Consider the following 56,431-nt stretch of genomic DNA (forward strand, 5'->3'; position numbering starts at 1 on the left):
GCGAGCGGCCCTGGCTGGGCACCGCACTGCCCGGCATGGGCCAGGCCAGCCGGGACGTGGCGGCCCTGGCCACCGCGGCCGGCCTGGACACCCTCCGCGTGGCGCCGTACTTCGTCGACCTGGGCCGCACCGACGCGCGCCAGCAGGCCGCGCTGGCCGCCGCGGTCGAGGCCGGCCTGCCGCCGCCGGTGGCCGCCGACGCCCCGTGGCCGCGCACCGGCCTGACGCTGCTGAAGCTGCCGAACAACCACCTGAGCTATGCCTTGACCTGGGCCACGCTGGCCGCCGGTGCGCTGCTGGCGGCCGGCCTGGTCTGGCGCAGCGGTCGGCCGGGCCAGGCCGACGCGGGCGACGACGAGCGCCCCGGCCGATGAGCCCGCCCGCCGAGGCCCGTGCGGCCCGCAGTCTGCTGCCGGCCCTCAGCCCGACCGGCGCCGAGGCCGACCCGGCCGCCGGCCTGCGCCCGCACGAGCAGGCCGGCCGCAGCGCGCTGCTGCAGCTGGTGCAGCTGCGCTGGCTGGCGGTGGCGGGGCAGTTGGCGGCCATCGCCGTGGTGCACGGCGGGCTGGGCGTGCAGCTGCCGCTGCGCGCGCTGCTGGCCTTCGTGCTGGGGCTGGCGCTGTTCAACATCGCCAGCTGGGTGCGCGCGCGCAGCGCCCGCGATGTCGGCGACGGCGAGCTGATGATCGGCCTGCTGGTCGATCTGCTGGTACTGACCATGCTGCTGGCGCTGACCGGCGGCATCAACAACCCCTTTCTCTTCATCTACCTGCCGCAGGTGGCCATCGGCGCGCTGCTGCTGGAGCGCGCGCTGGCCTGGGCCCTGGTGGCCGCGGCCACCGGCGCGATCTTCCTGCTGTCGCAGTGGCATCTGCCGCTGCGCTGGCCGGGCGCGCCGGTGCAGCCCCTGGCCGTCGAATACGTCGGTGGCCTGCTGCTGTGCTTCGCCCTCAGCGCCTCGCTGGTGGTGGTGGTGATCCTGCGCATCGGCCAGACGCTGCGCCAGCGCGACGCCCGCCTGGCCGCGCTGCGCCAGCGCGCGGCCGAGGAGGAGCACATCGTGCGCATGGGCCTGCTGGCCAGCGGCGCCGCGCACGAGCTGTCGACGCCGCTGGCCACGCTCAGCGTGATCCTGGGCGACTGGTCGCACATGGGGCCGATCAGCGCCGAGCCCGAACTGCGCGAGGACGTCGAGCAGATGCAGGCCCAGGTGCAGCGCTGCAAGGCCATCATCAGCGGCATCCTGATGTCGGCCGGCGACGCCCGGGCCGACGCCACCGAGACCACCACGCTGGCCGCCTTCCTGCAGGCCACCTGCGCCGACTGGAGCCGGCGCCGCGGCGTCGGCCCGTTGCAACCGGAGCTCGGACCGACCCCGGACGACCCCATCTTCGCCGACGCCGGCCTGCGCCAGATGGTGATCAACCTGCTGGACAATGCCCTCGAAGCGGCCCCGCATCAGCTGCCGCGCCTGCTGGCCGAGAGCGATGACGAGCGTCTGCAGCTGCGTGTCCTGGACCAGGGCCCGGGCTTCGCGCCCGAGATCCTCGAGCACTTCGGCCGCCCCTACCATTCGACCAAGGGCAAGCCGGGTGGCGGTCTCGGCGTGTTCCTGTCGGTCAACGTCGCACGCGGCCTGGGCGGCAACGTCATCGGCCGCAACCGGCCGACGGCCGGCGCCGAGGTGCTGGTCGAGCTGCCGCTGGCCGCGCTGCGCCTGCCCGACGAGGCACTGGACGATCCCGCCGACGAACCGGACCCTGAGGATGACGATGCGACCACGACCCCGAGCGCGGCCCCTGGCCGCCGCCGCTGAATGAGCGCCGAGCCCGCACGCCAGCTGTTGATCGTCGAGGACGACGATGCCCTGGCCTCGACCCTGCGCCGCTCCTTCGAGCGCCGCGGCTGGAGCGTGTGCCGCGCGATCGACGTCGACACCATGCACGAGCAGCTGCGCAGCCACAGCCCGACCCACGCGGTGGTCGATCTGAAGCTGGCCAACGGCTGCTCGGGCCTGGCCTGCGTGCAGGCGCTGCACGGCCATGATGCGGCGATGGCCATCGTGGTGCTGACCGGCTACGCGTCGATCGCCACGGCGGTCGAGGCGATCAAGCTCGGCGCCCGCCACTACCTGGCCAAGCCGGCCAACACCGACGACATCGAGGCCGCCTTCGCCCGCACCGAAGGCGAGACCGATGTCGACATGACCAACCGCACCACGTCGATCAAGACGCTGGAGTGGGAGCGCATCCACGAGACGCTGGCGGAGACCGACTTCAACATCAGCGAGACCGCGCGGCGGCTGGGCATGCACCGCCGCACGCTGGCGCGCAAGCTGGAGAAGCAACGGGTGAAGTGAGGTGCGGCCAGCGCCTCGCCAGCCCCCCCCCGTCATCGCCCCGTCATCGCCCGCGTGCACGCTGCACGGCTGGATCGTCCCGGCCCACACGCCGGGCCGGGACCGCCCGCCACCCTCCGCGCGCCGCATGCGCCATCTGCCGTCCATGTCCCTGAACCGTCGCCAGTGGCTGCGCCACGCCACCACGTCCTCCGCGGCCCTGCCGGGCCTGATGGGTCTGACGGGCCTGCTCGGCCTGCAACCCGCCACCGGCCGGGCCCAGGGCCCGGGGGCCTCCTCGTCGCCACTGTCGGCGTCATCGGCGTCGTCGGCGTCCGCCGCCCCGGCCGGTGGCCACGGACAGCCGCTGGAGCTGGTGGTGCCGGTGCCGCCGGGCGGCTCGGTCGACCTGACCGGACGCCTGCTGGCCGAACACCTGCCGCGCGCCCTCCACCAGGCGGTGGTGGTGCGCAACCAGCCCGGCGCCTCGGGCTCGATCGCCGCGGCCGCGGTCGCCCGCCAGGCCGGCAACGGCGACACCGCGATGCTGGTGTTCGACGCCCACGCCACCAACCCGCTGGTCTATCCGAACCTGAGCTACACGCTGCGCGACTTCACGCCGATCTCGCGCCTGCTGAGCTTTCCGCTGGTGGCCGCGGTGCCGGCCTCGTTGCCGGTGCGCACGATGGCCGAATTCATCGCGCTGGCCCGCCGTCAGCCGGGCCGGCTGAACTACTCGACGGCCGGTCTGGGCACGCTCAACCATCTGGCGGCCGAGCTGTTCAAGCAACGCACCGGCACCCATCTCGTCCACATCCCCTACCGTGGCGGCGTGCCGGCGCTGCAGGCGGTGCTCAATGACGAGGTGCAGCTGTTCCTCGGCTCCTGGGTGGCCATCGGCCCGCACGTGCGCAGCGGCCGCGTCAAGGCGCTGGCGGTGACCTCGGCACGACGCTACGCGGTGGCGCCCGAGCTGCCGACGATGCAGGAAGCCGGCGTGCGCGACGTCGATGTCGGCACCTGGATCGGACTGGTCGCGCCGGCGCGCATCGGTGCCGAACGCCAGCAGGCCCTGCATGCCGGCGCGTTGCAGGCCCTCGGCCAGCCGGCGGTGCGCCAGCAGCTGGCCCAGCAGGGGCTGGAATGGGTGGGCTCGACACCGGCGGAGTTCGACGCCCACCTGCACGCCGAGCACCGCCGCTGGGCCACCCTGGTGCAGACGCAAGGCCTGTCGCTGGGCTGAGACACCGGGCGCGCTCAGCCCCCTCCGGCGCGCCAGGTCTGCGGCGTGACGCCCATGTGGCGGCGGAAGGCGGTGATGAAGCTCGACGCGCTGGCATAGCCCAGTTCGAGCGCCACCGCCTGCACCTTGCCGCCGGAGCGCAGCGCCGGCAAGGCGCGCACGATGCGCAGGCGCTGGCGCCACTCGGCCAGCGGCATGCCGAGCTCCTGCTGCGCACGGCGCAACAGGGTGCGCTCGCTGGCGTGCACCAGGCGGGCCAGCTCGGCCACGCCGCGGCGGTCGGCCGGATCGGCTTCCAGCGCGCGCAGCACCGGCGCCAGCAGCGGGTCCTCCGATCCCGGCAGATAGGAGCCGACCACCGGCGCCGCCCGCACCTCGTCGAGCAGCACCTGCAGCGCCCGGCCGTGCGCGTCCTCGCGCGGCAGGTGGCCACCGAGGGCCCGCAGATGATCGAGCAGCGCCCGCGCCAGCGCACTGACGGCCACCGCACAGGCCTGCGACGGCAGCCCGCCGCACAGCTCGCGCGCCACGTAGAACGAGGAGTGCACGCAGGCCATGCGGTTGAGCCCGGTGTGGGCCACGCCCCCCGGCAGCCACAGGCCCGACAGCGGCGGCGCCATCAGATGGCGATCGGCCATCTGCACCTCGATCACGCCGCTGTAGGCGTAGATGAACTCGCCCCAGTCATGGCGGTGCAGCGGGTACAGCGTGTCGGGCTCCAGCGCCTCGGCGCGGAAGGCCAGCGGCGCGGGCAGGGCGTCGACGAAGGGGGCGGCCCGCAGGTGACGGGCGGTCTGGCGGACGGACATGGCGCGGATGGGGCTCAGAGGGAGCGCAGAGGGCGTGAGGGCGTGAGGGCCGGGGCAGGGCGCAGGACGGCCGGATGCGACCCGCCCGGCGGAGGCCGGAAGGGCTCGGCCCGATCCGGAGCGGCCCTCCACCCCGGTGGCCGCACAGCCGCTTGGCGCACCACAGGCCCGGGTTGGCGGATTCTCGCAACTTCGTGCTGACACGACAGCCCACAATCGGCGCCATCCAACCGGAACCCGCCCGGCAGCCACCCGGCAGCCACCGGTGTCTCGCCGCGGCGCCCATGCCCGCCGTCTTCCTGCATCCGCCCCCACCGGGGTGCGCGCCTGTCGCCCATGTCGATCTCCTCTCCCCGTCCCGTCGACGGCCGCGCGGCCGGCCTGATGGTGCTGCTGTGCCTGTGCTGGGCCTTGCAGCAGATCCTCGTCAAGGCCGTGGCGGCCGACATCTCGCCGATGCTGCAGATCGGCCTGCGCTCGGCCATGGCCGCGGCGCTGGTGCTGCTGCTGATGCGCGTGCAGGGTCTGCGCGTGCAGGCACGCAGCCACTGGCGCGGGGCACTGGCCGTCGGGCTGCTGTTCGGCGGCGAGTACGTGATGGTGGCCGAGGCGCTGCGCCGCACCAGCGCGGCCCACACCGTCGTCTTTCTCTACACGGCGCCGATCTTCGCCGCCCTCGGCCTGCACCTGCGTGTGCCCACCGAGCGTCTGCGACCGCTGCAGGGCCTGGGCATCGCACTGGCCTTCGGCGGCGTGGCGCTGGCCTTCCTCGGCGAGCCGGCATCCCCCGGTGCGGGCGCCGCCACCGACCGGGTGGGCGACCTGCTGGCCCTCGGCGGCGGCCTGGCCTGGGGCGCGACCACGGTGCTGCTGCGCGGCAGCAGCCTGGCCCGTGCACCGGCCAGCGAAGCGCTGCTCTATCAGCTGATGGGCGCGGCCGTGCTGCTGCTGGGCACGGCGCTGGCCACCGGCCAGACGGCCGTCCACTGGACCCCGGCGGTGCTCGGCGGACTGGCCTTCCAGACCGTGGTCGTCGCCTTCGCCAGCTTCCTGGTCTGGTTCTGGCTGCTGCGCCACTATGCCGCGGCGATGCTGGGGGTGTTCACCTTCCTGACGCCGATCTTCGGCGTCACCCTCGGCGCCTGGCTGCTGGACGAGGCCCTGGCGCCGTCCTTCGTGCGGGGGGCGCTGCTGGTGCTGGCCGGGGTGGTGATGGTCAGCGCCGAAGGGCCGCTGCGGGGCTGGCTGAGCCGGCGCGGCGGTCGCCGTCAGGCTGCCGACGGGGCAGGGCTGGGCTGAGATTGCCGGCCGGCCCGGCTGCCACGGCAGGCGGGGCAGGCGGGGCAGGCGGGGCGGGTGCTCTCCGGGCACCGCCATGGCCGCGGGCGCCATGACAGGGACGGGCCGGCCGGCGGGGGACGCGCGTGTCGGACCGCACCGCATCCGCACCCGAGGGCCCGCCGGCGCAGGCCACAATCGATCCGTCCGTCGACTCCGGCGCCGAGCACCGTGCCCATCCGCATCGATCTCCACGACACCCGGACGGCTGCACCTGCCGCATCCGCCACATGCGCCGCACCCGCCACATGCGCCGCGCCGCAGCCCGGCCGCCGGCGTCTGCTGGCCGCCGCCCTCGCGCCGATCCTGCCGCCCGCGGCCCTCGGCGGCCGGATCTCGACGGTGATGGCCGGCCTGGCCGCGGCCGGCGCAGGCTCCACGGCGCTGGGCGGCTGCGCGCTGCGACCGGGCCAGGACGCCGGCCGGCCGATCCTCCACCGGGGCGTCGACCGCATCGGCTGGGGCGCCAGCCCGCGCCAGATGCAGACGGCCACCGCCATGGGCTGGCAGGCCTGGTGGCGCGACCAGCTCGATCCGCGACGGCCCGAGCAACTGCCGCCCGCGGTGCAGGCCCGGCTGGACACGCTGGAGACCCTGGCCACCGCCCCCGACACCGCGCTGGCCGAGCTGCAGGCGCTGCGGCGGCGGGAGCAGGACGAGCAGAAGGCCGCCGCGGCCCCGGGCGCCCCAGCCGCCCCGACCGGTACAGCCGCACCAGCTGCAGGACCGCCTCCAACGCCGCCGGCAGCCGCACCAGCACCCTCTCCGGCACCCTCTCCGGCAGCCTCCCCGGCAGCCTCCCCGGCAGCCTCCCCGGCAGCCTCCCCGGCGGCGGGCCCCCCGGCGTCGACCGCAGCCCTGCAACCCACACCCGCACCCGCGCCCGCGCCCACCCCACGCCAGCACGTGCAGGAATCGCTGCAGCGCCGCAGCCGCCAGGCCGTCGAGGCCCACCTGCTGCGGGCGATCTGGAGCGACCGCCAGCTGCAGGCGCGCCTGGTCGCCTTCTGGCTCAACCACTTCAGCGTCTTCCAGCACAAGGGCAATCTGCGCGCGCTGGTGGCCGACTACGAGCAGCAGGCGATCCGCCCCCATGCCCTGACCGATTTCCGCGCCATGCTCGGGGCCGTGACCCGACATCCGGCCATGCTGCGCTACCTCGACAACGAGCACAACCGTGCCGGCCGCGGCAACGAGAACCACGCGCGCGAGCTGCTGGAGCTGCACACCCTCGGCGTGGACGGTGGCTACACCCAGCGTGACGTGCAGGAGCTGGCCCGCGTGCTGACCGGCCACGCGCTGCGCGGCGCCGACGAGCCGCCACCGCGGCTGAAGGCGGCCTGGCAGCCGCTGTGGCGCAGCGCGCGGGGCTGGGTGTTCGATCCGTCGCGCCATGATTTCGGCGACAAGCAGGTCCTCGGCCAGACCGTGCGCGGCAGCGGCGCCGACGAGCTCGACCAGGTGCTGGACCGCCTGGCCGCCCATCCGTCGACCGCCCGCCATGTCTGTGGCCGGCTGGCCGTCTGCCTGCTCGGCGATGCGCCGCCGGCCGCACTGCTGACCCGCATGGTGCGCGCCTTCGGTCCGCGCGGTGATCTGCAGGCCGTGCTGGGCACGGTGCTCGACGACGACGCCTTCACCGACGGCCCGCCCGCCCTGCGCTCGCCCACGCCGTGGCTGCTGTCGGCGCTGCGCTGTGGCGGCGCCGATGCGTGCGCGCCGGGCGACCTCGGGCCGCTGATCGGCTGGATGAACCGGCTGGGCGAGGGCGTCTTCGAACGCGGCACGCCCGACGGTTGGCCGCAGGACGCCGCGTCCTGGCACAGCCCGGCCCAGCTCGAACAGCGCTTCGAGATCGCGCAGGCCATCGTCGGTGGCGCGGCGCGGGTGTTCCTGCCGGTGGCCACGGTCGCCGGGCCGGCGCCGGACCCGATCGCCCGAGCCGGCGGCCCCAGCCCCGGCTCCAGCTCCGGCTCCAGCTCCGGTGCGCCGCGCAGCACATCCGCCAGCCCGCCCGGGCCCGGACGTGCCGCCGGCCCGTCACTGGCCTGGACCCTGCCACTGCCCGGACGCCGACCCTTGCGCGCGCAGACCGTCACCGTGCTGCAGGCCGCTACCGACAGCCGCCAGCGCGACACGCTGCTGCTGTGCTCGCCCGACCTCATGGAGCGTTGAGATGCCCGATGCCGATCCGGCCCTGCCGTCACGCCGCCGACTGCTGCAGGGACTGGCCGCGGCGGCCTGTGCCGGCGGCGCGGCCCGCTCCCAGGTGTGGGCCATGCCGGGTGGCGGGCGCTCCCGCTTCGTCTTCGTCCTGCTGCGGGGGGGCTACGACGCGATGACCCTGCTGGTGCCCTCGGCCAGCCTCTACCGCGAATGGCGGCCCCGCCTGGCCGTGCCTTGGGCCGGCGCCGACGGCAGCACCGGCGCCCAGCTCCTGGACAGCGACTGGGCGCTGCATCCGGCCGCGGCCGATGCACTGGCCCCGCTGCTGCGCGCCGGCCAGATCGGCTTCGTGCCCTTCGCCGGCACCCAGGACCTGACCCGCAGCCACTTCGAGACCCAGGACACGATCGAGGGCGGCCTGGCCGTCGGCGGCCGCGCGCCCGTGCGCAGCGGCTTTCTCAACCGTCTGGCGGCGGTGCTCGGCGGCTCGGGGCAGGGACAGGCGCTGCCGCCGGTGGCCGCCGCGACGGCCGCCACCGGCATGACCGCTGGCACGACCGCTGGCATGCCCCCCGGCGCCATCGCCAGCACCGCCGCTCTGGCCCGCCGGCTGGGCCCGATCGCCTTCAGCGAGCAGTTGCCGCTGGCCTTCCGCGGCCCGGTCGCCGTGGCCAACACCCCGCTGCGCCAGGCCCCGCGACGCGTCGGCGGTGAGGCGCTGCAGCCGGCGATCACCCGCATGTACGCCGGCCACGTCCTGCAGCGCCCGGTCGACGAGGCCTTCGCGCTGCGTGCCGAGATCGCCCGCCAACTGCAGGGCGAGATGATGGCGGCCGACCGCCAGGCCGTCTCGGCCCGCGGCTTCGAGGCCGAGGCCCGGCGCATCGGCCTGGTGCTGCGGGCCGACCACCGGCTGGCGTTCGTCGATGTCGGTGGCTGGGACACCCATGTCGGACAGGGCAGCCTGCAAGGCCCGCTGCCGACCCGCCTGGCCGAGCTCGGCCGCGGCCTGGTGGCGCTGGCCGATGCGCTCGGTCACGACGAATGGGCGCACACCGTCGTCGTCGTCGGCAGCGAGTTCGGCCGCACGCTGCGCGAGAACGGCGCCCAGGGCACCGACCACGGCCATGGCTCGGTCTGGTGGGTGGCCGGCGGTGGCCTGTCCGGCGGCTCGCCTGGACGACCGGTGCGCGGCGAGCAGGTCGCGATCACGGCCACCACCGTGCACCAGGACCGCGATCTGCCGGTGCTCAACGACTGGCGGGCCTGGGTCGGCGGCCTGCTGCAGCGGCAGTTCGCGCTCGACGGCCGGGCGCTGGCCACGGTCTTTCCCGAGGCCACGACCGTGGATCTGGGGTGGCTCTGAGGGCGCGGCCGGCGTGCAGCACGCTGCACGCCGGGGCCGTCGGGCCGGGTCCGAGCGCTGGACATGCCCTCATCTTTTCTTCATTCAACCGTGACGATGATAATTATGTAAAACAAATGAGACCCGCCGTGCCGTGTTGACCCCCGGCGCTTCGAATCGTCCAGATGAAAGCCGCCTTGCTCCATCGACGCCATGACACCCAGCCCCGCTGCTCGATGCTGAACGGATGGATGTGCTGGACGGCATGCCTGGCGTTAGTTTGTTTATTCAGACCATCCACCGCGTCCGACGCCGCACCGCCCGCACATCCCCTCGCTCAGATCCGCGCCAGCACCTCGTCGGCGATGGCCAGCGACGCGGTCAGCCCCGGCGATTCGATGCCGAACAGTTGCACCAGGCCCGGCACGCCGTGCTGCGCCGGCCCGTCGATGCGGAAATCGGCCGCCGGCTCGCCCGGGCCGCTGATCTTGGGGCGGATGCCGGCATAGGCCGGCTGCAGCGAGCCATCGGGCAAGGCCGGCCAGTAGCGCCGGATCGCGGCGTAGAAGCCCTCGGCGCGCCCGGGATCGACCGTGTAGTCGGCCTGGTCGATCCATTCGACGTCCGGCCCGAAGCGGGCCTGGCCGCCCAGATCCAGCGTCAGGTGCACGCCCAGGCCGCCGGGCTCGGGCACCGGATAGACCAGACGGCTGAACGGCGCGCGCCCGGACAGCGCGTAGTAGTTGCCCTTGGCCAGCCGGGCCCGCGGCAACGCATCGGCCGGCAGGCCCTCGATGCCGGCACACAGGGCGGCGGCCAGTGGCGGCGCATCCAGGCCGGCGCTGTTGACCAGCAGCCCGCAGGCGATGCGGGTGGGCTGTGCGCCGCCGACCTCCAGCAGCCAGCCGTCGGCGCTGCGCCCGCCGGCCAGCACCGGGCTGCGCAGACAGACCGCACCGCCCGCCCGCTCCAGATCGCCCTGCAGCGACAGCATCAGCGCATGGCTGTCGACGATGCCGGTCGACGGGCTCTCGAGCGCCGCCGTGCAGCGCAGCTGCGGCTCGCGCGCGCCGGCCTCGGCCGCCGTCAAGCGGCGCAGGTCATCGACCCCGTTGGCCAGCGCGGCGGCGCGGATGCGGTCCAGCTCGGCGTCCTGTGCCGCATCGGTGGCCACGATGAGCTTGCCGCAGCGCCGGTGCGGCAGACCGCGCTCGGCCGCGTACGCATAGAGCAGCGCGCGGCCGCGCACGCACAGCCGGGCCTTCAGCGAGCCGGCCGGGTAGTAGATGCCGGCGTGGATGACCTCGCTGTTGCGGGCGCTGGTGATGGTGCCGATGGCGTCCTCGCGCTCCAGCACCAGGGTGTCGCGTCCGCTGAGCTGCAGCGCACGCGCCACCGCCAGGCCGACGACGCCGGCGCCGATGACGACGCAGTCGATGTGATCGATCGCTTCCATGGGCGCGCAGTGTGCCTGCTGCGCGCACGCTGCGGCGGCGGACCGCTCAGTCCGTCGACAGGCCGCCCCGCCCCCGCCCGGCCTTGATCGCCCCGCGCTGCGACTTGTGATCCAGCCGCCGACGCTGCGAGGCGCGCGTGGGCTTGGTCGGCCGGCGCGGCGGGTCGACATGGGCGGCCGCATCGACCAGCGCCTGCAGGCGGGCCAGGGCCTCGGCCCGGTTGCGCTCCTGCGTGCGGGCGGTCTGGGCCTTGATCACGATGACGCCCTCGCGGCTGATCCGGCTGTCTGATCCCGCCAGCAGCCGCAAGCGCACCGCCTCGGGCAGCGAGGACGCCGCGATGTCGAAGCGCAGCTGGACCGCGGTGGCGACCTTGTTGACGTTCTGGCCGCCCGGGCCCTGGGCCCGGATGGCGGTGAAGGTCAACTCGGCGGGATCGATGGGGATCATGGCCGCCAGTATCGCGGGATGTGGCGGCTCGCGGCCCTGCGCGGGGGGCGGCACCACCGGCCCGCCCGTCCCCCATCCGCAGGATCGGGCGGACTGTCCCGACCCTCTGTTACAGACGGGGGTCGGCCATGATCGGACATGGCCGACGACAGCCCCACCCCCCTGCCCTCGGCCAGCGCCGAGCCCACGCCCGACGACACGCCGCAGGACGTGCGCGACCGCTTGCGCATGATCGACGCGGCCGCCCGCGCCGAGTACGCCACCGTGCACGGCGCCCTGCCGGCGGACCTGCCGCCCGATGGCAGCGGCCGCGTGCGGGCCGCTCTCGCCGCCCACCAGCACACGCTGCCCGACGCGCAGGCGCAGGTCGCGCTGTGCCTGTCGGGCGGCGGCATCCGCAGCGCCACCTACGGCCTGGGCGTGCTGCAGGGACTGGCGCGTGCCGGTGTGCTGGGCCGCTGCCACTTCCTGTCCAGCGTCTCGGGCGGCGGCTACATCGCCAGCTGGCTGACCGCCTGGCGGCGACGCTGCGCGGACCCCGCCGAGCCGCTGCGGGCACTGGCCGCGAGCGCCGGCGGCACCCCGGGCGTCGAGACGGCCGGCCCGCGCCGCGCCACGCACGCGCTGGACGCCCCGGAGGCCGCACCCATCCACCACCTGCGCGCCTACAGCAACTACCTGAGCCCGGCCACCGGCCTGAGCGCCGACCTGATGGCCCTGGTCGGCACCTTCTGCCGCAACCTGGTGCTGCACTGGAGCGTGCTGCTGCCGCTGCTGGCCGCCGTGCTGCTGTTGCCGCGGCTGCTGCTGGTGCTGCAGGCGGAGGTGCTGGCCGCGGCGACCGATCCGGCCCGGCGGTGCCTGCTGGTCGCCAGCCTGGTTGGGGCCGCGGCACTGCTGATCGGCATGGCCGTCGCCTACATGGCGGCCGATCTGCCCGGCCCGCCGCCGCCGCAGCCGGTGGCCGACCGCTTCCGCCGCGCGCACCTGGCGCCGCTGGGTCTGGCCGCCCTGCTGCTGACCCTGCTGGCACCGCTGCTGACGGCGCCGGCCGACTCCACGCCCATCACCACGTCCATCACCACGCTCATCATCTGGGCACTGTGCGGCGCGGGGCTGCACCTGAGCGCCGGCGGGCTGGGATGGCGCTGGCGCCGCTGGCGAGGCCTGCCACCGCGCAGCGAGCCGCGGCCACTGGCCAACGTGATCACAGCCGCGGCCACCGGCGCCATCGGCGCGGCCACCCTGGCCTGGCTGCTGCCGGTCCTCGGCACGCAGGCCGCCACCACCGACGGCCGCATCCCGCTGCTGATCGTCGGCCCGCCGCTGACGCTGGCGGTGTTCTGGCTGGCCGTCACGCTGCACGCCGGCTGGACGCGCCACTTCAAGGGCGAGGAGGACCGCGAATGGTGGGCCCGCGCCGCCGGCCAGTGGATGCTGCTGGCCCTGGCCTGGACGGCGCTGACGGTCAGCGTGCTGTGGCTGCCCGCGTGGGTGCTGCAGGTGCTGCCGGAGAAGTGGAAGGTCGGCGTGCCGGGGGTCGGCGTGCTGACGGTGCTCAGCGGCGTGATGACCAGCGCCATCGGCTACTGGAGCCAGCGGGGCGCGAAGCTGATCCCGCACGCCGAGCGCCTGGTCGAGCGGCTGCAGGCCCGCGCGCTCGACCTCGCCGCGGCCGCCTTCCTGCTGCTGCTGACGCTGTCGATGGCGGTGGTGCTGGCCGTGGTGCTGCATCCGCCGGGCAGCGCCGAGGCCGGGTCGGCGCTCGCGCTGGCACAGCGCTACCGCGACGACCTGCTGCATCAGGCCCCATGGCCGGCGCTGGGCACCTTCGCCGCCTGCATCGGACTGGCCGCGGTGATGGCCTGGTTCATCGGCGTCAACACCTTCTCGCTGCACGGCATGTACGCCAACCGGCTGATCCGGGCCTATCTGGGCGCCAGCCAGATGCAGCGCCGCCCGCACCCGTTCACCGGCTTCGATCCGCACGACAACCTGCCGCTGGCCGAGCCCGCCGGACCGCCCGCCCCGGCGCGCGACGGCGATGCCGCCACGCGCAGCGGCCAGCGCCTGTTCCCGGTGATCCAGGCCGCGCTGAACCTGGTGCAGGCCTCGGGCGACCGGCTGGAGTGGCAGCAGCGCAAGGCCGCCAGCTTCACGCTGACCCCGCTGCACTGCGGCAGCGACGTGCTGGGCCATGTCCCCACCGCCCACTACAGCAGCCGCAAGGCCGGCGGCCTGTCGCTCGGGCGGGCGATGGCGATCTCGGGGGCCGCCGCCTCGCCCAACATGGGCTATCACAGCTCGACGCTGGTGGCGATGGTGATGAGCCTGTTCAACGTGCGCCTGGGCTGGTGGCTGCCGAATCCGCGGGCCCGTCGCGCAGGCGAGACCGATGACATGGCCGGGGACACGGCCGGTGCCAGGGACCGTGCGGCGACGGCAGGCCGCGCAGCCGCGCCCCCGGTGCGCCCGCCCCCCGCGGACGACCTGGTCGCCTGGCCGGGACGCGCGGCCTGGATCCGCTGGGGGCGTGCCGAGCCCCGCTTCGGCCTGGGCACGCTGCTCGGCGAGACGCTGGCCCGCACCTCGGCCCAGCGCGATTTCGTCTACCTGTCCGACGGCGGCCACTTCGAGAACCTGGGCCTGTACGAGATGGTGCGTCGCCGCTGCCGGCTGATCATCGTCAGCGACGCCACGGCCGACGCCGGCTTCAGCCACGATGACCTGCAATCGGCCGTGCGCAAGATCCGCATCGACCTGGGCATCTCGATCAGCTTCGAGCGCGGCCTGCCGACGGCAGCCTCGGTGCGCCGCAACGGCCGGCCCTGGTGCACCGGGCGCATCGCCTATGGCGACGCCGACGGTCCGCTGGCACGCGATGGCCTGCTGGTCTACCTGAAGCCGGCCCTGTGGGACGGCCTGCCGCTGGATCTGCTGCGTTACGCGCAATCGCTGCCGACCTCGCGCGCCGCCTTTCCACACCAGAGCACGGCCGACCAGTTCTTTGACGAGGCCCAGTTCGAGAGCTACCGCATGCTGGGACTGCTCAGCGCGCTGCAGCCCTTCGCCGACGGACGCTGGCCGCCGCTGGACGAGGGGCCCGACCACCGGGACCCGCCGTCCACGCCGTCCACGCCGTCCACGCCGTCCACGCCGTCCACGCCGGCTTGAGCAGCGCTTGAGCGTCGCCTGAGCGGCCTGCGCGCTCAGCGCGTGAGCCGAGCCATCCTCCCCGCAGCGCATGTGGGATCGGGCGGACCGGGCTACGCTGCGGCCGCAGGCGAGCCGGTGTGCGGGGCCTTGCGCGGACCACCCTGCGGGCCACCATGTGGACCAGCACATGGGCACCTGCGCGCATCCGGCAGCGTCCCTGCGCCAGCGCCATGACGGCGCCCCACCTGCCCGGAGGACCCGATGATCAACCGCACGTTCTTCTTCTCGCATGCCCGCGAGGTGCTGTTCACCGGCCGGCTCAGCCAGGCCCAGGTCAACGGCCTGAACCACCTGCTCGACGCCTGGGAGCGCGAGCATGCGGCGCAGGATGACCGTTGGCTGGCCTATGCGCTGGCCACCAGCTTCCACGAGACGGCCTTCACGATGCAGCCGGTGCACGAACGGGGCGGCGCGGCCTGGTTCCACCGCATGTACGACCCGGACAGCCCGCTGCCCGCCCGTGCCCGCCTGGCCCGCGCGATGAAGGCGCGGCCCGGTGACGGCGTGCTCTTCCACGGCCGCGGCCATGTGCAGCTGACCTGGCGCTGCAACTACGAGACGATGGGCCGGGCCTTCGACATCGACCTCAGCTCCAGCGCCGAGGCCGCCGACCGCGCGCTGCAGCCGGCGCTCGCCGCCCGCATCCTGTTCAAGGGCATGGCCGACGGCCTGTTCACCGGCCGCCGGCTGTCGCAGTACTTCGACGGCCCGAAGGAGGACTGGAAGAATGCGCGCCGGATCATCAACGGCCTGGACTGCGCCGAGGCGATCGCCGTCTACGGCCGCAAGTTCTATTCATGCATTTCCTACACCACGTCCTGAGCGCACTGACGGCGGTGGCCGCGCTGGCCGCCGCCACGGGCAGCGCGGCTGCCGCGGCCTCATCGCCGACCGGCGCCACCGAGCCCGCTCCGGCGGCCGCATCCGCCACCTCCACCGCCACCGCCCCCGCCTCCACCACGGCCGGCCTGCCCACGCTGCGCTGCGGCTGGTTCGTCAACCCGACGCCGGGCAACGCCTGGCTGATCGACCGCGACGGGGAATGGGTGATCGGCCTGCAGGGCGGCCATCAGGCCGACGGCGACTGGCCGACCTTCAGCGCCGCCCGCTGGGTGCGCGACAACGGCCATTACGGCCACGGCTGCGCCTGTCTGCGGATGACGACGGACCCGCACACGCGGCAGGTGCTGCGCATCGACGAGGCGGCCAGCCGCCCGCTGGCGGTCTGCCGGCGCGACCGGCGCCTGCCGCGGCCCTGAGCCAGCGGCCCGGCCGCTACGGGGCCGGCCGTGGGTGTGCCGGCAGCTCCTGGGTCGGCAGCTCCTGGGTCGGCAGCTCCTGGGCCGGCAGCGCCAGCTGCGGCCGCTCGAAGAAGCGCAGCACCGCCTGCAGCACCGGCGTGCGCAGCGCGTCGCGTTCGATCAGCAGCTCGTGGCGGGCGTCGGGCAGCAGCCAGGGGCCGCCGTCGGCACCACCGCAGCGGCGGGCCTGCGGATCGGCCGCGCGCCAGGCCGCGCAGAAGGCCTGCGCACCCTGCGGATGAACGATGCGGTCGCCCTCGCCGATGGCCAGCAGCAGCGGCTGGCGGATGCGCGCGGCCTGCTCGCGCGCCGCGCGGGCCCCGGCGCAGGCCTGCACCGTCCAGCCGAAGGTGGCGCTGCCCAGCCGGGCCTCGGGCTGTGCCCGGTAGACCGCATGCAGGCGCTCCAGGCGCAGCGCACTGCCGGTCAGGCGGTTGCCGTCGAAGTCACGCTCGCGCCAGTCGCCGCCGCCGGGGATGTAGCGTGCGCCCAGGCCCAGCGCATCGGCGCTGCGGGCCACGCCGCACAGCAGACCGTCGGCGGTCGCATCGCCCAGACCGCGGATGGCCATCATCGGCGACAGCAAGGCCACGGCGCCGAAGGCCGCGGCCTCGGGCGTGTCCTGCTGCAGCAGGCGCGCGCTGATCGCGCCGCCCATCGAGTGGGCCAGCAGGCGCAGCTCGCGGTGGCCGGCCGGCAGCAGCCGGGTGCGCACCAGCTCGCGCAGGTCGTCGACATAGTCGTCGAAACGCTCGACATGGCCGTGCTGGCGCCGGCCTTCGCGATCGACGGCGGGCTCACGTCCCGACAGGCCCTGGCCGCGGTGGTCGTACAGATAGACCGACCAGCCGGCCTGGTACAGATCCCAGACCGTCTCCTGGTACTTGGCCATGGTCTCGGTGCGGCCGGAGACGATCAGCACCGCGCCGCGCTCGGCCGCCCGGTCGGGCTGCAGGAAGACGCGCCAGGCCAGCGGCACACCGCCGACGCCGATCATCCGCCCGACCGGCGGGCCCGCCGCCCAGAAGCGGTCGAGCAGCAGGCGTGCCTCGGGCAGGGCCAGCGCGGCCTCGCGGCCGTCCCAGGGCAGCCGTGGATGGAAGGCCGGCGCGGCCGCGCGGCCCGGCGGCGCGGCAAGGGCTGCGGGACCGGTGCGGCGGGCGGCGGGGGTGTGGGCATGGTCCTGTGCCGCGACGCGCGCGTCCGGCGCAGCGGACGCATCCGACGGCAGTGCACTCGCCGCCGCACCCGAGGCGGCATCGCGCACCGACACGGCCGCCGACGAGGCCGCCTGCGCCATCCCCTCGGTCGCGACGATGCCCAGGCCGAGACCCGCGGCAGGCAGCAGAAGGCGGGCACACAGGCGCATGGCCGCACGATACGGCCGGCGCGCGAGCGTCAAACGGCAAGCAGACATCCTGGGTGACCCCTTTCCACGGTTTGGGCCCTGAAGCCGGTGCCGACCCGCATCAGCCGGGCGCCACGCCCGTGGCCGCTGCAGGCGACTTCAAGCCGCACTCACCCGCCAGATCACATCCCCGACATCGTCGGCCACCAGCAGCGCGCCATCGGCCGCCAGCGCGACGCCCACCGGTCGGCCGTAGCTGACCGACTCGTCCTCGGCCAGGAAGCCGCCCAGGATCTGGCGCGGTGCGCCGCAGGGCCGGCCATCGGCGAAGGGCACGTGGATCACCTGGTAGCCCGACAGGGTGCTGCGGTTCCACGAGCCGTGCTGGCCGATGACCATGCCGTCCTGCGCAAAGCCCGGCAGCGTGCCGCCGGGCACCCAGCACAGGCCGAGCGAGGCGGTGTGGCCGCCCAGCGCGTAGTCGGGCGTCAGCGCGCGGGCCACGCGGGCCGCGTCCTGCGGCACGCGGTCGTCGACGGTGCGGCCCCAGTAGCAGTAGGGCCAGCCGTAGAAGCCACCCTCGCGCACCGAGGTCAGGTAGTCGGGCGGGGTCTCGTCGCCCAGGCCGTCGCGCTCGTTGACGACGGTCCACAGCGCACCGGTGTGCGGCTCCCAGGCCAGGCCCACCGGGTTGCGCAGGCCCTCGGCCCAGGGCCGGGCCTGGCCGCTGGCCAGGTCCAGCTGCCAGATGCAGGCGCGGCCTTCCTCGGCCGCCAGCCCCTCATCGCCGATGTTGCTCAGCGAACCGACGCCGATGTAGAGCCGCTGCCCGTCCGGGCTGGCCAGCAGGCTGCGCGTCCAGTGGCCGCCGGGCTTGAAGCTGCACAGCGGGCGGCCCGGGCCGTCGAGCCGGGTGGCGCCGGGCACCCACGGATAGGCCACCACGCCGTCGGTGTTGCCGACGTAGAAGGTGTCGCCGATGAGGGCCATGCCGAAGGGCTGGCGCAGGCCGGCGGCACGGTCGAGCAGCACGTCGCGGCGCTCGGCCACGCCATCGCCGTCGGCATCGGTGAGCAGCGTGATGCGGTCGGGGCTCTCGCCGACGGCACCGGCCCGCTTCATCGTGCTGACCATGGCCAGATCGAACAGCGAGCCCGGCGGGCCCGGCCTGGACAGCGCCTCGGCCACCGCCACCCGGCCATCGGGCAAGACCTGCAACCAGCGCGGATGGCGCAGGCCGGAGGCATAGGCCTGCACCTTCAGACCGGCGGCCGCGCGGGGCGTCTGGCCCGGTGCCCAGCCCTGGGCGGTGGGCATCTTCAGCGTCGGGATGCGGCCCTGCGGCCGCGCGGCGGGAATCTGCGGCTGTGGCCCCAGCGCCTGCGGGCCGACCGGGCCGCGCAGGCGCCGCCAGGCGATGGCCGCGTCACCGACGGTGGCGACGACACGGGCGAACAGATCCAGGGCGGAGGACATCGGTGACGGGCGCCGTGGCGCGAAAGTGCGTGAGGCTTCCAGCATGCCAGCACACCGGCGGCGCGGCCATCGGCGGCCACCCGCGCGACCGCCCGGCGAGCCCTGCCGTGACTGTGCGCTGCTGCAGAACAACTCTGCCGTTCGGGCTGTACCATATCGACACACTCACTCGAATTTTCATGTTCAAAATCAGGTGAGAGAGTTGCCGGCCCGACACGGGCACGGCGACCGTCGATGGCGCATGGACACCGGCCGCCGGCCGCGTGGATGCGCCCGAGGGAAGCGTCTTGAGCCCGGAAGTACTCATCCTCGGCGCCGGCATGATCGGCACCTGCGCAGCCCTGCAACTGGCACGGCGCGGCCTGCGCGTGGCGCTGCTGGACCGGCGCGAGCCCGGGCGCGAGACCTCGTACGGCAATGCCGGCCTGGTGCAGCGCGAGGCGGTGCAGCCCTATCCCTTCCCGCGCGATGCGCAGGCCCTGGGGGATGCGGCCTTCGGGCGCACGCCGGCCGTGCACTGGCAGGCCGGCGCGCTGCCGGCGCTGCTGGCACCGCTGGCCCGCTACTGGTGGCATTCGGCGCCGCAGCGCCATGCCCGCATCAGCGCCGCCTGGTCGGCGCTGATCGCCCACAGCCAGACCGCCCATGCCGACCTGATCGCCGAAGCCGGCGCCGGTGACCTGATCCGGCCCGGCGGCTATCTGCAGGTCTTCCGCAGCGCGCCGGCACTGGCCCAGGCCGCGGCCAAGGCCCAATCGCTGGCCAGCGCCCATGGCCTCGAACATCAGGTGCTGGATGCCCGTCGGCTGCAGGCGCTGGAGCCGGCGCTGCACCCGGGCCCGGCCGGCGCCGTGCACTGGCAGCAGCCCTGGGCGGTGCGCGATCCGGGCGCACTGGTCCAGCGTTATGCACGGCGTCTGGAGCGCCTGGGTGCGCCGCTGCTGCGCGGCGACGCGATGACGCTGGAGCCCTGGGGCGAAGGGTGGCGCGTGCATGCCGACGAGGCCGGCTGGGTGCATGCACCGCGGGTGGTGATCGCGCTCGGCCCCTGGTCGGCCGCGCTGACCCGGCGCCTGGGCTACCGCCTGCCGCTGTTCGTCAAGCGCGGCTACCACCTGCACCACCGGGGGCCGGCCACCGGCCCCGGCCTGCGCCTGCCGGTGCTCGATGCCGAATGCGGCTACGTGCTGGCGCCGATGGCCGCCGGCCTGCGCCTGACCACCGGCGCGGAGTTCGCCCCGCTGGACTCGCCGCCGACGCCCGTGCAGCTGGCGCGCGCCAGCGCCTGCGCCCGCGAGCTGATCGAGCTCGGCGAGCCGCTGGAGGCCGAACCCTGGCTCGGCAACCGCCCTTGCAGCGCCGACATGCTGCCCTTCATCGGCGAGGCCCCACGCCACCCCGGCCTGTGGTTCGATTTCGGTCACGGCCACCAGGGCTTCACCCTCGGGCCGGTCAGCGGCACGCTGCTGGCCGATCTGATGACCGGCGCGCCGCCGCTGGTGGATCCGCGGCCCTACGCACCGGCCCGGATCTGAGCGGCCGCATCGGGCCCCGATCCTCGCCACCCTGCAGCCGCGCAGCACGCCGTGGCAGGGCTGAACGACCCCGCGGTCGGCGAGGCCGCCGCGGGCCTGCCTAGAATCCGCACCCGTCGGCTGCAGAGCCGACAGCGTTCTCAGGGCGGGGCGGAATTCCCCACCGGCGGTATCCGTGGCCTCGTGCCGTGGCAGCCCGCGAGCGCCCGGCCACCGCCCTGGTGGCGGCCGGGGTCAGCAGATCCGGTGCGATGCCGGAGCCGACGGTCACAGTCCGGCTGAAAGAGATCGCGTGGTCACGGCGTCGGCGCGCGCGAGCGCATCGGCGCCGCGTTTGCGTGCGCCCTGATTCTGGAAACGACTGACCGAGTCCCCCATGAATCAGACCCTTGTGTCCCCCTCGTCCTCCACCGCGGCCGCCGGCCGCAGTCCGCGCCGCCGGCGCATCGCGATCGTCGCCGCCAGCTGGCACCGCGACATCGTCGACAACGCCACCGGCCACGCCCGCGCGGAGCTCGCCCGCCTGGCGGCGCTGGCCCCCGAGATCGACCAGTTCGATGTCCCCGGCGCCTTCGAGATCCCGCTGCACGCGCAGCGCCTGGCCGCCAGCGGCGCCTACGACGCCATCATCGCCTGCGGCCTGATCGTCAACGGCGGCATCTACCGCCACGAGTTCGTCACCTCGGCCGTCATCGACGGCCTGATGCGGGTGCAGCTCGACAGCGGCGTGCCGGTGTTCTCCGCCGTGCTGACGCCGCGCGACTTCCACGACCACGCCGACCACCAGCAGTTCTACGCCGAGCACTTCAAGAAGAAGGGCGTGGAAGTGGCGCAGGCCTGCATGGCCACGCTCGACAGCCTGGAGCGGCTGCCGGCGCTGCCGCGCTGAGGGTCACGGCGGGTGCCGGGCTGAACGGCTGATCGGCTGACGGGCCCGCCCGCGGTTCAGGGGTTCAGGCCTCGGTGCCGGGGTCGGGATCGGGATCCGGCGCGGCCCGCGATTCCAGCGCCACCATCCAGCGCGACAGCTGTGCATCCAGCGTCGCCAGGCCCTCGGCGCTCAGGCCGGCGAGCAAGGCCCGCTCGGCCTCGACATGGGTCTCGACGGCCCGCTCCACCCGCGCCAGGCCGTCGGCGCTCAGGCGCACCAGCAGGCTGCGCGCATCCTGCGGGTTGGGCAGGCGCTCGATCCAGCCGCGCTCCTCCAGCCGCTTCAGGCGGTGGGTCATGGTGCCCGAGGTCACCATCAGCGTCGAGAACAGCTCGGTCGGGCTCAGGCAGTACGGTGCGCCGGCGCGCCGCAGCGTGGCCAGCATGTCGAACTCCCAGACGCTCAGCTCAAGCCGCGCGAAGTTGGCGGCCAGCGCCTGCTCCAGCAAGGCCGCACAGCGCTTGAGGCGGCCGATCGGACCCATCGGGCTCACGTCCAGGTCCGGGCGTTCCCGCGCCCACTGGCGCAGGATGGCGTCGACAGCGTCATCGGCACGTTCCGTGGTCTTCCGGCTCATTGTCTTGACTTCAAGATGATTCAGGCTATGCTTGATTTTATCTTCAAGTCGAGACAAATCATGCCCCAGCCTCCGGTGGCCGCGCCCTGGCGCGATGTCCTGCTGACCGCGATCGCGCCGATGATCTGGGGCTCGACCTACATCGTCACCTCCGAGCTGCTGCCGCCGGATCGCCCGTTCACGGCGGCGGTGATCCGCGTCGTGCCGGCCGGCCTGCTGCTGCTGGCCTGGCAGCGCAGCGGCCTGCCGCGCGCGTGGTGGCCGCGCCTGCTGCTGCTGGCGGCGCTCAACATCGGCGCCTTCCAGGCCCTGCTGTTCGTGGCGGCCTACCGCCTGCCGGGCGGCCTGGCCGCCGTGCTGGGCGCGGTCCAGCCGCTGCTGGTGCTGGCGCTGGCCTGGTGGGCCGATGGCCTGCGGCCGGCACGCCAAGCGCTGATGGCAGCGATCGCCGGTGTGGCGGGCATGGCCGCGCTGCTGCTGTCGCCACGCACCGTGGTCGATGGCCCGGGCATCGCCGCGGCGCTGGCGGGTGCGGCCTGCATGGCCGGCGGGGTCTGGCTGACGCGGCGCTGGCGTCCGCCGCTGCCGGTGCTGGCATTGACCGGCTGGCAACTGCTGCTCGGCGGCCTGATGCTGGTGCCACTGGCCGCCGTGCTGGACGCCCCGCTGCCGCCGCTGGGCGCGACGCAGATCGCCGCCTATGCCTGGCTGAGCCTGGCGGGCGCCCTGCTGGCGTATGCGCTGTGGTTCCGCGGCATCGCGCGCCTGCCCCCGGTGGCCGTCGCCTCGCTCGGCCTGCTCAGCCCCTTGACGGCCGTGCTGCTGGGCTGGCTGCTGCTGGGCCAGGCCATGACGGGGCTGGCCGGTGTCGGCCTGGTCGTCGTGCTGGCCAGCGTGCTGGCGGTGCAGCACAGCGCCCGTGGCGATCAGAGCGCATCGCGCAGCAGCCCCCAGGCCAGCTGCCACATCACCAGCGCGACAACGCCATCGAGCCAACGCCAGGCCTGAGGATGGCGGAACCAGGGCGCCATCCAGCGTGCCCCGAAGCCCAGCAGGGTGAACCAGAGCAGGCTGGCCAGCGCGCCGCCGGTGACGAACCAGGGCTGGGCCGCGGCCGGCAGACGGGCGCCCGCGCCGCCGACCAGCAGCACGCAGTCCAGCCAGACATGGGGATTGAGCAGGGTGAAGGCCGCGCACTGGGCCAGCACCGCCCCCAGGGCCGGCCCGGCATCGGACAGCCGCCCGGCCGTCGCGACCGCGGCCGCATCCACCGCCCCGTCACCCGGGCGCGGCCACAGCGCGCGCCGCATCGCCCTCGCACCGTAGAGCAGCAGAAAGGCCGCACCGGCCCCGGCCAGCGCGCGGGCCAGCGTCGGCGTCTGCGCCACGGCCTGCGCCATGCCGGCGGTGCCGGCGATGAACAGCAAGGCGTCGCAGGCCGCGCACAAGGCCACCACCGGCCCCACATGCCGCCGCTGCAGACCCTGGCGCAGCACGAACAGGTTCTGCGCGCCGATGGCCACGATCAGGCTCGCGCACAGGGCCAGGCCCTGGACGAAGGCGGCCAGCGCGCCGGCCGGGCCGGACATCGAGGACATCGCGGGTGGGACCGCGGCGGCGGCGACCGCGCCGGAGAAAGGATCGAACCAGGACATGGCGCACAGCTTGCCCGTATCGCCCGATGAAGCCAAACTGCATGTTCTTCATCTGCTTCAGAAAAACTGCATCTTCACGCCGCCTCGACCGGCCTCGACCGGTCTCGATCAACCCTCAGCGACCATGCTCGACTACCCTGCCCTCGCGGCCCTGGCCGCCGTCGTGCGCGAAGGCAGCTTCGAACGCGCGGCCCGCGCGCTGCACGTCAGCCCGTCGGCGATCTCGCAGCGCATCCGCCTGCTGGAGGAGCGCACCGGCTGCGCCCTGGTCGTCCGCGGCCAGCCCTGCACCGCGACCGAGGTCGGGCGCCGCCTGTGCCGCCACGTCGACCAGGTGCAACTGCTGGAGCACGAACTGCGCGGCGGCCTGCCCGCCCTGCCCGAGGCCGCGGCGGCCGAGGCGCCCCGGGTCAGCCTGCCGCTGGCCGTCAACGCGGACAGCGTGGCCACCTGGTTCGCACCCGCACTGGCCGGCTGGGCGGCCCAGGCGCCGGTGCTGGTCGACATCGCCGTCGATGACCAGGACCACACCGCCGACTGGCTGCGCAGCGGCGCCGTGATGGCCGCCGTCACCGGCCTCGCCCGTCCGGTGACCGGCTGCAACAGCCTGCCGCTGGGCACGATGCGCTACCGGGCCACGGCCAGCCCCGGCTTCGTCCGCCGCCACTTCGCCGATGGCGTCGGTGCGGCCAGCCTGGCGCGGGCGCCCTGTCTGCAGTTCAACCCCAAGGACGACCTGCAGCACCGCTGGGCACGCACGCTGTGCCACCGCCCGGTCGAGCTGCCGCGCCATCTGATGCCCTCGGCCTCGGGCTTCGTCGCGGCCGCCGTCGGCGGCATGGGCTGGGGCATGAACCCCGACCTGCTGATCGCGCCGCATCTGCAGGCCGGCACGCTGGTCGAACTGGTGCCGGGCACCGCACTCGACGTGCCGCTGTACTGGCAGCACGCCCGGGCCGCCAGCACCTTGCTGGACGGCCTGACGCGCCACCTGATGGTCCAGGCACGGCAGGTGCTGAGCGGCGCCTGAGGCCGGGCCCACCGCGGCTAGATGCCGCCGAGGAACTGCAGCAGCGCAGCCTGGTCGGCCGCACTCAGCGCGGTGTAGCGGTCGCGCGCCCCTTGCGCCTCACCGCCATGCCAGGTGATGGCCTCGGCCAGCGAGCCCGCCCGCCCGTCGTGCAGGAAGCGGGCGCCCGCCTTGCGGGCGACCAGGCCCAGGCCCCACAGCGGCGGCGTGCGCCACTCGCGCCCGCTGGCGTCCTTCTCGCGCACACCGTCGGCCAGCGCCGCGCCCATGTCGTGCAGCAGCAGGTCGGTGTAGGCGTAGACGGTCTGGCCGCTCAGGCTGGGAAAGCGGGGATGGCTGCCGGTGGTCAGGGTGGGCCGGTGGCAGGCCGCGCAGCCGATGCGATCGAACAGCCGGGCGCCCTGGTCGAACACCGCGGCATCGCTGATGCGGCGCTCGGGCACGGCCAGCACGGTCATGAAATCGGTGATGGCCAGCAAGGAGGCCTCGCTGACCTCCGGGCTGCCGCCGCTGGGCGCCCCCAGGCAGTCGGTCTGGAGCGACGTGCAGCTTTCCTGCGGATGCACGGGGCTGGTCAGGCCCATGTCCTGGTGCAGGGCGCCCGCGTTCTGCGTGCGCAGCCGGCTGTGGATGGCCTTCCAGCCGAAACGGCCGATGCGCCGCTGGCCGTCGTCGTCGAGCACCCAGTGCGGGCGGCCGGAGATGCCGTCCGCGTTGGCGTCGTCCGCATCCGCATAGGCCAGTAGTTGGGCTTCGGGCACCAGGTCGAGCAGCCCCATGCCGACCAGCTGAGGCGAGATGCGCGGGCCCAGGCGCCAGCCGTCCAGCGCGGCGACGGGATCGATCAGCCGCACCGTGTAGTCGATCGCGCCGGTGTCCGCCTGGCGCGACCAGCTCACCACGCCCTCGGCCGGACCCGCGTTCGCCTGGTGCTGCAGCTGGCCGCCGAAGCGCGGATGCACCGCGCCGCTCTCGTCACCCAGCCGGAACAGGATGGCCGACGTGGTGCGGCCCTCCTCGCCCAGCGGCGCGACCCGGCCATCGACCGCATGGCAGGCCGAACAGGCGTTGGCATTGAACAAGGGCCCCAGGCCGTCGAGCTGGGCCCGCTGGCCCGGCGCCGCCTGCCAGGCCGCCAGGAACAGCTCGCGCCCCTGCGAGACGCCCACCAGCTCACCGGCATCGATGCCCGGCACGAACTGCATGAACGGCGCCGCCGCGTCGACCGCCACGGTGGCCGCGCCGCCGGGGGCGGTCCACACCCGGGGCGGCTCGGTCGACGAGGCCGAACCACCGCCACCGCCACACGCGGTCAGGCCCAGGCCGGCCCCCAGACACAGGCCCAGACACAAGCGAAGCCCGGCGACCGCTCCGGCACGCCGCCGCCGGGCGAGGCCCCGGGTGGTCCGCGCCGGCCCCTCACATCCGGCGCCACTCACGGGAACACCGGCGTCAGCGGGGTGTTGTACATCCAGGTGTTGATGGCGCTGGCGCCGCCGCCCAGCGAGCCCTCGAAGCTCCAGCCCCAGGTGAAGATCGAGCCGTCCTGGCGCAGGCCGACCTGGTGCAGGCCGCCGGTGCTGACGTCGATCATCGTGCCCAGCGTGGGCTGGCGGTCCTGCGGTTCGTCCAGATTGCTGTAGGCGGTGGTGCCGGTCTCGCCGGTGACGCCGTACAGGCCCCACTGGTAGATCTTGCCGTCGGCACGCCGCACATAACTGGTATTGCCATTGGCATAGACCTCGACGGCCGGCGTGGTCTCCAGGGCCGGCAGGCTGCGCGGCGAGAGCACCGGGCTGCCCCAGGCCTCGGCCGTGCTCTTGTAGGTGACGCCGTTGTAGCCGGCCTGGCTGCTGGCGTTCAGGCCCCAGGCGTAGACCCGGCCCTCGGTGGTCAGGGCCAGCACGTGGTCGCGGCCGGTGGCCACCGACACGATGCTGACGCCCGTCGGCAGCGGCACCTTGACCGGACGGGTGATGCCGGCCGTCGTGGTGCTGCCCAGGCCCATGTTGGCGTACTGGTTGCGGCCCCAGCCCCAGACCTGGCCGCGGTCATCCAGCGCATACGACGACATCGACCCCGCGGCCACCTGCACGATGCGGCCGACGTTGGCCGCGTCGGCCGCGTCCCAGACCACCTGCACCGGCACGGCGCTGGCCGTGGTGCTGCCATTGCCGAGCTGGCCCTGACCGTTGAGGCCGAAGGCCCAGACCGTGCCGTCGGTCTTGAGCGCCAGCGCGTGGCTGTAGCCGGCGGCCGCCGTGGCGACCTGGCTCATGCCCGGCACCTGGCCGATGTCCAGCCGGCACTTGAGCGTGGCGGTGGTGCCGCACGAGGTCTGGCCGGCCGTGCCGCGGCCGAGCTGGCCGTCGGTGTCCTCACCCCAGCTCCAGAGCTGACCGGCAGCGTCCACCGCCAGCGAATGGTTCTGGTTGAAGGCCAGGGCCACGAAGCCCCGGCTGCCATCGGCCAGCGCCGGGGCCACCGGGTGGGTGGTGGCGTTGTTGGCCATCGTCGACCAGAAGCCCAGACCGGTCTGGCCGTAGTTGTTGCGGCCCCAGGTGTAGAGCTTGCCGCCGACGATCGCGCCCGAGTGCGAGTTGCCGCCCGCCACCCGGTGCCCCAGATAGACCGCCCCGGAGACCTGGCCCGTGTTGCCGGCCGCATCGCGCGCCGTCAAGGTGTAGACGTTGCGGCCGGCCTTCAGATCCAGGGTCGTGGCGTAGGCGCCGGCCTGGACCGCGACCGCCTGGCTCTGACCGTTCAGTTCGAGGGTCAGGGACTGCAGCTCACGGTCGTCCGTCACCGTACCGCTGACCGTGATCCGGCTGCGGCGCACCACCGGCTCGGTGGCGGCCTGGGCGCTGGTGACGGTCGGGGCGGTGGTGTCCTCCGCGCCGCCCCCACCGCAGCCGGCGATCAGGGACGCGGCCGCGATCGGCAGCAGACGGGCCAGAGGACCCACGGAACAACGGACAGCGGATGTCATGGACGGCGTGCGCTCGCATCTTGATTACGAATGCGAATGATTCTATTTAAAATATCAAGCCGAGCCGACAGAAGGTGAAGTTTCGTGAAGATCGCGGTTCGGGCCCGCGGACCCCGGGCGGCCCCCGGGCGGACCCCGGGCGGGCTCAGGCGGAGGCCGGGCTGCGCGGCCGGCCGCGCTCAGCCGCCGGCCGGCACCCAGCCCTGCTCGGCCAGGAAGCGCCAGACCTCGTCCGTGGTCGCCTCGAAGCCGGCCTGGCGCGGGCCCCAGGGCCAGGCGCCCGGATTGAAGAAGCCGTGGACGGCGCCGGGATAGATCACGGCACGTGCCGGCACGCCGAGCGTGCGCAGACGCGCGACATAGCGCTCGACGGTGGCCACAGCGACCTCCGGATCGCGGTCGCCGCTCATCACCAGCGTGGGCGGGCCCCCGGCGCGCAACTGGTGCATCGGCGACAGCGCCTGCCAGTGCGCGGCCACCGGCGCGTGGTCGGGCATGCCGGGCGACAGATCCAGCATCGGGTTGTAGAGCACGACCGCGTCGGGCCGCGTCGGCGCCGCGGGGTCGGCCTGCGGATCAGGCCAGGGCAGCGGCGCGGCCAGCCCGGCCGCCAGATGGCCGCCAGCCGAGCCGCCGCCGACCACCAGCCGCGGCATCGCCAGACCGAGCGCCCGGTGGTGGCGACGCAGATGGCGCACGGCGTCGCGCAGGTCCTGCAGCGCATCGGCCGGCGTGCTGCCGTGGCGGCTGCGCACGCGGTAGCCGACGGTCACGCAGTCCAGGCCACGCGCCGACCAGATGCGGCACTGCGGATGGAACTGCCGGCGGTCGCCGGTCTCCCAGCCGCCGCCGTGCACCAGCAGCAGCAGCGGCGCCTGGGCGGACGGCCGGGGCCCGCGGGCGCGGAAGATGTCCAGCCGCAGGTCGTCGCCGCGCTGCGGCGCATAGGCCACGCTGAGATCCGGCCCGCGGCGCAGCGCGTCCAGCCGGGTGCCGTGGCCGATGCCGGCCTGCAGCAGCCCGGCGATCACGGCCGCGGCCGCCAGCCCCAGGCCGAGGGTCCAGACGAGACAGCGGAGCCGCCTTCCGCGGCGGGATGCAGGAGCCGACATGCGGCGAGTGTGCCGCACCCCCTCGCCGCCACGTCACCGCAGGCCGCGGCGGACCGCGGCCTGCGGCACGCGCCGATCAGGCCGCCAGCGTGCGCTTGACGGCCGCCACCACCGCCTCGGCGGTGATGTCGAACAGCTTGAACAGCGCGCCGGCCGGGGCCGATTCGCCGAAGCGGTCGAGGCCGACGACCTCGCCGTCCAGGCCGACCACGCCACGCCAGCCGGCGGTCGCACCGGCCTCGACGGCCACGCGCGGCAGGGCACGCGGCAGCACGCTGTCGCGCCAGGCCTTGTCCTGCTGCTCGAAGCGGAAGGTCGAGGGCATCGAGACCACGCGCACGGCCACGCCTTCGGCGGCCAGCGCCTGCTGCGCGGCGACGGCCAGCGCCACCTCGCTGCCGGTGGCGATGATCACCGCCTGCGCGGCCGCGGCACCGCCGGCGGCTTCGGCCAGCACGTAGCCACCGCGACGGATGTCGGCCAGCTGCTGTGCGCTGCGGGCCTGGTGCGGCAGGTTCTGGCGGCTGAGCACCAGATTGGTCGGCGTCTCGCGGCTCTCGATCGCGGTCTGCCAGGCCACCAGGGTCTCGACCGTGTCGCACGGCCGCCAGGTGTCCATGTTGGGCAGCAGGCGCAGCGTGGCGGTCTGCTCGACCGGCTGGTGGGTCGGGCCGTCCTCGCCCAGGCCGATCGAGTCGTGGGTGTAGACCTGGATCGTGTTGAGCTTCATCAGCGCGGACATGCGCAGCGCGTTGCGCGCGTACTCGCTGAACATCAGGAAGGTGCCACCGAACGGCCGGAAGCCGCCGTGCAGCGCCATGCCGTTGATGATGGCCGTCATGCCGAACTCGCGCACGCCGTAGTGCAGGTAGTTGCCGCCCTGGCCGGCCTTCAGGCGCTCGGGCGTGACGCTGGTGCAGCCCGGCCAGTTGGTCAGGTTGCTGCCGGTCAGGTCGGCCGAGCCGCCGAGCAGCTCGGGCAGATGGGCGGCGACGCGGGCGATCGCGTTCTGGCTGGCCTTGCGGCTGGCGATGGTCTCGCCCTTGTCGGCCACGGCCTGCAGATCGGCGGCGGCCGCGGCGGCCCAGCCTGCGGGCAGCTCACCGGCCAGGCGGCGCTGCAGCTCGGCGGCCAGCGCCGGGTGCTCGGCCGCATAACGCTCGAAACGGGCCTGCCAGTCGGCCTTGGCGGCGGCGCCGGTGGCGCGTGCGTCCCAGGCCTGCTGCACCTCGGCCGGGATCTCGAAGGCGCCGTGCGTCCAGCCGAGTGCGGCGCGGGTGGCGGCGATCTCGGCCGCGCCCAGCGGAGCACCGTGGCTGTCGTGGGTGCCGGCCTTGTTCGGCGAGCCGAAGCCGATCGTCGTGCGGCAGCACACCAGCACCGGCTGGGCGGTCTGGGCACGGGCCTGCGCGATGGCGGCGTCCAGCGCGGCCGGGTCATGGCCGTCGACACCGCGGATCACGTGCCAGCCGTAGCTCTCGAAGCGCGCCGGGGTGTCGTCGCTGAACCAGCCCTCGACATGGCCGTCGATCGAGATGCCGTTGTCGTCCCAGAAGGCGACCAGCTTGTTCAGGCCCCAGGTGCCGGCCAGCGCGCAGGCCTCGTGGCTGACGCCTTCCATCAGGCAGCCGTCGCCCAGGAAGACCCAGGTGCGGTGGTCGACCACGCTGTGGCCCGGGCGGTTGAACTCGGCGGCCAGCAGCTTCTCGGCCAGCGCGAAACCGACCGCGTTGGCGATGCCCTGGCCCAGCGGGCCGGTGGTGGTCTCCACGCCCGGGGTGTAGCGGTACTCGGGGTGGCCGGGGGTCTTGCTGTGCAGCTGGCGGAAGGCCTTGAGCTCGGCCAGCGGCAGGTCGTAGCCGCTCAGGTGCAGCAGGCCGTACAGCAGCATCGAGCCATGGCCGTTGGACAGCACGAAGCGGTCGCGGTCGGCCCAGCTGGGGTCCGCCGGATCGTGGCGCAGCGCGTGGCGCCACACGGCTTCCGCGATGTCGGCCATGCCCATGGGCATGCCCGGGTGGCCGGAGTTGGCCTGCTGGACGGCATCCATGGCCAGCACGCGCAGGGCGTTGGCGAGTTCTCGGCGGGTCGGTTGGGTCATGGCGAGCGGGGTCGGTGCCAAGGCGGCGCGTGGCGCCGGTGGCGGGTTCGGGAACAGCGCAGACGAAGACGCCGGCACGAGGCCGGCGTCGGACATCAGGTGGGGATTTTCGCCGACTGCGCCTGGGGCAGCGCCTGGGTCAGCGCCTGGGCCATCGCGCGCAGGATCAGCCAGCAGCTGGTGGCACCGGCGTCCAGCACGCCGATCGAGCGCGCGCCCAGCCGGGCAGAGCGGCCGATGCGGGCCTGCAGCGCCTGCGTGCTGTCCTTGCCGGCCTCGGCGGCGGCGCTCATCGCGGCCAGCGCCGCGACGAAGCCGGCGCCCCCGGCCACCGCCTCGCGGAAGGCATCGCGCGCCGGCACCAGGGTGTCGATCAGCGTCTTGTCGCCGACCTGGGCGTTGCCCATGCCCTGCACGTTGGCCACGGCCGCGGCCAGGGCGTCGCCGAACAGCGCGGCGTCCATGCGGGCGTGCGGCTCCAGCGTGTTGACGAAGCCGATGAAGAAGCGGCCGTACAGCGGCCCCATCGAGCCGCCGATGTCGTCCATCAGCGCCTGCGACAGCTGCTCGAGGGCCACCGGCAGGCTCTGCGCCCGCTCGCCGAGCGCGTCCAGCCGCGTCGCACAGCCATTGAAGCCCTTGGCCATGTTGATGCCGTGGTCGCCGTCGCCGATCAGGCCGTCGATCTCCGACAGGTACTGGCGGTGCTCGACGATGGTGGCGATCAGCGCGCGCACCACGTCGCCGGAGGCGTCGAGGGCGACGGTCGGGCCGCTGAAGCTGCGTGCGGCGGCCGCGGCACGGGCGGCGGCCTGTCCGGTCGCGGCCCCCCCGGCGGTGACGGCCTGTGCCGCCTGCACGTTGGCGCTGAAGTCGCGCGCGGCGCGCTCGCCGCTGACGGTCAGCCCGACCGAGCGGCAGGGCGACTTCAGCAGCGCCTCCAGCTCGTCGTCGAGCTTCATCAGCGTCAGCGTGACGCCCATCATCTCCAGGCTGGTGAACAGGTTGCCGACGAAGTTGACGGCCACCGTGATGCCCTGGGCCTGCAGCCGCTTCGCGACCTCACCGTAGAGGATGTACTGCTCCATCACCGGCGTCGCGCCCAGGCCGCTGACCAGCACGGCCACGCGGTCCCCGCCGACGATGGGCAGATCCGGCAGCACGACCTTGAGCATCAGCTCGGCCATCTCGGCGGCGGTGACGGTGGCGCGCACGTCGATGCCGGGCTCGCCGTGGTGGCCGATGCCCACTTCCATCGTGCCGTGCTCGATGTGGAAGTTGGCATGGCCGACGGCCGGGATCACGCAGGACGACAGGCCGACGCCGATCGAGCGGGTGTTGCCGATCGCCTTCTGCGCGGCGGCGATCACCTCGTCCAGGCTGCCGCCGGCGTCGGCCCTGGCGCCGCCGACCTTCCACATCAGGATCTCGCCGGCCACGCCGCGGCGGCGCGCCTCGTCGCCCTTGGGCGCCGAGGGCACGTCGTCGTTGGCGACCACGGTCCGGACCGTGATGCCCTCGCGGGCGGCCATCTCGGCGGCCATCTTGACGTTCATGTTGTCGCCGGCGTAGTTGCCGTACAGACAGGCCACGCCCGCGCCGCCGTCGGCCGCACGCATCGCGTCGAGGAAGCTCTTGGCGGTGGGCGACGAGAAGATCTCGCCGATGGCCACCGCGTCGCACAGGCCATCGCCCACGTAGCCGACGAAGGCCGGCTCGTGGCCCGAACCGCCGCCGGTGACGATGCCCACCTTGCCCCGCTCGGGCGCCTGCACGCGCTGCACGACGCGCGGGTTGTCGGCCTTGGCCCGCACGGTGTCGGCATGGGCGGCCAGCCAGCCGGTGAGCATGTCCTCGACGACGAGGTCGGGGTTGTTGATGACGCGGTTCATCGCCATGGGGCTGTCTCCAGTGTCGTTGCGCCCCGAGCGGGGTCGCCGGCAAGTGTCGGTGAGCGGTCAGTGAGCAGAAGACGGGCGCGAAGGCGCGGCGATCCACGGCTCAAGGCTGTGCGCCAATGTAGCGACGACTGAGCGAACGCGCAAGCCATGAACACCCGCGCACCCCCATACAGGCGACCGAGCGCCGTGGTGCGGCGCATCATGAACGGCATTCAGGACGTGCTGAATCGCTTTCATGCGCCAGAGCATCCGCTCATGCCGTTGACATCCGCTCCGCATCCATGCCTTAATCGTGCACCGAATGCGCATCCGCTCAACACCTGAGCCGGCGCCCACCCCAGATCCCACCGGAGACTCCCATGAAGATCGCCGTCGGCTGCGATGAAGCGGCTTGCGAGATGAAGGACGCCATCAAGGCCCAGCTGCAGCAGCAGGGCCATGAGGTGATCGATTTCGGCACCCATGCCAGCGCGCCCGTGCTCTACCCGGACATCGCCGTGGCACTGGCCGAGGGCGTGGCCGCCGGCCAGGCCGAGCGCGGCCTGCTGTTCTGCGGCACCGGCATCGGCATGGCCATCTCGGCCAACAAGGTGCCCGGCATCCGCGCCGCCCAGGCCCACGACACCTATTCGGCCGAGCGCGCCAGCAAGAGCAACGACGCCCACATCATCACGATCGGTGCGCGCGTGGTCGGTCTGGAGCTGGCCAAGTCCATCGTTCAGTCCTTCCTGTCCAGCTCGTTCGAGCCGCGCAGCCAGTCCAAGCTCGACGCGCTGGCCGCGCACGAGCAGCGCCTGACCGGCGCCTGCGGCACGCGCTGAGCGCGCGGCAGCCGGACACGGCCCGCGCCAGGGCCGCGGCGGACACGGGACAATCGCCCCCATGTCCGAGACGCCCCGTGCCCGCCCCCCTGCCCCTGCCGCCCCCGCCGCAACCGGTACCGGCTCGATGTCGCACGACGAGCTGACCCGCCTGGCCACGCTGTACTACATCGATGGCCAGACGCAGGACGAACTCTCGCGCCGCTTCGGCATCAGCCGGGCCACGGTCGGGCGCATGCTCAAGCGCGCGCAGGAGCTGGGCATCGTCGAGATCCGCGTCCAGCACCACCCGACGCTGACGGTGGACCTGGAGCGCGCGCTGGTCGAGCGCTTCGGCATCCAGCGCGCCCTGCTGTCGGTCGACCATGCCGAGCCCGAGAAGCAGCGCGCGGTGCTGGCCGGCCTGGTCGCCAACTGGCTGGACCGCAACCTCAGCGACGGCGCCATCGTGGCCGTGGGCATGGGCCGCAACGTGAGCGCCGTCAGCGAGCACGTGATGGGCGCCACCCGCCGCGCCGCCACCTTCGTCTGCGCGATCGGCGGCAGCTACCGCGGCGGCGAGACGATGAACCCCGACCACATCTGCCGCCGCCTGGCCACGCGCTTCGGCGGCGAGAGCGAGACGCTGTACGCGCCTGCCCTCGTCGACGACCCGGCCCTGCGCCGCGCGCTGCTGGACAACGACACCGTGCGCCAGACGCTGGACAAGGCACGCCGCGCCGACATCGCCATCGTCGGCATCGGCGACATGAGCGAGCACAGCAACATGGTGCGCATGGGCTGGTTCAGCGCGCAGGAGATCCAGGAGGCCAAGCGCAGCGGTGCCGTCGGCGACATGATGGGCTACGACTTCATCGACCTGCACGGCCGTGGTGCGCTGACCCCGATCCAGGGCCGCGTGATCGGCCTGAGCGCGACCGATCTGCAGCGCATTCCGAACGTCATCGCCATCGCCTCCGAGACCAGCAAGGCCACCGCCATCCTGGGCGCGCTGCGCACCGGCACCATCGACACGCTGGCCACCACCGCCAGCAACGCGATGGCCGTGCTCAACCTCGACGAAGCCACGCGGGCGGCCGGGCTGACCGGCGCGCAGATCAACGCGGCGACCTGACGCCGCCGGGCCCGCCTGGCGCATCCGGTGAGCCAGCTCACCCCGGATGCGTGCATGATTCCTGCTCCGGCGATCAGCCGGGAGACAATCCCCCCGCTCGGGAAGGAATCACGATGAGTCGGACGACGAGGATCGCCGACCAGCCCAACAGACGGCTGGCGGTGTGTCTGCTGCTGTACGTCGCCACCGGTATGGGCTCGGTCGCATTGACCGCCGGCCCGGACGCGGTCGCGCCGCTGTATCTGGCCGCCGGTGTGGCCGTGGCCTGCGTGCTGGCCTGGGGCCCCCGCATGGTCTGGGCCGTGGCGCTGGGCTGCGCGCTGGTCGAACTGCAGGCCCGGCTGTCCGCCGGCCATGCGCTGACGCCCGACCTGCTGATACCGATGGCCATCACGGCCTGCGGCGGCGCACTCCAGGCCGCCGCCGCAGGCCTGCTGTGTCGCCGCTGGATGACACCCGGACCGGCCCTCGACCGGCCGAGAGAGATCGCCGGTGTTCTGCTGTTGGCCGGGCCGCTGGCCTGCACCGTCAATGCCGCGCTGTCGGTCGGCGCCATGGTGCTGCGCGGGGAGCTGTCGGCCACCCAGGCCCCGGCGACCGCCCTGACCTGGTGGTACGGCGATGTCATCGGCGTGCTGATCGCCACCCCCCTGACGCTGATCCTGATCGGACGGCCGACGGACCTGTGGCGGACCCGCCGGCTGTGGGTCGGCCTGCCGATGCTGGTGGTGATGGTGCTGACCGTCATCCTGCTGCGACAGGACCAGGTCTGGAGCGCCCGGCGCGCGGCCGATGCACTGGCCCGTGACAGCGCGTCCGTGCAACACCATGCGCAGGCAACCCTGCGCCATCACCTGCAGGCGCTCGACAGCCTGTGGCTGCTGCAGCAGGCGGTGGGCCCGCAGGCCGATCCGCGCTTCGCCGCCCTGGCCACGCACTGGCAGAAGGCCTTGCCGGCCGTCGGCGCGTTCGCGCTCGACGAACGCACGACCGAACGCCTGCCCGGCCCGGCCGAGGGCACGCTCGAACGGTTGCGGGTACGTCAGGTCCAGGCGCGGCCGGTCGATGCCTCGCCGCGTGCGGCCCTGGCCGTCGCCCACAGGGCGATGACCGGCCGCGATGCGCTGGATCTGCCGGCGCTGCGGGCGACCTGGGCGCGCGCGGTCGGAGAGGGGCTCGCTGCGGCCTCTCCCGGGCTGCCCCTGCCGCTGCCGCACAGCCAGGCGGTCATCCTCTACCGCCCGCTGGCCGGCACGGCAGGTACGGGCGCCGCGGCACCGTCAGGCGCCGTGACCATGGTGCTGGAGATGGACACGCTGCTGCGGGAACTCAAGGCCACCGCGTCCCCCCAGCTGCAGGCCTGCCTGAGTGACCTGGGCCTGGAAAGCAGCCAGGCCCTGCGCCGCAGTCTGGCCGATGGCGACACGGTCCCCGCCGCGACGCTGGCCGGCCCGGCCGCCTGCGGCAGCACCCGCCCGTGGCAGGGCCTGCCGCACCGGTTGCTGGACCTGCCCTTCGGCGGCCGCAGCTGGCAGCTGGCACTGTGGCAGAACCCGGCCGCCGTCCGCACGGCCCAGGCCGATCCGCGGGGCCGGCTGCTGGCCATCGGCGGGCTGCTGCTGGCCGCCGGCCTCGGCGCCCTGCTGATGATGATGACCGGCCACACGCGCCGCCTGCAGGCCGCGACCGCCGAGGCGCGTGCGGGTCGGCAGCAGGCCGAGGCCACGATGCAGGCGCACAACGCCTTTCTGTCACGGGTCAGCCACGAACTGCGCACACCGCTGCACGCGATGCTGGGTCTGGGCGCGCTGATGCGCGTCGACCGCCAGCATCCGCCCGATCCATGGCAACAGCAGACGCTGCAGCAGATGGATCAGGCCGGCCAGGAGCTGCTGCGTGCGGTCGACACGCTGCTGCAGGTGGCCCGGTCCGATCGGACCGAGCGGTCGGAACCGGTGTCCGACCCCGGCCCCGGCCTGCACCCGCCGCCCGAAGCCGGGCGCTGAGCTCAGGCCGCCAGGGCCTGCGGCTGCAGATGCTGGTGCACGAAGGCCAGCGCGGCCGACACCCGGGCCTCGATGTCGGCGATCGGCACGCGGTAGGGGGCGCGGCTGGGCTGCGCATCGGGGCCGCGGTACAGGCGCATCGGGATCTCGATGCTCAGGTTCAGCGAGGGATCGGCCGCGGCCACCGCCTGCACGATGCGTGCGCAACCGATCTCGCCTTCACCGAGCGCGGTGAAGAAATAACCTTCGGGCCGACGTGCCACGTCCTTGATGTGGGTGTGGCCGCACAGCGGCATCGCCGCCAGCGCGTCGGCCACCGTGTCCACGCCCGGGCGGTGCGAGATGGTGTTGCCGGCGTCGTAGTTCAGGCGCACGCGCGGGTGGTTGATGCGCGCCAGCAGGCCGGGGCCGTCCGCCGCCACGTTCAGCAGGTTGTCCGAGCCGTCGCCCGGGTTCTCCAGGCCGATGACCAGATCCAGCTCCTCGGCCAGGCGGGCCAGGTGCGGGATGTTCTGGAAGAAGCGGGCCTCGTTGGCGCGGGCGGCGGCGTTGGTGTTGATCACCTTGGCGCCGATGCGCGCGGCGAAGTGCATGCGGCCGGTGAAGACCGTCAGCGCGTCCGGCCGGCCCAGGTCGATGTGCGAGGACATCGCGTGGCAGCCGATGCCGGCGTCGGCCAGCCAACGCGCATAGTCGGCGGCCCGCGCCTCGGTGAAGGAGGACTCGTCGAAGGGCTCGGTGTAGCCGACGATGAAGGCCGGCTCGACATGGGTGGCGCCGATGCGCGCCAGGCTCTCCAGCATCTGCGGCGGCGCGTAGCCGTCGTAGGGGGCGCCGGAGATCGAGACGCTGCGCTCGGCAGCCGGGGGGGTTGCGGTGCTCATGACAGGGCTCGCGAGGGGATGGACACGAAGAAGCCGGCGCAGCCGGCCCGGAAGATCGAAGGGCGCGTTGGGCGCGCCCCGGGCCGCCACGACGGCGGCCCGGCCTGCATCACTTGAAGATCAGCGCCGGCACGTAGGAGACGATGGCCAGCACGCCGAAGGCGACGAGGTAGAAGGGGCCGAGCTCCTTGACCGTCTCGCCCACCTTGACCTTGGCCACCGCGCTGGTGATGAACAGCGTGGTGCCCACCGGCGGCGTGTACAGGCCGATGGCCAGGTTCACCGTCATCATGATGCCCAGCTGCACCAGGTCCATGCCGATGGCGTTGGCCAGCGGCACGAACACCGGCGTCAGCAGCAGCACGGCCGCCGGCAGGTCGATGAACATGCCGCACACCAGCATCAGCAGGTTCATCATCAGGATGACCATCCAGGGGCTGCTCAGGTTGTCCTTGGCCCAGCCGACGATGCCGTCGGGCATGCGGTCGAAGGTCAGCAGCCAGCCGATGGCCGCCGAGGCCATGATCACCAGCAGCACGACGCCGGTGGACAGCCCCGCCTCGACCACCGCGTGGTGCAGGCGCTTCCAGCCCAGATCACGGTAGATGACGGCCGAGACGACGCCGGCGTACAGCGTCGACAACACGCTGACCTCGGTCGGCGTGGCGATGCCGAAACGCAGGAAGACGATGATCAGCACCGGCAACACCAGCGCGGGCGAGGCATAGGCCAGCTGCGAGCGGAACTTGCTCCAGTCCAGCGGCGCCGTCTCACGCGGGAAGTTGCGGCGCTTGCCCACCCACCAGCAGGCGAACATGAAGCCGAAGCACATCAGGAAGCCGGGCAGGATGCCGGCCGTGAACAACGCGCCGACCGAGGTGTTCGACGACAGCGCGAACAGGATCATCGGGATCGACGGCGGGATCAGGATGTCGATCGTCGCCGCGGCGGCCAGCGTCGCGGCCGAGAAGGCCGGCGGATAGCCGATGCGCTTCTGCCAGGGGATCAGCAGCGAGCCGATGGCCGAGGCATCGGCCACCGCCGAGCCCGAGACCCCGCCGAAGATGGTCGACGACATCACGCCGACCTGGGCCGGGCCGCCGTGGAAGCGGCCGATCAGGGCCGACAGCACGCCGATCAGCGATTCACCGAGCTTGCCGCCCATCATCAGGCTGCCGGTCAGCATGAAGAAGGGAATGGCGATCAGCGGAAAGCTCTGCACCTGGGCAACCATCTGCTGGACGATCAGGTCCAGCGGCACGCGGTCGGAGGTGGCGGCGGCGGCGAGTGCAGCCGTCAGCAGGGCATGGGCGATCGGCATGGCCGCGACCGCGGTGATGCCGAAGACGAGAAGGATGAGGCTGGTCATGGACGGGCTCCAGCGGGGGATCAGGCGACGCGCACTTCAGGCGCGGCGTCGTCGGTGGCCGCGGCGGCGGCATGGGCCTGGCCGTGGCCGGTGAAGGCGTCCCAGGCCGAGGCGATGGCGAGCGCGGCCAGCATCAGCAGTCCGCCCATCACGCAGCCGTAGGTGATCGAGCCGGGCACCTGCAGGATCGGGCTCTTCTCGTCACCGACGATGTCGAGCATCAGCCACGTGGCACGTGCCAGCGTGATGTGCACGCCGGCGACCACCAGCCAGGTCACCACGGCCAGGTAGCGCCGCACATGGGCCGGCAGGTTCTCGATCAGGAAGCTGGTGGTGATGTGCGAGCCGTGGGCCGCGCCCAGCACCACGCCGGACATCACCAGCCACGGAAACAGCAGCTCGGGGAGCTCGTTGCCCCACTGCAGGCTGCCGCCGGTCGAATAGCGCAGGATGGTGTTGACGCAGAGGATGAGGAAGATGACCGAGGTGGTGATCCACATCACCGCCTGGCACAGCAGCACGATGCCGCGCGAGATGAACTTCATGGCCGGGACTCCGGGGGGCTGCGCACGATGCGCACGATGCGCAAGGGGCCCGCCGTCTGGCGGGCCCCGCAGGGACTTCAGGACGCGCGGACGATCACTTCGTGCGCGTGGCGGCGATCACCTTCTTGACGAAGGGGCCGATCGGGCTCGCCATCCACTTGTCATCGACGTTGGCCGTGGCCTTGACGAAGGCAGCCTTGTCGGCGACGTCCACACGCACGCCCTTGGCCTTGAGCTCGGCCACCAGCTTCTCGTCAGCCTCCTTCGACAGCTTGCGCTGGAAGGTGGTGGCCTCGGCGGCGGCTTCCTGCACCAGCTTGCGGTCGGCCTCGCTCAGGCGGTCCCAGCTGCGCTTGCTCATCAGCAGCGGCGTCATCTCGTACTTGTGGCCGGTCAGCGAGACGAACTTGTTGACCTCGTAGAGCTTGGAGGCGTAGATGTTCATCAACGGGTTCTCCTGCCCGTCGACCACACCCTGCTGCAGCGCCACGTAGAGCTCGGCGAACTTGATCTGCTGCGCCTCGGCACCGAGGGCCTGCATGATGTCGACCGTCACCGCATCCGGCGGGGTCCGCATCTTCAGGCCCTTGAGGTCCTCGGGCTTGAGGATCGGCTTCTTGCTGTTGGACATGTGGCGCACGCCGTTGTCCCAGTAGCCCAGCACGATCATGCCCTTCTCGGCGGTCTTGGCGGCCAGCTCCTGGCCGAGCGGGCCGTCCAGCGCCTTCCAGGCCTGGCTCAGGTCGCTGAACAGGAAGGGCATGCCGAAGGCGGCGTACTCGGGCACGGTGGCCGCCATCGGGCCCTGCGAGTTGGCCGAGATGTCGATCGCGCCGGTGCGCAGCGCGGTCACCATCGCCGCGTCGTCACCCAGCTGGGCCGACGGCGAGACCGCGACCTCGATGCGGCCACCCGACTTGGCCTTGAGCACCTCGGCGAACTTGACCGAGGCTTCGTGGCGCGGATTGCCCGGCGCGGCGCCATGGCCCAGCGTCAGCTTGATGGTCTGCGCCTGGACAGCGGCCGGCAGCACGGCCAGGGTGGCGGCGATCGCCAGGGTGGCACGGATGAAACGGGTGCGTTGCATGGTGGTCTCCAAGGGGATGGTGCGCGGCTCGCGGGCCGGGCTTGTCATGGGCGGCCGCAGGGGCCGGAAGGACCGGTGCGACCGCCTGGGGCGGCCGCCGGGCGGCGGTGCCGGCCGCCCGGTTCAGGGGGCAGGCGACGCGTCGTGGCGCCGCGCTGCCCGCGCGGTGCGGATCAGTGGATCAGTGGATCAGCATGCCGCCGTTGACGTCCAGCGTGACGCCGGTGAGGTACTTGGCCAGATCGGAGGCCAGGAACACCACGCAGCCGGCGACGTCGGCGGGCTCGCCGATGCGGTTCAGGGGGATCTGCTCCAGGATGCCCTTCATGCGGTCATCGGGGATCAGGCCCTTGTTGATGTCGGTGGCGATCAGGCCCGGGGTCACGGCGTTGACGCGGATGCCGTCGATGCCGAACTCACGCGCCATCGCGCGGCCCAGGCCCAGCATGCCGGCCTTGGCGGCCGAGTAGTGCGGGCCGCCCAGGATGCCGCCGCCGCGCTGCGCCGAGACCGACGAGGTGTTGATGATCGAGCCCGACTTCTGCTCGCGCATGGCCGGGATCACGGCCTGCGACATGTGCAGCATGCCGCGCAGGCTGACGTCCAGCACGGCGTCGTAGTCGGCGGCGCTGATGTCCAGCGTCTTGCGCGGCTGGGTGATGCCGGCGTTGTTGAACAGGATGTCGATGCGACCGTACTTGGCCAGGATCTCGGCCACGGCGCGCTCGCACGAGGCCTTGTCGACCACGTCGGCGACGACGCCCATGTGCTGCGGGCCCAACTGGGCGGCCGCGCCGGCCGGGTCGGCACGCTCGAGGTCGGCGATGACGACGGTGGCGCCTTGCTCGGCCATCATCTTGGCGGTCGAGTAGCCCAGACCGTTCAGGCCGGCACCGCCGGTGATCAGGGCAATCTTGTTCTTCAGCAGCATGAGGGTGCTCCGCAGGATGTCGGTTGGGTGGGTGGGGTGGTTCGTCGCTGCCGAGGGCCGTCGAGGCCGGTTTCGCAGCGTGCGGGCCGCATTCTTCAAACGCCGGACCGGGGTCACAAGCGATGAAATTTCAGGCCGGGATGAAGAAGCGCCATGTTGCGCTGCAGCTCAGGGTAAATACCCCGTCATCCGCAGCCGGAAGGCTCAGAAAAGGTCGTAACTCCGTGGTAACCCGTCGACCTGGCGCCGCCATCCCCCCGGGAAAACAGGGGGTGGCGTGCCGGGGTCGGACCCCAGCTCGGGCTGGGGTTTCCGTCGATGGCGCAGCCGCGGCAGGGCCGCGCGGCGGCTCAGGACAGGTCGTCCAGCGGGACGGTGTAGCCGCGCATGACGGCCGAGTCATCCAGCCGGCCCCAGCCGCGCGCGCTGGCGCCGAGAAAGCCCTGGAAGGCCGCACTGGCCACCGGCGCGGGCATGCGGGCCGCGCGGCTGTCGTCCAGCACCAGGCCCAGGTCCTTGACGAAGATGTCGAGCGCCGAGGTCACCTCGTCCCAGGCGGCGCGGGCCATGCGCGGCCCGCGGTCACCCAGCATCCAGGAGTTGGCGGCACCGCTGCGCAGGATCTCCAGCGTGGTCTCCAGCGGCAGGTCGTGGTGACGGGCGAGCGCCATGGCCTCGGCCGCGGCGGCGATGTGCACGCCGCACAGCAGCTGGTTGATGACCTTCATCTGCGCGCCCTGCCCGGCCTGCTCGCCCATGACGTAGACGCGCCGCCCGAAGGCCTCCAGCACCGGCCGTGCCCGTTCGACGTGGGCCGGCGTGCCGGCACACATCACCGTCAGCGTGCCGGCCTGGGCGCCGACCTGGCCGCCGGTGACCGGCGCGTCGACCAGCCCCAGGCCGAGCGCCGCCAGCCGTGGCGCCAGCGCCTGCACATAGGCCGGCGCCATCGTGCTGCAGGTGATGACGGTGGTGCCCGGGCGCAGCCGGGACGCCAGGCCCCGGCGGTCCCCGTCGGCGCCCCCTCCCCCGTCACCGTCGCCGAACAGCACCGCCTCGGTCTGGCGGTCATCGACGACGAAACTGAGGATCACGTCGGCCCCGTCGGCCAGCGCCTGCGCATCGACCGCCACCGCGCCGCCCTGGGCACGCAGCCAGTCGCAGGCGGCGGCGCTGACATCGCGGCCGAGCACGTCGAAGCCCTTGGCCAGCAGGTTGGCGGCCACACCGCGGCCCATCGCCCCCAGCCCGACCAGGCCGACGACGGTGCGTGCACCGCGGTCCGGTGCGACGGCCACGGCGCGGGCCTCGCCGCCCGACGACGGCTGCGCGCCCGCGCTCACTTGACCGCCCGCGCCGCAGCGACGACCTTGCGCACGAACTCGCCCTGCGGGCCGGCCGTCCACTTGGCCAGCACCGGCTCGGTGGCCTTGACGAAGGGGGCCAGGTCCGGATGGTTGATCTGCACGCCCTTGGCCTTGAGCTCACCTTCGAGCTTCTGGTCGGACGCCAGCGAGGCCTGACGGTTGAACTGCGTGGCCTCGGCCGCGGCCTCCTGGATCGCCTTGCGGTCGTCGGCGCTCAGCTTGTCCCAGCTGCGCTTGCTCATCACGAAGGGCGTCATCTCGTACTTGTGCGCGGTCAGCGAGATGTACTTCTGCACCTCGTAGAGCTTGGACGACCAGATGTTCATCAGCGGGTTCTCCTGCCCGTCGACCACCCCCTGCTGCAGCGCCACGTAGAGCTCGGCGAACTTGATCTGCTGCGCGTCGGCGCCCAGCGACTGCATGATGTCGACCGTCACCGGATCGGGCGGCGTGCGCAGCTTCAGGCCCTTGGTGTCGGCGGGTGTGGCGATCGGCCGCACCTTGTTCGAGATGTGGCGGATGCCGTTGTCCCAGTAGCCCAGCACCACCAGGCCCTTGGCCTCGCTGGCCTTGGCCAGTTCCTGGCCGACCGGGCCGTCCAGCACCTTCCAGGCCGCCTGCAGGTTGGGGAACAGGAAGGGCATGCCGAAGGCCGCGTACTCGGGCACGACGTTCGAGATCGCGCCCTGGGAGTTGGCCGAGAAGTCGACCGTGCCGGTGCGCAGCGCGGTCAGCAGCGGCACGTCGTCGCCGAGCTGCGCGCCGCCGGCCACCTGCACCTCGATCCGCCCGTTGCTCCTGGCCTTGAGCAGCTCGGCGAACTTCAGCGAGGCCTCGTGCTTGGGGTTGCCGGGCGCGGCGTTGTGGCCCAGCGTCATCTTGGTCTGGGCGGCGGCCGTGGTGTGGGCGGCCAGCGCCACCGCGGTGAGGGCGAACGCGCCCAGCAGGCGGGTGAAGGTCTGCATGCTCTTGTCTCCTGGGCCTCGGGGGCCCTTGTCGTCGGTCTGGCCCGCGGGATGCGGGCGGGGTCTTCAAGCCCCGGTCATGGCCCTGCCGTGATGACGGAGGCGGCACGGCGGCCACCTCCGGTGTCGCGGCTCAGCTCACAGCCAGGACTTGATCTGCGCCACGATGGCCTCGGTCGAGATGCCATAGCGGTCGTGCAGGGTCGGCAGCGCGCCGGCATCCAGGAAGGCGTCCGGCAACGCGATCTGCCGGAAGGCCGGGTGGATGCCGTTGCGCATCAGCAGCGAGGCCACGGCCTCGCCCAGGCCGCCGATGGCGGCATGGTTCTCGGCCACCACGACCAGGCGGCCCGGCACCGCGCACTCGCGCAGCAAGGTGGCCTCGTCCAGCGGCTTGATGGTGGGCACGTGCAGCACGGCGACGTCGGCGCCACCGCCCTCCAGCGCCTTGGCCGCCTCCAGGCCGCGCATGGTCAGCAGGCCGCTGCTGATGATCAGCACCTCGCGGCCCCCGCGCAGCAGCTGCGCCTGGCCCCAGCGGAACTGGTAGCCGTACTCGTCGAGCACCACCGGCACCTGGCCGCGCAGCAGGCGCATGTAGACCGGGCCCTGGTGTTCGGCCATCGCCGGCACCACCTGCTCGATCTCGCGCGCGTCGCAGGGATCGATCACCGTCAGGTTCGGGATGCCGCGCATCATGCCCAGGTCCTCGGTGGCCTGGTGGCTGGGGCCGTAGCCGGTGGTCAGGCCCGGCAGCGCGCAGCAGATCTTGACGTTGAGGTTCTCCTCGGCGATCACCTGGTGGATGAAGTCATAGGCGCGCCGCGTGCCGAACACCGCGTAGGTGGTGGCGAAGGGCATGAAGCCCTCCTTGGCCAGACCGCCGGCGGCCGCCATCAGCAGCTGCTCGGCCATGCCCATCTGGAAGAAGCGCTCCGGATGGGCCTGGGCGAACAGGTGCAGGTCGGTGTACTTGGCCAGGTCGGCCGTCAGACCGACGACCTCGGGGCGCTGCTCGGCGAGCGCGACCAGTGCCTTGCCGAAGGGCGCGGCCCGGGTGGCCTGCCCCTCGCCGGCGATCGAGGCGATCATGGCCGAGGTGGTCAGGCGCTTGGTCGGGGTGGCGGCGGCGGGGGCCGCGGTCTTCGTCGGGGCGTTCATCAGCAGGCTCCTGCGGCGCGCTGGCCGGCGGCCAGGCGGGCGGCGAATTCGGGTCGGGCGGCGTCCAGCACGGCGATGGCCTGCTGCCATTCCGGCGGATCCACACGGATGAAGTGGTTCTTGTCGCGCGTCTCCAGGAAGGGCACGCCCTTGCCCATCAGCGTGTCGACCAGGATCACGCGCGGCTGGCCACCCGGCAGCAGACGCGCGGTGTCGAAGGCCTGCACCACGGCGGCCAGATCGTTGCCGTCGATGCGCTGCACATGCCAGCCGAAGGCCGCGAACTTCGCGTGCACCGGCTCGTAGTCGGTGACCTGCGCGGGCGGGCCGTCGGCCTGCTGACGGTTCAGGTCGACGATGCAGATCAGGTTGCCCAGGCGGTGGTGGGCGGCGCCGGCGGCGGCCTCCCAGGTCGAGCCCTCGTTGAGCTCACCGTCGGACATCGAGTTGTAGACGAAGGACTCCGAGCGCTTGAGCTTCAGGCCGAGCGCCATGCCCACGCCGATGGCCAGACCCTGGCCCAGCGAGCCGCCGGAGATCTCCATGCCCGGCGTGTAGGTGGCCATGCCCGACATCGGCAGCCGGCTGTCGTCGCTGCCGTAGGTCTCCAGTTCCTCGACCGGCAGGATGCCGGCCTCCAGCATCGCCGCGTACAGCGCGATCGCGTAGTGGCCGTGCGACAGCAGGAAGCGGTCACGGCCCTCCCAGGCCGGATCCTCGGGCCGCAGGCGCATCGCATGGCAGTAGGCGGTGGCCAGCACGTCGGCATAGCCCAGCGCCTGGCCGATATAGCCCTGGCCCTGGACCTCGCCCATCTGCAGGGCATAGCGGCGGATGCGCCAGGCCCGTTCGGCCAGGCGGTTCAGTTCTTCAGCGTTCATCGTCGTCGGCGGGGGCGCCGCGGTCGGTTCGGGATTCGATCGCCCCGGTCGGCAAGCAGACCGAGGCAGCGATGGCGGCGCAGTCTATGGACTTGACCCTGGCGTCTCAAACGAAGAAAGTTCAGCTTTCGATGAATTGAATTCATCTGAAGAACGCCACCCAGGACGGTGATCGCCCCGGACCGGCCCGCCTCAGGGAAGGTCCTGATGCCGCAGCCCCGTGCTGCGCGAGCCCCCATGCGCCAACTGCCCCCGCTCAAGGCCGTCCAGGCCTTCGAGGCCGCCGCCCGCCTGGGCTCCTTCGGTGCCGCCGCCGAGGAACTGCACCTGACGCCCTCGGCCATCAGCCACCAGATCCGCCTGCTGGAGGGCCGCCTCGGCCTGGGCCTGTTCCACCGCGTGCACCGCGCCGTGGTGCTGACCGACGCCGGCCGGCGCTATGCCGAGACGGTGTCGCAGGCCTTCGGTCTGATCGAGGCCGGCACCCGGGCCATCGAGCGCACCGACAAGAGCGACATCCTGACCGTGCACTCGGTGCCCAGCGTCGCCACCCAGTGGCTGATGCCGCGGCTGGCGCGCTTTTCCACCCGCTATCCCGACATCGACCTGCGCATCAACGCCTCGACCGACCGCATCGACCTGGCCGCCAGCGACGCCGACTTCGACATCCGCTACGGCCCGCTGCTGCCCGACACCGGCGTCAGCGTCGAGCCCTTCCCGGAAGAGGCCATCGTCGTGCTGTGCGCACCCGGCCACCCGCTGGCCACCAGCCCCGAACCGCGCACGCCCGAAGCGCTGCGCGGCTGCACGCTGGTGCATTCCGAGATCAACCTCTACAGCTGGCGCGACTGGCTGCGCGACCACCCGGGCGCACCGGTGGATCTGGCCCGCGGCCCGCGCTTCGACCGCTCCTTCATGGCCATCCACGCCGCGGCCGACGGCCTGGGCGTCGCGCTGGAAAGCCGCCTGCTGCTGCAGCGCGAGCTGGATGCCGGCCGCATCGTGCTGCCCTTCGGCAACGACGGCCCGCGCCTGGTCTGCCACCGTTTGCTGTGGCTGCGCACCAAGGCCCATCTGCCCAAGATGCGGGCGTTCCGGGACTGGCTGTTCGACGAGCTGGTGGAGGCCAGTCTGACGATGCAGGCACACCCCCCGCTTCAGGGGGACTGACCCTGCTCACGACAGGTGAGCGGCAGGGCAACGCGCCCGCACCTCAACACAATCGGACATTTCCGATCACGGTCCGGACACATGAGCGCCAGCCCTCCCCCCTCGGCCACGCGCCGCTACGACACGCTGGACGGTCTGCGGGGCGTCGCGGCCCTCGCGGTGATGGCCCACCACCTGACCCAGTCCAGCAGCGGCCCGCATCTGTTTTCAGGTGCCAGCCTGGCCGTCGACCTGTTCTTCTGCCTGAGCGGCTTCGTCCTGGCCGAGTCCAACCTGACGCGCTTGCTGCGGGACGGTGCGCTGGGCGACTTCGTCATCCGACGCCTGCTGCGCCTGTATCCGCTGCACCTGTGCGGGCTGCTGCTCGGCGCCACGGCCTTGCTGCTGATGGTGGACGGCGGCCGAACCAGCCTGCAGCCGATGCAGGCCTGGCTGGCCATCGGCCTGCATGCCGTCTACCTGCCGTGGCTGGGTGGCGGCACGATCACCGTCGGCCAGCACACCACGCCTCTGGCCGCCTTTCCGGTCAACGATCCGGCGTGGTCGCTGTGCTTCGAGATGGTCGTCAACCTCGCTTTCGCGCTGGTCGTGATCCTGGCCTGCCGACGCCAGTCCACGGCACAGCACGGCGCGCAGCCCTGGCGGGCGATGCGCAAGCTGCCGCTGTTCCTGCTGGCGCTGGCCGGCGCCGCCCTGCTCACGCTGTGGACCGCTCGCACCCACTGGGCGGCGCCGGGCTGGGGACCCGAGAACTTCATCGGTGGCGGCCCGCGCGTGGTCTGGGGCTTCTTCAGCGGTGTGGCCCTGTGGCTTCTGTGGCAGCGGGTGCGCGACCAAGTGCCGCGCCTGCATCCGGCCTGGCTGCTGGTGGCGTCGCTCGCGCTGTTCGCACGCGAGGTCTCGCCATCGATCTGGCTGCTGCAGACCCTGGTGGCCGTGCCGCTGCTGGTCCTGCTGGGTGCCGCCGCTCGGCCGGCGACACCGCGACTCGACCGGATGCAGCAGGGGCTGGGCTGGCTGTCCTATCCGCTGTACTGCCTGCATCTGCCCGCGCTGATGCTGGTGAACGTACTGACGGCCGGCCACCTGCCCTCGCCCGCCACCGTCGTGGCCGCCAGCGCGCTGCTCGGCATCGTGCTGGCCTGGGCCGCCGGCCGCTGGATCGACGAACCGCTGCGCCACCGACTGCAGCAAGGCCTGCAGCGCGCCCCGAAGCCGGCGGACCCGCCCCTGCGCCGCCGCGCCTGAGCGCACCGGAAAACACCCGGACGCGCAGGTCGCACCGACGCGGCTCGCGCGACGCACCTGTGGATCACCGCAAAGGCGGCAGGCCGTGGCTTTGGCATGATCGCGCTCCCGCGCCGTGATCACGCCCCCATGTCCCAACTGCCCCCGCTGAACACCCTGCTGGCCTTCGAGGCCGTGGCACGCCGCCGCAGCTTCGCGCTGGCCGCCGCCGAGCTGCATCTGACCGCATCGGCCGTCAGCCACCAGATCGCACGGCTGGAGGAGTTCCTGCGCGTCAAGCTGTTCGAGCGCGGCACCCAGGGGGTGCGCCTGACCAGCGCGGGGGAAAGCTATCTGCAGCGTGTGGCCGGCGCACTGGGGGCCATCGGTGCCGCCACCGACGACCTGCGCCAGGGCGTGCGCAACAGCCTGTACGTGCACGCCAGCCCCAGCTTCGCCAGCCTGTGGCTGATGCCCCGGCTGGCCGACTTCGCCCAGGCCTGCCCGGGCATCAGCCTGTTCCTCAGTGCCTCGCCGACGCACAGCGACTTCGCCCAGGGCCAGGTCGACATCGACATCCGCTACGGCGGCGCCACCAGCGCGCAGGACCTGACGATCGAGCCGCTGTTCGACGAACCCATCCTGCCGCTGGCCAGCCCGGCCTTCATCGAGCGCCACCGCCTGCGCGAGCCGTCCGAGCTGCTGCAGACGCCGCTGATCCAGAGCACGGTGTCACTGGTGCAATGGAGCGACTGGCTGCCGGCCCACGGCGTGACCCCGTTGCCCGACCGTTATGCGCTGCGCTTCGACCGCGCCCAGCTCGCCTTGGATGCGGCCATCCAGGGGCTGGGCGTGGCCCTCGAAAGCGCGGTGATCGCGGGCCCGCACCTGGAAGGCGGACGGCTGGCGCCGGTGTTCGACCCGGCGCAGGCCGTCGTCATCCGCCCCCACCAACTGGTCTACCCGCAGCGGCTCGCCCGCCGCCCGGAGGTGGCCGCATTCGCCGCATGGCTGCTGGACCGGGCCCGGGCCACGACGGGCATCGTCCCTCTGTCCGACGACCCGGACCGCCTCGGCGCTCCGGAAAATACGACGGGCCTGTCCGCAGCCTGAGGTCGTCAGGTGCGGGCAGGCCCGTCGTGAACGCCGCATCGAAGCGGCAGCGCCCCGGTGGGGCGCCTCTCAGGCGTCGCGGCGACGCACGGTCCCGTTCAGGATCCGGCGACCGCGTACGGCATGGCTCAGTAGCCGCCGCGGCCCCAGCCGCCGCCGCTGTTGCCACCGCCGTAGCCGCCGCCACCGCCGGTGCGGCGCTGGCCGCCGGCGCCACCACCGAAGCCGCCGGTGCGGGGCTCGGGCGGACGAGCGACGTTGACGATCAGGTTGCGGCCGCCGATGGCGTGGCCGTTCAGCGAACGGATGGCTTCCTGCGCCTCGGCGCCATTGGCCATTTCGACGAAGCCGAAGCCCTTCGAACGACCGGTGTCACGGTCCATCATGACCTTGGCCGAGTTGACGGTGCCGAAGGCGCTGAACTGCTGTTCCAGTTCGTCGCCAGTGACGGTGTAGGGCAGATTGCCGACGTAGAGCTTGTTGTCCATGGAGGATCCTTGAGGGGGAAGAGGCGGTTGCCGATGCAGGACCGGCGGGAGACCGCGAGGGGTAGAAGGCGTCTGCGGGGCCGTGGCCAGGTCGACGCCGGTTGTGCCCGGGGGGATGGCGAGAGGCGGCGGTTGCCGACTCAGGCCGTACCGGACGTGGCCTGCAGGCAGTCCGCCTGCTGGTCGGCCGCGTAGCGCAGCGCGTCGTGCGCGCTGTCGAAGACGGGGATGAAGCGCCAGATTCGATCGTGGCTGCCGCGGCCCAGGCCGCTGCGGATCGACAGAGACGCGCTGTAGCGCCCATCGGGCTGCTGGCGGCTCAGGGCGGAGAGCTGGAAGCGTCCGACGCGCCAGCTGCGGGCCTCGGGGCCCGGTGCAAGAAGAGAGATCAGGGGCATGAGCACGCACCCGGCGGAGTGCCGGATGCAGAGCCGGCGATCCAGGTCACCCGCAGGTGGACGGTGGCTCGTCGGCAGAACACGGACCAGGACCCGGCGGACAATGTCGCCCGCATGAACATGCGGACAGCCGGGATCAGAACGCAGAAAAAGCTGGCCCGTACAGGCAGCCGGTACCCCGAAGGACATCGACGCTGCAGCAGGTGCGGACCGGAGCGCCACGAGGGGCGGTCGATCCACCTTCAGCCGTCCGCGCTCAAGGGCACGAACGAAAGAAGCGGTGATGGTAGCAGCTTCCAGCCATTCGTGCCGTAAATGAAGGCCCCTGTTTCAGGCAGCCCCGTCCGCGGTGCCGGGCACCGGGTTCGCCGTGGCAGGCGCCACGGCGGCATCACCGTCGTCCGGAGCCGCTGCGTCGTCCGCCGTGTCGAGACCGCTCGCCTTGCGCTGCGCCTTGTCTTCTTTCTTGCGCTTCTTCTCCAGTTCGCGCTGGCGCTTCTCGAAGGCGTAGTTCGGCTTGGCCATGGCGGGGGAGCTTTCTGCAGTTGAAGATCCCCGCACCATAACCGAAAGCACACACCGTCATCCGGCGATCGGGCCCCACGATGCGTCCGGACTCAGGCGAGACGGCAGCGGGCGAACTCCGCCCCTTGGGCGATGACGAAATCGCGCAGGGCCGCATGGACACCGGACAGCTGCGTGTCACGCCGCTGCACCACGCACCAGTCCACCCATTTCGGCAGATCGACCATGTCCAGCACGGCGATGCGCCCGGCCTCGAGCTCGACCTGGAAGGTGTGGGCGCTGAGAAAGCTGATGCCCATGCCGCACATGACGGCCTGCTTGATGGTCTCGTTGCCAGCCAGTTCCAGGCTGGCCCGCACCTGGATGGCCTGGCTCTGGAGCAGGTGCTCGAGGAACTGGCGTGTCGCGCTGCCCGGCTCGCGGAAGATGAAGTGCTCATCGCGCAGATCGGCCCACCGCAGGCGGCGGTGGCGGGCCAGCGCATGCTGCGGTGACGCGACGATGCAGTGCGGATTGCGGGCGAAGGTGGTGGCCTCCAGATCGGCCTCGGACGGCGGGTAGCCGGTGATCGCGATGTCGAGCTGATGCTCGCCCAGCATCGAGAGCACCTCGTCGCGGCGCGCCACCGTCAGTTTCAGCCGCACATCCGGATGCCGTTGGCTGAACGCATGCAGCAGCTGCGGCGCGAAGTAGTGCGCGCTGCTGACCACCCCCAGATGCAGCAGGCCCCGCAGACCCGCGGCCCCCCCGGCACCGGCCTGGCCGGCCGGCCCGTAGGCCGCCAAGGCCTCTTCGGCGGCGCGCACCTGACCGGCGATCAGGCGGGCATGCAGCAACAGCTCGCGCCCGGCGTCGGTCAGGCGCTGGCGTCGGCCCGGCTCGAACAGCGCCGTGCCCACCTCGCTTTCGAGCTGGCGGATCTGCATCGAGACCGCCGGCTGGGTCAGCCCGAGCGACTCGGCGGCGCGGCTGAAGCCGCCCTGGGACGCCACGGCCTCGAACACGCGCAAGGCGCGCAGATGCAGCGCGCCGCTCATCGGCGCCCCCGACACGACGAACGGAGGCGGCCCACGGCCACCCCGAGGCCGGGCGGCGTGCCGGCGGACGCCTGGGAATAACCCCGAGGATTGGCGCCTGTGTCCCCGCTGGGCGGCCCACCACGCTGCGCCCACCACCGAGGAATGGCCATTGACGGGCGCGGTCCAGGCCCTCGGATCAACCCGCACACCATAAATCAAATTGATGGAGTGAATCAGATTCCATCAATTGTGCCATCGGTCGCCCGCCCTTACGCTGCGCCCCGTCGTGGATGACATCGCTGTCATCCGTCGCAGGCGCAGCGGCTTCGTCCGGCTCCGCCTGTCACCGTCCGCCACTTCCGCCGCCACCGACCGCACCATGACCTCTGCCTCCGCCCTTCCCTTCCCGCGCTGGGACGACGCCCGCACCGCCGGCATGGACGAGCCCGCGCTGCTGCTCTACCGCAGCAACCTGCTGGGCTCGGACCTGCGCATCACCAACTACGGCGGCGGCAACACCAGCGCCAAGATCACGCAGACCGATCCGCTGACCGGCCAGCCGGTCGAGGTGCTGTGGGTCAAGGGCTCGGGCGGCGACGTCGGCTCGATGAAGCTGGACGGCTTCTCCACCCTCTACATGGACAAGCTCAAGGCGCTCAAGGGCCTGTACCGCGGCCTGGCCCATGAGGACGAGATGGTCGGCTACCTGCCGCACTGCACCTTCAACCTCAACGGCCGCGCGGCCTCGATCGACACGCCGCTGCACTCGTCGCTGCCCTATGCGCATGTCGACCACATGCATCCGGATGCGGTGATCGCCATCGCCGCGATGGCGAATTCCGAGGCCATCACCCAGCAGGTCTTCGAGGGCACGGTGGGCTGGATGCCCTGGCTGCGCCCGGGCTACGAGCTGGGCCAGCAGCTGGCCGCCTACAACGCCGCCCACCCGGGGCTGCGCGGCATCGTGCTGGGCGGCCACGGCCTGTTCAGCTGGGGCGACAGCAGCAAGGCCTGCTACGAGAACACGGTGGACCTGATCCAGCGCGCCCAGCAGTGGTTGGAGAAGGAGCGCACCGCGCGCAAGGTGCCGATCTTCGGCGGCGCCGCCGTGCAGACCCTGGCCGACGCGGAGCGCGACGCCACGCTGGCGCGCGTGCTGCCGGTGCTGCGTGGACTCTCCGCTGAAGGCGGAACCAACAAGTTGCTGCACCTCAACACCTCGCCCGAGGTGCTGGAATTCGTCAACTCCAAGGACCTGGCGCCGCTGGCGGCCCTCGGCACCAGCTGCCCCGACCACTTCCTGCGCACCAAGATCCGCCCGCTGGTGGTGCCCGAGGCCGTCTACACGCTGAGCGGCGCCGAGCTGAAGGCGAAGCTGGGTGAGCTGCTGGCCGCCTACCGTGCCGACTACGCCGCCTACTACGAACGCTGCAAGCGCGGGAACAGCCCGGCGCTGCGCGACCCGAACCCGGTCGTGATCCTGCTGCCGCGCATCGGCATGGTGACCATCGCCAAGGACAAGGCCACCGCCCGCATCGCCGGCGAGTTCTACGTCAACGCGATCAACGTGATGCGCGAGGCCAACGCGGTCGACCAGTACGTGGGCCTGCCCGAACAGGAGGCCTTCGACATCGAGTACTGGCTGCTCGAAGAGGCCAAGCTGCAGCGCATGCCCCGCCCCAAGCCGCTGGTCGGCAAGGTGGCGCTGGTGACGGGAGGTGCCGGCGGCATCGGCCGGGCCATCGCCAAGCGTCTGCTGGCCGAAGGCGGCTGCGTGGTGCTGGCCGACATCGACCCCGAAGCGCTGGACAGCGTGAGCGCCGAGCTGGCCCAGGCCCATGGCAAGGACCACGTGCGCGGCGTGCGCTGCGACGTGACCGACGAGGCCAGCGTGATCGCCGCCTTCGACCGCGCGGCCATCGAGTTCGGCGGCGTCGACATCCTGGTCAGCAATGCCGGCATCGCCAGCGCGGCGCCGATCGACGAGACCAGCCTGGCGCTGTGGAACCGCAACCAGAGCATCCTGGCCACCGGCTACTTCCTGGTCGGCCGCGAGGCCTTCAAGCAGATGAAGGCCCAGGGCACCGGCGGCTCGATGGTGATGATCGCCAGCAAGAACGGCATGGTGGCCAGCGCCCAGGCCACCGCCTACTGCGCGGCCAAGGCGGCCGAGATCCAGTTGAGCCGCAGCTTCGCGCTGGAAGGCGCGCCGCTGGGCATCCGCAGCAACGTGGTCAACCCCGATGCGGTGATCCGCGGCTCCAAGATCTGGACCGGCAAGTGGAGCGAGGAACGCGCCGCCGCCAACAAGATCGACGAAGGCGACCTGGAGGCCTTCTACCGCGACCGCAGCATGCTCAAGCGCAGCGTCTTCCCCGAGGACATCGCCGAGGCGACCTACTTCTTCGCCGCCGAGCACCTGAGCGCCAAGAGCACCGGCAACATCCTCAATGTGGACGCCGGCAACTTGGCGGCATTCACCCGATGACCCACCCCCGTAGCGGGCAAGCCCGCTCCCCCTCAAGGGGGCGCCGCCAGCGGCCCGGCAAAGCCGGTTCCGCGGCGTCTGCCGGCTAACAGCCCGACCTGAATAACGTTTCATGCAGGGAGACACGATGTCCTCCACCCAACACCTGATCGACCCGGCACTGATCGCCGCCGAGAACGACAAGCTGCAGCCGGCGATGACCAGCGACTACGCCCACCTGGGCGAGCAGTTAGCCCGCCGCGGCATCGACATCGAGGCCGTGCGGGCCCGGGTCGCCGGCTTCGGCGTGGCGATTCCGAGCTGGGGCGTGGGCACCGGCGGCACGCGCTTCGCCCGCTTCCCGGGCCAGGGCGAGCCGCGCCACGTGTTCGACAAACTGGCCGACTGCGGTGTCATCCAGCAGCTGGGCCGCGCCACGCCCACCGTCAGCCTGCACATCCCCTGGGACACCTGCAACGACTGGTCGGAGCTGCGCCAGACGGCCACGGCCTGGGGCCTGGGCTTCGACGCCATCAACAGCAACACCTTCAGTGACCAGAAGGGCCAGGCGCACAGCTACAAGTTCGGCAGCCTGAGCCACACCGATGCGGCCACCCGTGCCCAGGCGGTCGAGCACAACCTGGCATGCATCGCCATCGGCGAGAAGCTGGGCAGCAAGGCGCTGACGGTGTGGGTCGGTGACGGCAGCAACTTCCCCGGCCAGCAGCACTTCCGCCGCGCCTTCGACCGCTACCTGGACAGCGCACGCCAGATCTATGCCGCGCTGCCGGGCGACTGGCGCATGATGCTGGAGCACAAGATCTGCGAGCCGGCCTTCTACAGCACGGTCATCCAGGACTGGGGCTCCAGCTTCCTGGCCGCGCAGACGCTGGGCCCCAAGGCGCAGTGCCTGGTCGATCTGGGCCACCACGCGCCCAACGTCAACATCGAGCTGATCGTCGCGCGGCTGATCGCCGCCGGCAAGCTGGCCGGCTTCCACTTCAACGACAGCAAGTACGGCGACGACGACCTGGACGCCGGCAGCGTCTCGCCCTACCGCCTGTTCCTGGTGTTCAACGAGCTGGTGGCCGCGGCCCACGAAGGCGTGGCCTTCGACCCGGCCTACATGCTGGACCAGAGCCACAACGTCACCGATCCGATCGAGAGCCTGATCACCAGTGCCGTGCAGGTGCAACGCAGCCACGCCCAGGCCCTGCTGGTGGACCGCACCGCGCTCGACGCCGCGCAGGAGGCCAACGACGCGATGACCGCCACCCATCTGCTGAAGGCGGCCTTCCAGACCGACGTGACGCCGCTGCTGCAGCGCGTGCGCGCCGACGCCGGCGGCGCCATCGACCCGGTGGCCACCTACCGCGCCAGCGGCTGGCGCCAGAAGTGCGCGGCCGAACGGCCGGCGGTGGCAGGCGGCACGGGCGGCATCGTCTGAACGTTTCCGCCCGGCGGCCGGAAGCCTCCCGGCCGCCGCCCTTCCCCCCAGAGGACGCACCGCCACATCCATGGCCGCAGACTTCACCCCCTCCCACACCCCGGCCGAGCTGCATGCGCTGATCGCCCGGCTGACCCACAACCTGGTGCACATCCGTGACACCAGCGGTCAGTTCCTGCTCAAGCTCGACGACGGCCGCGTCATCGACACCAAGGGCTGGAACGACTGGGAATGGACGCACGGCATCGGCCTGTACGGCCTGCTGCGCTACCACCAGACCACGCACGATGCCGGTACGCTGGCCATCATCGAGCGCTGGTTCCAGGACCGCTTCGCCCACGGCACGCCGACGAAGAACGTCAACACCATGGCGGCCTTCCTGACGCTGGCCCATCTGTACGAGCGCCAGCCCGACAGCCGCTGGCTACCCTACCTCGACACCTGGGCGGAATGGGTGATGCACGACATGCCGCGCACCGCCGAGGGCGGCCTGCAGCACATCGTCTTCAACAGCGAGAACCCGCAGCAGCTGTGGGACGACACGCTGATGATGTGCGTGCTGCCGCTGGCCAAGATCGGCCAGGTGCTGGGCCGCCCGCACTACATCGAGGAGGCCAAGCGCCAGTTCCTGCTGCACATCCAGTACCTGAGCGACCGCGAGACCGGACTGTGGTTCCACGGCTGGACCTTCGACGGCCGCCACAACTTCGCCCGCGCCCGTTGGGCCCGCGGCAACTGCTGGATCACGATGGTGATCCCGGAGTTCCTGGAGCTGCTGGACCTGCCGCCGGGCGACGCGCTGCGCGAGCATCTGGTCACCGTGCTGCAGACCCAGGCCGCCGCGCTCGCCCCGCTGCAGCACGACAGCGGCCTGTGGCACACCCTGCTCGACGACCCCGGCTCCTACCTGGAAGCCTCGGCGGCCGCCGGCTTCGCCTTCGGTCTGCTCAAGGGCATGCGCCGCCGCTACCTCGGCCGTGAGCACCTGCCGGTGGCGCTGAAGGCCCTGGCCGGCGTGATCCGCCACATCGATGCCGAGGGCGAGCTGCGCCAGGTCTCCTTCGGCACCGCGATGGGCCACGACCTGCAGTTCTACCGCGACATCCCGCTGACCTCGATGCCCTACGG

49 protein-coding genes and 1 riboswitch (2 of these 50 only partly in view) are annotated in these 56,431 nt (G+C 72.6%); of the genes, 24 read left to right on the forward strand and 25 right to left on the reverse strand.

Annotated features, from left to right (window positions below):
* From AACH11_RS13705 to AACH11_RS13720, 4 genes are all read left to right on the forward strand, one after another.
* Positions 1-374, forward strand: partial view of an SURF1 family protein gene (locus tag AACH11_RS13705; RefSeq protein ID WP_341374802.1) — the 3' end only. It extends 487 nt beyond the left edge of the window; 374 of the gene's 861 nt are visible here — the last part of the coding sequence; its start codon lies off the left edge, out of view; its stop codon occupies positions 372-374.
* Positions 371-1,816, forward strand: a complete 1,446-nt coding sequence (locus tag AACH11_RS13710) for an ATP-binding protein (protein ID WP_341374803.1) — start codon at positions 371-373, stop codon at positions 1,814-1,816. Before AACH11_RS13705 ends, AACH11_RS13710 begins: the two co-directional genes overlap by 4 nt.
* Positions 1,817-2,359, forward strand: coding sequence for a response regulator transcription factor (locus tag AACH11_RS13715; RefSeq protein WP_341374804.1), 543 nt, complete (start codon positions 1,817-1,819; stop codon positions 2,357-2,359).
* Between the two features lie 145 nt (positions 2,360-2,504).
* Positions 2,505-3,581, forward strand: a complete 1,077-nt coding sequence (locus AACH11_RS13720) for a tripartite tricarboxylate transporter substrate-binding protein (RefSeq protein WP_341374805.1) — start codon at positions 2,505-2,507, stop codon at positions 3,579-3,581.
* Between the two features lie 14 nt (positions 3,582-3,595).
* Here the strand turns inward: AACH11_RS13720 and AACH11_RS13725 are convergent, their stop codons facing one another.
* Entirely contained in the window at positions 3,596-4,390 is a 795-nt protein-coding gene (locus tag AACH11_RS13725; RefSeq protein WP_341374806.1) for an AraC family transcriptional regulator, read from the reverse strand.
* 342 nt (positions 4,391-4,732) lie between these two features.
* Here AACH11_RS13725 and AACH11_RS13730 point away from each other — a divergent pair, with 342 nt between their 5' ends.
* The 3 genes from AACH11_RS13730 (at position 4,733) to AACH11_RS13740 (ending at position 9,260) form a co-directional block, all read left to right on the forward strand.
* Positions 4,733-5,689: a DMT family transporter gene (locus AACH11_RS13730; protein WP_341374940.1), complete on the forward strand. Its 957-nt coding sequence runs from the start codon at positions 4,733-4,735 to the stop codon at positions 5,687-5,689.
* Positions 5,690-5,899: 210 nt separating this feature from the next.
* The gene (locus AACH11_RS13735) at positions 5,900-7,903 is read left to right on the forward strand and encodes a DUF1800 domain-containing protein (RefSeq protein WP_341374807.1); all 2,004 of its coding nucleotides are present in this window, start codon (positions 5,900-5,902) and stop codon (positions 7,901-7,903) included.
* A gap of 1 nt (position 7,904) precedes the next feature.
* A complete protein-coding gene (locus AACH11_RS13740; protein ID WP_341374808.1) occupies positions 7,905-9,260 on the forward strand; it encodes a DUF1501 domain-containing protein in 1,356 nt (451 codons plus the stop codon).
* A 316-nt stretch (positions 9,261-9,576) separates the two neighbouring features.
* Here the strand turns inward: AACH11_RS13740 and AACH11_RS13745 are convergent, their stop codons facing one another.
* On the reverse strand, positions 9,577-10,686 hold the full coding sequence (locus AACH11_RS13745) for an NAD(P)/FAD-dependent oxidoreductase (RefSeq protein WP_341374941.1): 1,110 nt from the start codon (positions 10,684-10,686) through the stop codon (positions 9,577-9,579).
* Positions 10,687-10,741: 55 nt separating this feature from the next.
* Positions 10,742-11,146, reverse strand: a complete 405-nt coding sequence (gene arfB, locus AACH11_RS13750; RefSeq protein ID WP_341374809.1) for an alternative ribosome rescue aminoacyl-tRNA hydrolase ArfB — start codon at positions 11,144-11,146, stop codon at positions 10,742-10,744.
* 138 nt (positions 11,147-11,284) lie between these two features.
* Here arfB and AACH11_RS13755 point away from each other — a divergent pair, with 138 nt between their 5' ends.
* The 3 genes from AACH11_RS13755 to AACH11_RS13765 all read left to right on the forward strand — a co-directional run bounded on the left by AACH11_RS13755 (position 11,285) and on the right by AACH11_RS13765 (position 15,621).
* Positions 11,285-14,320, forward strand: a complete 3,036-nt coding sequence (locus AACH11_RS13755) for a hypothetical protein (protein ID WP_341374810.1) — start codon at positions 11,285-11,287, stop codon at positions 14,318-14,320.
* Between the two features lie 243 nt (positions 14,321-14,563).
* Positions 14,564-15,184, forward strand: a complete 621-nt coding sequence (locus tag AACH11_RS13760) for a hypothetical protein (RefSeq protein WP_341374811.1) — start codon at positions 14,564-14,566, stop codon at positions 15,182-15,184.
* On the forward strand, positions 15,160-15,621 hold the full coding sequence (locus AACH11_RS13765) for a DUF4087 domain-containing protein (protein ID WP_341374812.1): 462 nt from the start codon (positions 15,160-15,162) through the stop codon (positions 15,619-15,621). The genes AACH11_RS13760 and AACH11_RS13765 overlap by 25 nt, the downstream gene beginning before the upstream one ends.
* Before the next feature lie 16 nt (positions 15,622-15,637).
* Here AACH11_RS13765 and AACH11_RS13770 read toward each other — a convergent pair whose 3' ends face one another.
* Positions 15,638-17,032 (reverse strand): alpha/beta fold hydrolase, encoded by a 1,395-nt coding sequence (locus AACH11_RS13770; RefSeq protein WP_341374813.1) that lies wholly within the window; start codon positions 17,030-17,032, stop codon positions 15,638-15,640.
* 138 nt (positions 17,033-17,170) lie between these two features.
* Positions 17,171-18,487: a PQQ-dependent sugar dehydrogenase gene (locus tag AACH11_RS13775; RefSeq protein WP_341374814.1), complete on the reverse strand. Its 1,317-nt coding sequence runs from the start codon at positions 18,485-18,487 to the stop codon at positions 17,171-17,173.
* A gap of 287 nt (positions 18,488-18,774) precedes the next feature.
* Between AACH11_RS13775 and AACH11_RS13780 the strand changes: the two genes are divergently transcribed.
* On the forward strand, positions 18,775-20,022 hold the full coding sequence (locus AACH11_RS13780) for an FAD-dependent oxidoreductase (protein ID WP_341374815.1): 1,248 nt from the start codon (positions 18,775-18,777) through the stop codon (positions 20,020-20,022).
* Positions 20,023-20,154: 132 nt separating this feature from the next.
* Positions 20,155-20,316: riboswitch (FMN riboswitch) on the forward strand.
* Between the two features lie 82 nt (positions 20,317-20,398).
* Complete coding sequence (locus tag AACH11_RS13785) at positions 20,399-20,911, forward strand: 6,7-dimethyl-8-ribityllumazine synthase (protein ID WP_341374816.1); 513 nt, start codon at positions 20,399-20,401, stop codon at positions 20,909-20,911.
* A 64-nt stretch (positions 20,912-20,975) separates the two neighbouring features.
* Here AACH11_RS13785 and AACH11_RS13790 read toward each other — a convergent pair whose 3' ends face one another.
* Positions 20,976-21,530 (reverse strand): MarR family winged helix-turn-helix transcriptional regulator, encoded by a 555-nt coding sequence (locus AACH11_RS13790; protein ID WP_341374817.1) that lies wholly within the window; start codon positions 21,528-21,530, stop codon positions 20,976-20,978.
* A 60-nt stretch (positions 21,531-21,590) separates the two neighbouring features.
* Here AACH11_RS13790 and AACH11_RS13795 point away from each other — a divergent pair, with 60 nt between their 5' ends.
* On the forward strand, positions 21,591-22,538 hold the full coding sequence (locus AACH11_RS13795) for an EamA family transporter (protein ID WP_341374818.1): 948 nt from the start codon (positions 21,591-21,593) through the stop codon (positions 22,536-22,538).
* On the opposite strand, the gene AACH11_RS13800 is transcribed toward AACH11_RS13795, so the two are convergent.
* A complete protein-coding gene (locus AACH11_RS13800) occupies positions 22,457-23,128 on the reverse strand; it encodes a LysE/ArgO family amino acid transporter (protein ID WP_341374819.1) in 672 nt (223 codons plus the stop codon). The two genes, AACH11_RS13795 and AACH11_RS13800, sit on opposite strands and share 82 nt — an antisense overlap.
* A gap of 181 nt (positions 23,129-23,309) precedes the next feature.
* Here AACH11_RS13800 and AACH11_RS13805 point away from each other — a divergent pair, with 181 nt between their 5' ends.
* Positions 23,310-24,215 (forward strand): LysR family transcriptional regulator ArgP, encoded by a 906-nt coding sequence (locus AACH11_RS13805; protein WP_341374820.1) that lies wholly within the window; start codon positions 23,310-23,312, stop codon positions 24,213-24,215.
* A gap of 17 nt (positions 24,216-24,232) precedes the next feature.
* Here the strand turns inward: AACH11_RS13805 and AACH11_RS13810 are convergent, their stop codons facing one another.
* The 5 genes from AACH11_RS13810 to dhaL all read right to left on the reverse strand — a co-directional run bounded on the left by AACH11_RS13810 (position 24,233) and on the right by dhaL (position 32,315).
* On the reverse strand, positions 24,233-25,477 hold the full coding sequence (locus AACH11_RS13810) for a di-heme oxidoredictase family protein (RefSeq protein WP_341374821.1): 1,245 nt from the start codon (positions 25,475-25,477) through the stop codon (positions 24,233-24,235).
* 173 nt (positions 25,478-25,650) lie between these two features.
* Positions 25,651-27,180, reverse strand: coding sequence for an RCC1 domain-containing protein (locus AACH11_RS13815; RefSeq protein ID WP_341374822.1), 1,530 nt, complete (start codon positions 27,178-27,180; stop codon positions 25,651-25,653).
* A 203-nt stretch (positions 27,181-27,383) separates the two neighbouring features.
* Complete coding sequence (locus AACH11_RS13820; RefSeq protein ID WP_341374823.1) at positions 27,384-28,316, reverse strand: alpha/beta hydrolase; 933 nt, start codon at positions 28,314-28,316, stop codon at positions 27,384-27,386.
* Between the two features lie 76 nt (positions 28,317-28,392).
* Entirely contained in the window at positions 28,393-30,417 is a 2,025-nt protein-coding gene (gene tkt, locus AACH11_RS13825; protein WP_341374824.1) for a transketolase, read from the reverse strand.
* 95 nt (positions 30,418-30,512) lie between these two features.
* Positions 30,513-32,315, reverse strand: a complete 1,803-nt coding sequence (gene dhaL / locus AACH11_RS13830) for a dihydroxyacetone kinase subunit DhaL (protein WP_423228742.1) — start codon at positions 32,313-32,315, stop codon at positions 30,513-30,515.
* A 150-nt stretch (positions 32,316-32,465) separates the two neighbouring features.
* Here dhaL and AACH11_RS13835 point away from each other — a divergent pair, with 150 nt between their 5' ends.
* From AACH11_RS13835 to AACH11_RS13850, 4 genes are all read left to right on the forward strand, one after another.
* The gene (locus AACH11_RS13835; protein ID WP_341374825.1) at positions 32,466-32,642 is read left to right on the forward strand and encodes a hypothetical protein; all 177 of its coding nucleotides are present in this window, start codon (positions 32,466-32,468) and stop codon (positions 32,640-32,642) included.
* 35 nt (positions 32,643-32,677) lie between these two features.
* Positions 32,678-33,139 (forward strand): ribose 5-phosphate isomerase B, encoded by a 462-nt coding sequence (gene rpiB, locus AACH11_RS13840; protein ID WP_341374826.1) that lies wholly within the window; start codon positions 32,678-32,680, stop codon positions 33,137-33,139.
* Between the two features lie 127 nt (positions 33,140-33,266).
* Positions 33,267-34,253, forward strand: a complete 987-nt coding sequence (locus tag AACH11_RS13845; protein ID WP_341374943.1) for a sugar-binding transcriptional regulator — start codon at positions 33,267-33,269, stop codon at positions 34,251-34,253.
* 113 nt (positions 34,254-34,366) lie between these two features.
* Positions 34,367-36,259 carry an MASE1 domain-containing protein gene (locus tag AACH11_RS13850; RefSeq protein ID WP_341374827.1) on the forward strand — a complete coding sequence of 631 codons (1,893 nt, stop codon included), beginning with the start codon at positions 34,367-34,369 and terminating at the stop codon, positions 36,257-36,259.
* A 2-nt stretch (positions 36,260-36,261) separates the two neighbouring features.
* Here AACH11_RS13850 and AACH11_RS13855 read toward each other — a convergent pair whose 3' ends face one another.
* From AACH11_RS13855 to AACH11_RS13895, 9 genes are all read right to left on the reverse strand, one after another.
* A complete protein-coding gene (locus AACH11_RS13855; protein WP_341374828.1) occupies positions 36,262-37,143 on the reverse strand; it encodes a sugar phosphate isomerase/epimerase family protein in 882 nt (293 codons plus the stop codon).
* Positions 37,144-37,252: 109 nt separating this feature from the next.
* Positions 37,253-38,512 carry a TRAP transporter large permease gene (locus tag AACH11_RS13860; RefSeq protein ID WP_341374829.1) on the reverse strand — a complete coding sequence of 420 codons (1,260 nt, stop codon included), beginning with the start codon at positions 38,510-38,512 and terminating at the stop codon, positions 37,253-37,255.
* Positions 38,513-38,532: 20 nt separating this feature from the next.
* Complete coding sequence (locus tag AACH11_RS13865) at positions 38,533-39,057, reverse strand: TRAP transporter small permease (RefSeq protein WP_341374830.1); 525 nt, start codon at positions 39,055-39,057, stop codon at positions 38,533-38,535.
* 94 nt (positions 39,058-39,151) lie between these two features.
* Positions 39,152-40,144: a TRAP transporter substrate-binding protein gene (locus tag AACH11_RS13870; protein WP_341374831.1), complete on the reverse strand. Its 993-nt coding sequence runs from the start codon at positions 40,142-40,144 to the stop codon at positions 39,152-39,154.
* Between the two features lie 181 nt (positions 40,145-40,325).
* On the reverse strand, positions 40,326-41,075 hold the full coding sequence (locus AACH11_RS13875; protein WP_341374832.1) for an SDR family NAD(P)-dependent oxidoreductase: 750 nt from the start codon (positions 41,073-41,075) through the stop codon (positions 40,326-40,328).
* Between the two features lie 350 nt (positions 41,076-41,425).
* Positions 41,426-42,373, reverse strand: a complete 948-nt coding sequence (locus AACH11_RS13880; RefSeq protein WP_341374833.1) for an NAD(P)-dependent oxidoreductase — start codon at positions 42,371-42,373, stop codon at positions 41,426-41,428.
* Between the two features lie 41 nt (positions 42,374-42,414).
* The gene (locus tag AACH11_RS13885) at positions 42,415-43,407 is read right to left on the reverse strand and encodes a TRAP transporter substrate-binding protein (protein ID WP_341374834.1); all 993 of its coding nucleotides are present in this window, start codon (positions 43,405-43,407) and stop codon (positions 42,415-42,417) included.
* A 138-nt stretch (positions 43,408-43,545) separates the two neighbouring features.
* Positions 43,546-44,568 carry a transketolase family protein gene (locus tag AACH11_RS13890; RefSeq protein ID WP_341374835.1) on the reverse strand — a complete coding sequence of 341 codons (1,023 nt, stop codon included), beginning with the start codon at positions 44,566-44,568 and terminating at the stop codon, positions 43,546-43,548.
* The gene (locus tag AACH11_RS13895; RefSeq protein ID WP_341374836.1) at positions 44,568-45,449 is read right to left on the reverse strand and encodes a transketolase; all 882 of its coding nucleotides are present in this window, start codon (positions 45,447-45,449) and stop codon (positions 44,568-44,570) included. Before AACH11_RS13895 ends, AACH11_RS13890 begins: the two co-directional genes overlap by 1 nt.
* Before the next feature lie 237 nt (positions 45,450-45,686).
* Here AACH11_RS13895 and AACH11_RS13900 point away from each other — a divergent pair, with 237 nt between their 5' ends.
* The 3 genes from AACH11_RS13900 to AACH11_RS13910 all read left to right on the forward strand — a co-directional run bounded on the left by AACH11_RS13900 (position 45,687) and on the right by AACH11_RS13910 (position 48,959).
* Positions 45,687-46,619 carry a LysR substrate-binding domain-containing protein gene (locus tag AACH11_RS13900; protein WP_341374837.1) on the forward strand — a complete coding sequence of 311 codons (933 nt, stop codon included), beginning with the start codon at positions 45,687-45,689 and terminating at the stop codon, positions 46,617-46,619.
* Positions 46,620-46,700: 81 nt separating this feature from the next.
* A complete protein-coding gene (locus AACH11_RS13905; protein WP_341374838.1) occupies positions 46,701-47,867 on the forward strand; it encodes an acyltransferase family protein in 1,167 nt (388 codons plus the stop codon).
* A 129-nt stretch (positions 47,868-47,996) separates the two neighbouring features.
* Entirely contained in the window at positions 47,997-48,959 is a 963-nt protein-coding gene (locus AACH11_RS13910; protein ID WP_341374839.1) for a LysR substrate-binding domain-containing protein, read from the forward strand.
* Between the two features lie 128 nt (positions 48,960-49,087).
* On the opposite strand, the gene AACH11_RS13915 is transcribed toward AACH11_RS13910, so the two are convergent.
* The 4 genes from AACH11_RS13915 to AACH11_RS13930 all read right to left on the reverse strand — a co-directional run bounded on the left by AACH11_RS13915 (position 49,088) and on the right by AACH11_RS13930 (position 51,407).
* The gene (locus AACH11_RS13915) at positions 49,088-49,447 is read right to left on the reverse strand and encodes an RNA recognition motif domain-containing protein (RefSeq protein ID WP_341374840.1); all 360 of its coding nucleotides are present in this window, start codon (positions 49,445-49,447) and stop codon (positions 49,088-49,090) included.
* A 140-nt stretch (positions 49,448-49,587) separates the two neighbouring features.
* On the reverse strand, positions 49,588-49,845 hold the full coding sequence (locus tag AACH11_RS13920) for a hypothetical protein (RefSeq protein ID WP_341374841.1): 258 nt from the start codon (positions 49,843-49,845) through the stop codon (positions 49,588-49,590).
* A gap of 330 nt (positions 49,846-50,175) precedes the next feature.
* On the reverse strand, positions 50,176-50,370 hold the full coding sequence (locus tag AACH11_RS13925) for a hypothetical protein (RefSeq protein WP_341374842.1): 195 nt from the start codon (positions 50,368-50,370) through the stop codon (positions 50,176-50,178).
* 92 nt (positions 50,371-50,462) lie between these two features.
* Complete coding sequence (locus AACH11_RS13930; protein WP_341374843.1) at positions 50,463-51,407, reverse strand: LysR family transcriptional regulator; 945 nt, start codon at positions 51,405-51,407, stop codon at positions 50,463-50,465.
* A gap of 361 nt (positions 51,408-51,768) precedes the next feature.
* On the opposite strand from AACH11_RS13930, the gene AACH11_RS13935 reads away from it, so the two are divergent.
* The 3 genes from AACH11_RS13935 to bglB all read left to right on the forward strand — a co-directional run.
* The gene (locus AACH11_RS13935; protein WP_341374844.1) at positions 51,769-53,877 is read left to right on the forward strand and encodes a bifunctional rhamnulose-1-phosphate aldolase/short-chain dehydrogenase; all 2,109 of its coding nucleotides are present in this window, start codon (positions 51,769-51,771) and stop codon (positions 53,875-53,877) included.
* Positions 53,878-54,004: 127 nt separating this feature from the next.
* Positions 54,005-55,303, forward strand: a complete 1,299-nt coding sequence (gene rhaI / locus AACH11_RS13940) for an L-rhamnose catabolism isomerase (RefSeq protein ID WP_341374845.1) — start codon at positions 54,005-54,007, stop codon at positions 55,301-55,303.
* Between the two features lie 70 nt (positions 55,304-55,373).
* Positions 55,374-56,431: the 5' portion of a beta-galactosidase BglB gene (gene bglB, locus AACH11_RS13945; protein ID WP_341374846.1), read on the forward strand. 52 nt of this gene lie beyond the right edge of the window; the window shows 1,058 of its 1,110 coding nt (coding positions 1-1,058); it begins with the start codon at positions 55,374-55,376; its stop codon lies off the right edge, out of view.

This window comes from Pseudaquabacterium rugosum, from assembly GCF_038066575.1.
Taxonomy (GTDB): domain Bacteria; phylum Pseudomonadota; class Gammaproteobacteria; order Burkholderiales; family Burkholderiaceae_C; genus Pseudaquabacterium; species Pseudaquabacterium rugosum.

Bases quoted from the DNA above. Each gene is read 5' to 3' on its own strand.
- rhaI (WP_341374845.1), top strand. From the start codon at position 54,005: ATGTCCTCCACCCAACACCTGATCGACCCGGCACTGATCGCCGCCGAG.
- AACH11_RS13930 (WP_341374843.1), bottom strand. From the start codon at position 51,407: ATGAGCGGCGCGCTGCATCTGCGCGCCTTGCGCGTGTTCGAGGCCGTG.
- AACH11_RS13845 (WP_341374943.1), top strand. From the start codon at position 33,267: ATGTCGCACGACGAGCTGACCCGCCTGGCCACGCTGTACTACATCGAT.
- AACH11_RS13765 (WP_341374812.1), top strand. From the start codon at position 15,160: ATGCATTTCCTACACCACGTCCTGAGCGCACTGACGGCGGTGGCCGCG.
- rpiB (WP_341374826.1), top strand. From the start codon at position 32,678: ATGAAGATCGCCGTCGGCTGCGATGAAGCGGCTTGCGAGATGAAGGAC.
- AACH11_RS13725 (WP_341374806.1), bottom strand. From the start codon at position 4,390: ATGTCCGTCCGCCAGACCGCCCGTCACCTGCGGGCCGCCCCCTTCGTC.
- AACH11_RS13805 (WP_341374820.1), top strand. From the start codon at position 23,310: ATGCTCGACTACCCTGCCCTCGCGGCCCTGGCCGCCGTCGTGCGCGAA.
- arfB (WP_341374809.1), bottom strand. From the start codon at position 11,146: ATGATCCCCATCGATCCCGCCGAGTTGACCTTCACCGCCATCCGGGCC.
- AACH11_RS13910 (WP_341374839.1), top strand. From the start codon at position 47,997: ATGTCCCAACTGCCCCCGCTGAACACCCTGCTGGCCTTCGAGGCCGTG.
- AACH11_RS13920 (WP_341374841.1), bottom strand. From the start codon at position 49,845: ATGCCCCTGATCTCTCTTCTTGCACCGGGCCCCGAGGCCCGCAGCTGG.
- AACH11_RS13935 (WP_341374844.1), top strand. From the start codon at position 51,769: ATGACCTCTGCCTCCGCCCTTCCCTTCCCGCGCTGGGACGACGCCCGC.
- AACH11_RS13795 (WP_341374818.1), top strand. From the start codon at position 21,591: ATGCCCCAGCCTCCGGTGGCCGCGCCCTGGCGCGATGTCCTGCTGACC.
- AACH11_RS13820 (WP_341374823.1), bottom strand. From the start codon at position 28,316: ATGTCGGCTCCTGCATCCCGCCGCGGAAGGCGGCTCCGCTGTCTCGTC.
- AACH11_RS13915 (WP_341374840.1), bottom strand. From the start codon at position 49,447: ATGGACAACAAGCTCTACGTCGGCAATCTGCCCTACACCGTCACTGGC.
- AACH11_RS13885 (WP_341374834.1), bottom strand. From the start codon at position 43,407: ATGCAGACCTTCACCCGCCTGCTGGGCGCGTTCGCCCTCACCGCGGTG.
- AACH11_RS13870 (WP_341374831.1), bottom strand. From the start codon at position 40,144: ATGCAACGCACCCGTTTCATCCGTGCCACCCTGGCGATCGCCGCCACC.
- AACH11_RS13760 (WP_341374811.1), top strand. From the start codon at position 14,564: ATGATCAACCGCACGTTCTTCTTCTCGCATGCCCGCGAGGTGCTGTTC.
- dhaL (WP_423228742.1), bottom strand. From the start codon at position 32,315: ATGGCGATGAACCGCGTCATCAACAACCCCGACCTCGTCGTCGAGGAC.
- AACH11_RS13835 (WP_341374825.1), top strand. From the start codon at position 32,466: ATGAACACCCGCGCACCCCCATACAGGCGACCGAGCGCCGTGGTGCGG.
- AACH11_RS13890 (WP_341374835.1), bottom strand. From the start codon at position 44,568: ATGAACGCCCCGACGAAGACCGCGGCCCCCGCCGCCGCCACCCCGACC.
- AACH11_RS13905 (WP_341374838.1), top strand. From the start codon at position 46,701: ATGAGCGCCAGCCCTCCCCCCTCGGCCACGCGCCGCTACGACACGCTG.
- AACH11_RS13925 (WP_341374842.1), bottom strand. From the start codon at position 50,370: ATGGCCAAGCCGAACTACGCCTTCGAGAAGCGCCAGCGCGAACTGGAG.
- AACH11_RS13785 (WP_341374816.1), top strand. From the start codon at position 20,399: ATGAATCAGACCCTTGTGTCCCCCTCGTCCTCCACCGCGGCCGCCGGC.
- AACH11_RS13710 (WP_341374803.1), top strand. From the start codon at position 371: ATGAGCCCGCCCGCCGAGGCCCGTGCGGCCCGCAGTCTGCTGCCGGCC.
- AACH11_RS13790 (WP_341374817.1), bottom strand. From the start codon at position 21,530: ATGAGCCGGAAGACCACGGAACGTGCCGATGACGCTGTCGACGCCATC.
- AACH11_RS13860 (WP_341374829.1), bottom strand. From the start codon at position 38,512: ATGACCAGCCTCATCCTTCTCGTCTTCGGCATCACCGCGGTCGCGGCC.
- AACH11_RS13865 (WP_341374830.1), bottom strand. From the start codon at position 39,057: ATGAAGTTCATCTCGCGCGGCATCGTGCTGCTGTGCCAGGCGGTGATG.
- AACH11_RS13895 (WP_341374836.1), bottom strand. From the start codon at position 45,449: ATGAACGCTGAAGAACTGAACCGCCTGGCCGAACGGGCCTGGCGCATC.
- AACH11_RS13740 (WP_341374808.1), top strand. From the start codon at position 7,905: ATGCCCGATGCCGATCCGGCCCTGCCGTCACGCCGCCGACTGCTGCAG.
- AACH11_RS13855 (WP_341374828.1), bottom strand. From the start codon at position 37,143: ATGAGCACCGCAACCCCCCCGGCTGCCGAGCGCAGCGTCTCGATCTCC.
- tkt (WP_341374824.1), bottom strand. From the start codon at position 30,417: ATGACCCAACCGACCCGCCGAGAACTCGCCAACGCCCTGCGCGTGCTG.
- AACH11_RS13720 (WP_341374805.1), top strand. From the start codon at position 2,505: ATGTCCCTGAACCGTCGCCAGTGGCTGCGCCACGCCACCACGTCCTCC.
- AACH11_RS13900 (WP_341374837.1), top strand. From the start codon at position 45,687: ATGCGCCAACTGCCCCCGCTCAAGGCCGTCCAGGCCTTCGAGGCCGCC.
- AACH11_RS13875 (WP_341374832.1), bottom strand. From the start codon at position 41,075: ATGCTGCTGAAGAACAAGATTGCCCTGATCACCGGCGGTGCCGGCCTG.
- AACH11_RS13850 (WP_341374827.1), top strand. From the start codon at position 34,367: ATGAGTCGGACGACGAGGATCGCCGACCAGCCCAACAGACGGCTGGCG.
- AACH11_RS13775 (WP_341374814.1), bottom strand. From the start codon at position 18,487: ATGTCCTCCGCCCTGGATCTGTTCGCCCGTGTCGTCGCCACCGTCGGT.
- AACH11_RS13770 (WP_341374813.1), bottom strand. From the start codon at position 17,032: ATGCGCCTGTGTGCCCGCCTTCTGCTGCCTGCCGCGGGTCTCGGCCTG.
- AACH11_RS13715 (WP_341374804.1), top strand. From the start codon at position 1,817: ATGAGCGCCGAGCCCGCACGCCAGCTGTTGATCGTCGAGGACGACGAT.
- AACH11_RS13755 (WP_341374810.1), top strand. From the start codon at position 11,285: ATGGCCGACGACAGCCCCACCCCCCTGCCCTCGGCCAGCGCCGAGCCC.
- AACH11_RS13800 (WP_341374819.1), bottom strand. From the start codon at position 23,128: ATGTCCTCGATGTCCGGCCCGGCCGGCGCGCTGGCCGCCTTCGTCCAG.